This is a genomic window from Streptosporangium pseudovulgare (genome assembly GCF_014648055.1).
GTDB lineage: Bacteria > Actinomycetota > Actinomycetes > Streptosporangiales > Streptosporangiaceae > Streptosporangium > Streptosporangium pseudovulgare.
In genome coordinates this window covers 1-55,257 of record NZ_BMQJ01000017.1, presented here as the reverse complement: position 1 = coordinate 55,257, position 55,257 = coordinate 1, and the positions used below count along the sequence as shown (strand labels likewise).

59 protein-coding genes (1 of these 59 only partly in view) are annotated in these 55,257 nt (G+C 72.3%); 26 read left to right on the top strand and 33 right to left on the bottom strand.

Annotated features, from left to right (window positions below; genetic code table 11):
- Positions 1-323, top strand: partial view of a fumarate reductase/succinate dehydrogenase flavoprotein subunit gene (locus IEZ10_RS29170; protein WP_189249736.1) — the 3' end only. It extends 1,567 nt beyond the left edge of the window; only the last 323 of its 1,890 coding nucleotides appear in the window; the start codon falls outside the window, past its left edge; its stop codon occupies positions 321-323.
- Between the two features lie 2 nt (positions 324-325).
- Entirely contained in the window at positions 326-1,087 is a 762-nt protein-coding gene (locus IEZ10_RS29165; protein WP_179825397.1) for a succinate dehydrogenase/fumarate reductase iron-sulfur subunit, read from the top strand.
- Between the two features lie 359 nt (positions 1,088-1,446).
- Here the strand turns inward: IEZ10_RS29165 and IEZ10_RS29160 are convergent, their stop codons facing one another.
- From IEZ10_RS29160 to IEZ10_RS29110, 11 genes are all read right to left on the bottom strand, one after another.
- Positions 1,447-3,186: a hypothetical protein gene (locus tag IEZ10_RS29160; RefSeq protein ID WP_189249735.1), complete on the bottom strand. Its 1,740-nt coding sequence runs from the start codon at positions 3,184-3,186 to the stop codon at positions 1,447-1,449.
- A gap of 120 nt (positions 3,187-3,306) precedes the next feature.
- On the bottom strand, positions 3,307-5,709 hold the full coding sequence (locus IEZ10_RS29155; RefSeq protein ID WP_189249734.1) for a hypothetical protein: 2,403 nt from the start codon (positions 5,707-5,709) through the stop codon (positions 3,307-3,309).
- Between the two features lie 77 nt (positions 5,710-5,786).
- Positions 5,787-6,179: a (deoxy)nucleoside triphosphate pyrophosphohydrolase gene (locus IEZ10_RS29150; protein WP_189249733.1), complete on the bottom strand. Its 393-nt coding sequence runs from the start codon at positions 6,177-6,179 to the stop codon at positions 5,787-5,789.
- Between the two features lie 11 nt (positions 6,180-6,190).
- The gene (locus IEZ10_RS29145; RefSeq protein WP_189249732.1) at positions 6,191-7,279 is read right to left on the bottom strand and encodes a C40 family peptidase; all 1,089 of its coding nucleotides are present in this window, start codon (positions 7,277-7,279) and stop codon (positions 6,191-6,193) included.
- A gap of 13 nt (positions 7,280-7,292) precedes the next feature.
- Complete coding sequence (locus IEZ10_RS29140; RefSeq protein ID WP_189249731.1) at positions 7,293-7,958, bottom strand: hypothetical protein; 666 nt, start codon at positions 7,956-7,958, stop codon at positions 7,293-7,295.
- 2 nt (positions 7,959-7,960) lie between these two features.
- Complete coding sequence (locus IEZ10_RS40100; protein ID WP_268246387.1) at positions 7,961-10,321, bottom strand: type IV secretion system protein; 2,361 nt, start codon at positions 10,319-10,321, stop codon at positions 7,961-7,963.
- A 107-nt stretch (positions 10,322-10,428) separates the two neighbouring features.
- Entirely contained in the window at positions 10,429-12,921 is a 2,493-nt protein-coding gene (locus IEZ10_RS29130) for an ATP-binding protein (protein ID WP_189249729.1), read from the bottom strand.
- Between the two features lie 195 nt (positions 12,922-13,116).
- Positions 13,117-15,474, bottom strand: a complete 2,358-nt coding sequence (locus IEZ10_RS29125; protein ID WP_189249728.1) for a TcpE family conjugal transfer membrane protein — start codon at positions 15,472-15,474, stop codon at positions 13,117-13,119.
- Between the two features lie 46 nt (positions 15,475-15,520).
- Positions 15,521-15,796, bottom strand: coding sequence for a hypothetical protein (locus IEZ10_RS29120; protein WP_373287431.1), 276 nt, complete (start codon positions 15,794-15,796; stop codon positions 15,521-15,523).
- A 144-nt stretch (positions 15,797-15,940) separates the two neighbouring features.
- Positions 15,941-16,978, bottom strand: coding sequence for a conjugal transfer protein (locus IEZ10_RS29115; protein WP_189249726.1), 1,038 nt, complete (start codon positions 16,976-16,978; stop codon positions 15,941-15,943).
- Positions 16,979-17,449: 471 nt separating this feature from the next.
- A complete protein-coding gene (locus IEZ10_RS29110; protein WP_189249725.1) occupies positions 17,450-18,253 on the bottom strand; it encodes an SDR family NAD(P)-dependent oxidoreductase in 804 nt (267 codons plus the stop codon).
- Positions 18,254-18,353: 100 nt separating this feature from the next.
- Here IEZ10_RS29110 and IEZ10_RS40340 point away from each other — a divergent pair, with 100 nt between their 5' ends.
- A complete protein-coding gene (locus IEZ10_RS40340; RefSeq protein ID WP_308426319.1) occupies positions 18,354-18,944 on the top strand; it encodes a TetR/AcrR family transcriptional regulator in 591 nt (196 codons plus the stop codon).
- 167 nt (positions 18,945-19,111) lie between these two features.
- Here IEZ10_RS40340 and IEZ10_RS29100 read toward each other — a convergent pair whose 3' ends face one another.
- The 3 genes from IEZ10_RS29100 to IEZ10_RS29090 all read right to left on the bottom strand — a co-directional run bounded on the left by IEZ10_RS29100 (position 19,112) and on the right by IEZ10_RS29090 (position 21,033).
- Positions 19,112-19,714, bottom strand: a complete 603-nt coding sequence (locus IEZ10_RS29100; RefSeq protein WP_229811757.1) for a DUF3159 domain-containing protein — start codon at positions 19,712-19,714, stop codon at positions 19,112-19,114.
- On the bottom strand, positions 19,711-19,932 hold the full coding sequence (locus tag IEZ10_RS29095; protein WP_189249723.1) for a hypothetical protein: 222 nt from the start codon (positions 19,930-19,932) through the stop codon (positions 19,711-19,713). Before IEZ10_RS29095 ends, IEZ10_RS29100 begins: the two co-directional genes overlap by 4 nt.
- Before the next feature lie 99 nt (positions 19,933-20,031).
- Positions 20,032-21,033, bottom strand: coding sequence for a GlxA family transcriptional regulator (locus tag IEZ10_RS29090; RefSeq protein WP_189249722.1), 1,002 nt, complete (start codon positions 21,031-21,033; stop codon positions 20,032-20,034).
- 207 nt (positions 21,034-21,240) lie between these two features.
- Between IEZ10_RS29090 and IEZ10_RS29085 the strand changes: the two genes are divergently transcribed.
- The 5 genes from IEZ10_RS29085 to IEZ10_RS29065 all read left to right on the top strand — a co-directional run bounded on the left by IEZ10_RS29085 (position 21,241) and on the right by IEZ10_RS29065 (position 24,133).
- Complete coding sequence (locus IEZ10_RS29085) at positions 21,241-21,930, top strand: DJ-1/PfpI family protein (protein WP_189249721.1); 690 nt, start codon at positions 21,241-21,243, stop codon at positions 21,928-21,930.
- A gap of 43 nt (positions 21,931-21,973) precedes the next feature.
- Complete coding sequence (locus IEZ10_RS29080; protein WP_189249720.1) at positions 21,974-22,453, top strand: hypothetical protein; 480 nt, start codon at positions 21,974-21,976, stop codon at positions 22,451-22,453.
- On the top strand, positions 22,450-22,752 hold the full coding sequence (locus tag IEZ10_RS29075; RefSeq protein WP_229811756.1) for a hypothetical protein: 303 nt from the start codon (positions 22,450-22,452) through the stop codon (positions 22,750-22,752). The genes IEZ10_RS29080 and IEZ10_RS29075 overlap by 4 nt, the downstream gene beginning before the upstream one ends.
- Positions 22,753-22,922: 170 nt before the next feature.
- Complete coding sequence (locus tag IEZ10_RS29070) at positions 22,923-23,126, top strand: hypothetical protein (protein ID WP_189249719.1); 204 nt, start codon at positions 22,923-22,925, stop codon at positions 23,124-23,126.
- Positions 23,127-23,152: 26 nt separating this feature from the next.
- Complete coding sequence (locus IEZ10_RS29065; RefSeq protein WP_189249718.1) at positions 23,153-24,133, top strand: alpha/beta fold hydrolase; 981 nt, start codon at positions 23,153-23,155, stop codon at positions 24,131-24,133.
- 122 nt (positions 24,134-24,255) lie between these two features.
- Here IEZ10_RS29065 and IEZ10_RS29060 read toward each other — a convergent pair whose 3' ends face one another.
- Positions 24,256-24,849, bottom strand: a complete 594-nt coding sequence (locus tag IEZ10_RS29060; protein WP_189249717.1) for a helix-turn-helix domain-containing protein — start codon at positions 24,847-24,849, stop codon at positions 24,256-24,258.
- 289 nt (positions 24,850-25,138) lie between these two features.
- Between IEZ10_RS29060 and IEZ10_RS29055 the strand changes: the two genes are divergently transcribed.
- Positions 25,139-25,741 (top strand): class I SAM-dependent methyltransferase, encoded by a 603-nt coding sequence (locus tag IEZ10_RS29055; protein WP_189249716.1) that lies wholly within the window; start codon positions 25,139-25,141, stop codon positions 25,739-25,741.
- Between the two features lie 267 nt (positions 25,742-26,008).
- Here the strand turns inward: IEZ10_RS29055 and IEZ10_RS29050 are convergent, their stop codons facing one another.
- Entirely contained in the window at positions 26,009-26,245 is a 237-nt protein-coding gene (locus tag IEZ10_RS29050; protein WP_189249715.1) for a hypothetical protein, read from the bottom strand.
- Between the two features lie 88 nt (positions 26,246-26,333).
- On the opposite strand from IEZ10_RS29050, the gene IEZ10_RS29045 reads away from it, so the two are divergent.
- The 7 genes from IEZ10_RS29045 to IEZ10_RS29015 all read left to right on the top strand — a co-directional run bounded on the left by IEZ10_RS29045 (position 26,334) and on the right by IEZ10_RS29015 (position 31,034).
- Complete coding sequence (locus tag IEZ10_RS29045) at positions 26,334-26,594, top strand: hypothetical protein (protein WP_189249714.1); 261 nt, start codon at positions 26,334-26,336, stop codon at positions 26,592-26,594.
- 171 nt (positions 26,595-26,765) lie between these two features.
- Positions 26,766-27,152: a DUF6907 domain-containing protein gene (locus tag IEZ10_RS29040; RefSeq protein ID WP_189249713.1), complete on the top strand. Its 387-nt coding sequence runs from the start codon at positions 26,766-26,768 to the stop codon at positions 27,150-27,152.
- A 76-nt stretch (positions 27,153-27,228) separates the two neighbouring features.
- Complete coding sequence (locus tag IEZ10_RS29035; protein WP_189249712.1) at positions 27,229-27,573, top strand: hypothetical protein; 345 nt, start codon at positions 27,229-27,231, stop codon at positions 27,571-27,573.
- Positions 27,570-28,421: a hypothetical protein gene (locus IEZ10_RS39310; RefSeq protein WP_229811755.1), complete on the top strand. Its 852-nt coding sequence runs from the start codon at positions 27,570-27,572 to the stop codon at positions 28,419-28,421. The genes IEZ10_RS29035 and IEZ10_RS39310 overlap by 4 nt, the downstream gene beginning before the upstream one ends.
- A 74-nt stretch (positions 28,422-28,495) precedes the next feature.
- Positions 28,496-28,726, top strand: a complete 231-nt coding sequence (locus tag IEZ10_RS29025; protein ID WP_189249711.1) for a hypothetical protein — start codon at positions 28,496-28,498, stop codon at positions 28,724-28,726.
- On the top strand, positions 28,723-29,109 hold the full coding sequence (locus tag IEZ10_RS29020) for a TraA-like protein (RefSeq protein ID WP_189249710.1): 387 nt from the start codon (positions 28,723-28,725) through the stop codon (positions 29,107-29,109). The genes IEZ10_RS29025 and IEZ10_RS29020 overlap by 4 nt, the downstream gene beginning before the upstream one ends.
- 23 nt (positions 29,110-29,132) lie before the next feature.
- On the top strand, positions 29,133-31,034 hold the full coding sequence (locus IEZ10_RS29015; protein WP_189249709.1) for a hypothetical protein: 1,902 nt from the start codon (positions 29,133-29,135) through the stop codon (positions 31,032-31,034).
- Positions 31,035-31,512: 478 nt separating this feature from the next.
- Here IEZ10_RS29015 and IEZ10_RS29010 read toward each other — a convergent pair whose 3' ends face one another.
- Positions 31,513-31,770, bottom strand: a complete 258-nt coding sequence (locus tag IEZ10_RS29010; protein ID WP_189249708.1) for a winged helix-turn-helix domain-containing protein — start codon at positions 31,768-31,770, stop codon at positions 31,513-31,515.
- A 185-nt stretch (positions 31,771-31,955) separates the two neighbouring features.
- Between IEZ10_RS29010 and IEZ10_RS29005 the strand changes: the two genes are divergently transcribed.
- The gene (locus IEZ10_RS29005; RefSeq protein WP_189249707.1) at positions 31,956-32,204 is read left to right on the top strand and encodes a hypothetical protein; all 249 of its coding nucleotides are present in this window, start codon (positions 31,956-31,958) and stop codon (positions 32,202-32,204) included.
- Positions 32,201-32,425, top strand: coding sequence for a BAR domain-containing protein (locus IEZ10_RS29000; RefSeq protein WP_189249706.1), 225 nt, complete (start codon positions 32,201-32,203; stop codon positions 32,423-32,425). Before IEZ10_RS29005 ends, IEZ10_RS29000 begins: the two co-directional genes overlap by 4 nt.
- Before the next feature lie 156 nt (positions 32,426-32,581).
- Here the strand turns inward: IEZ10_RS29000 and IEZ10_RS28995 are convergent, their stop codons facing one another.
- The 10 genes from IEZ10_RS28995 to IEZ10_RS28950 all read right to left on the bottom strand — a co-directional run bounded on the left by IEZ10_RS28995 (position 32,582) and on the right by IEZ10_RS28950 (position 41,671).
- Positions 32,582-36,253 carry an AAA family ATPase gene (locus IEZ10_RS28995; protein ID WP_189249705.1) on the bottom strand — a complete coding sequence of 1,224 codons (3,672 nt, stop codon included), beginning with the start codon at positions 36,251-36,253 and terminating at the stop codon, positions 32,582-32,584.
- A gap of 7 nt (positions 36,254-36,260) precedes the next feature.
- A complete protein-coding gene (locus IEZ10_RS28990; RefSeq protein WP_189249704.1) occupies positions 36,261-36,548 on the bottom strand; it encodes a hypothetical protein in 288 nt (95 codons plus the stop codon).
- Between the two features lie 12 nt (positions 36,549-36,560).
- Positions 36,561-37,040, bottom strand: a complete 480-nt coding sequence (locus IEZ10_RS28985; protein WP_189249703.1) for a P27 family phage terminase small subunit — start codon at positions 37,038-37,040, stop codon at positions 36,561-36,563.
- 324 nt (positions 37,041-37,364) lie between these two features.
- Positions 37,365-37,538, bottom strand: coding sequence for a hypothetical protein (locus IEZ10_RS28980; protein ID WP_189249702.1), 174 nt, complete (start codon positions 37,536-37,538; stop codon positions 37,365-37,367).
- The gene (locus tag IEZ10_RS28975) at positions 37,535-38,158 is read right to left on the bottom strand and encodes a hypothetical protein (RefSeq protein WP_189249701.1); all 624 of its coding nucleotides are present in this window, start codon (positions 38,156-38,158) and stop codon (positions 37,535-37,537) included. The genes IEZ10_RS28980 and IEZ10_RS28975 overlap by 4 nt, the downstream gene beginning before the upstream one ends.
- A 17-nt stretch (positions 38,159-38,175) precedes the next feature.
- Positions 38,176-38,580, bottom strand: a complete 405-nt coding sequence (locus tag IEZ10_RS28970; RefSeq protein WP_189249700.1) for a helix-turn-helix domain-containing protein — start codon at positions 38,578-38,580, stop codon at positions 38,176-38,178.
- 4 nt (positions 38,581-38,584) lie between these two features.
- Positions 38,585-39,220, bottom strand: a complete 636-nt coding sequence (locus IEZ10_RS28965; RefSeq protein ID WP_189249699.1) for a hypothetical protein — start codon at positions 39,218-39,220, stop codon at positions 38,585-38,587.
- 9 nt (positions 39,221-39,229) lie between these two features.
- Positions 39,230-40,351, bottom strand: coding sequence for an AAA family ATPase (locus IEZ10_RS28960; RefSeq protein ID WP_189249698.1), 1,122 nt, complete (start codon positions 40,349-40,351; stop codon positions 39,230-39,232).
- The gene (locus IEZ10_RS28955) at positions 40,348-41,127 is read right to left on the bottom strand and encodes a bifunctional DNA primase/polymerase (protein WP_189249697.1); all 780 of its coding nucleotides are present in this window, start codon (positions 41,125-41,127) and stop codon (positions 40,348-40,350) included. The genes IEZ10_RS28960 and IEZ10_RS28955 overlap by 4 nt, the downstream gene beginning before the upstream one ends.
- Before the next feature lie 340 nt (positions 41,128-41,467).
- The gene (locus IEZ10_RS28950; RefSeq protein ID WP_189249696.1) at positions 41,468-41,671 is read right to left on the bottom strand and encodes a helix-turn-helix transcriptional regulator; all 204 of its coding nucleotides are present in this window, start codon (positions 41,669-41,671) and stop codon (positions 41,468-41,470) included.
- Between the two features lie 191 nt (positions 41,672-41,862).
- Here IEZ10_RS28950 and IEZ10_RS28945 point away from each other — a divergent pair, with 191 nt between their 5' ends.
- Both IEZ10_RS28945 and IEZ10_RS28940 read left to right on the top strand, forming a co-directional pair.
- On the top strand, positions 41,863-42,366 hold the full coding sequence (locus IEZ10_RS28945) for a helix-turn-helix domain-containing protein (RefSeq protein WP_189249695.1): 504 nt from the start codon (positions 41,863-41,865) through the stop codon (positions 42,364-42,366).
- Positions 42,341-43,450, top strand: coding sequence for a tyrosine-type recombinase/integrase (locus IEZ10_RS28940; protein ID WP_189249694.1), 1,110 nt, complete (start codon positions 42,341-42,343; stop codon positions 43,448-43,450). The genes IEZ10_RS28945 and IEZ10_RS28940 overlap by 26 nt, the downstream gene beginning before the upstream one ends.
- A 40-nt stretch (positions 43,451-43,490) precedes the next feature.
- On the opposite strand, the gene ychF is transcribed toward IEZ10_RS28940, so the two are convergent.
- Both ychF and IEZ10_RS28930 read right to left on the bottom strand, forming a co-directional pair.
- The gene (gene ychF, locus IEZ10_RS28935; protein ID WP_179825421.1) at positions 43,491-44,579 is read right to left on the bottom strand and encodes a redox-regulated ATPase YchF; all 1,089 of its coding nucleotides are present in this window, start codon (positions 44,577-44,579) and stop codon (positions 43,491-43,493) included.
- 11 nt (positions 44,580-44,590) lie between these two features.
- Complete coding sequence (locus tag IEZ10_RS28930) at positions 44,591-45,475, bottom strand: hypothetical protein (RefSeq protein WP_189249839.1); 885 nt, start codon at positions 45,473-45,475, stop codon at positions 44,591-44,593.
- A 129-nt stretch (positions 45,476-45,604) separates the two neighbouring features.
- Here IEZ10_RS28930 and IEZ10_RS28925 point away from each other — a divergent pair, with 129 nt between their 5' ends.
- Positions 45,605-46,936 carry a DNA recombination protein RmuC gene (locus IEZ10_RS28925; protein ID WP_229811754.1) on the top strand — a complete coding sequence of 444 codons (1,332 nt, stop codon included), beginning with the start codon at positions 45,605-45,607 and terminating at the stop codon, positions 46,934-46,936.
- Between the two features lie 122 nt (positions 46,937-47,058).
- Positions 47,059-47,583 (top strand): DUF6542 domain-containing protein, encoded by a 525-nt coding sequence (locus IEZ10_RS28920; protein ID WP_189249693.1) that lies wholly within the window; start codon positions 47,059-47,061, stop codon positions 47,581-47,583.
- A gap of 135 nt (positions 47,584-47,718) precedes the next feature.
- Here IEZ10_RS28920 and IEZ10_RS28915 read toward each other — a convergent pair whose 3' ends face one another.
- A complete protein-coding gene (locus IEZ10_RS28915; RefSeq protein WP_189249692.1) occupies positions 47,719-48,687 on the bottom strand; it encodes a 4-hydroxy-3-methylbut-2-enyl diphosphate reductase in 969 nt (322 codons plus the stop codon).
- A gap of 109 nt (positions 48,688-48,796) precedes the next feature.
- Between IEZ10_RS28915 and IEZ10_RS28910 the strand changes: the two genes are divergently transcribed.
- From IEZ10_RS28910 to IEZ10_RS28900, 3 genes are all read left to right on the top strand, one after another.
- Positions 48,797-49,981, top strand: a complete 1,185-nt coding sequence (locus tag IEZ10_RS28910; protein WP_189249691.1) for a DUF8129 domain-containing protein — start codon at positions 48,797-48,799, stop codon at positions 49,979-49,981.
- Positions 49,982-50,007: 26 nt separating this feature from the next.
- Positions 50,008-51,222: an exodeoxyribonuclease VII large subunit gene (gene xseA / locus IEZ10_RS28905; RefSeq protein WP_189249690.1), complete on the top strand. Its 1,215-nt coding sequence runs from the start codon at positions 50,008-50,010 to the stop codon at positions 51,220-51,222.
- 194 nt (positions 51,223-51,416) lie between these two features.
- Positions 51,417-51,647 (top strand): exodeoxyribonuclease VII small subunit, encoded by a 231-nt coding sequence (locus tag IEZ10_RS28900; protein ID WP_179825432.1) that lies wholly within the window; start codon positions 51,417-51,419, stop codon positions 51,645-51,647.
- Between the two features lie 153 nt (positions 51,648-51,800).
- On the opposite strand, the gene IEZ10_RS28895 is transcribed toward IEZ10_RS28900, so the two are convergent.
- Positions 51,801-52,334: a DUF4245 domain-containing protein gene (locus IEZ10_RS28895; protein ID WP_189249689.1), complete on the bottom strand. Its 534-nt coding sequence runs from the start codon at positions 52,332-52,334 to the stop codon at positions 51,801-51,803.
- Positions 52,335-52,473: 139 nt separating this feature from the next.
- Positions 52,474-53,091, bottom strand: coding sequence for a TetR/AcrR family transcriptional regulator (locus IEZ10_RS28890; RefSeq protein ID WP_189249688.1), 618 nt, complete (start codon positions 53,089-53,091; stop codon positions 52,474-52,476).
- A 131-nt stretch (positions 53,092-53,222) separates the two neighbouring features.
- Between IEZ10_RS28890 and glpX the strand changes: the two genes are divergently transcribed.
- Positions 53,223-54,257 (top strand): class II fructose-bisphosphatase, encoded by a 1,035-nt coding sequence (gene glpX, locus IEZ10_RS28885; protein WP_189249687.1) that lies wholly within the window; start codon positions 53,223-53,225, stop codon positions 54,255-54,257.
- A gap of 142 nt (positions 54,258-54,399) precedes the next feature.
- Here the strand turns inward: glpX and IEZ10_RS28880 are convergent, their stop codons facing one another.
- The gene (locus IEZ10_RS28880; RefSeq protein ID WP_189249686.1) at positions 54,400-55,002 is read right to left on the bottom strand and encodes a DUF1707 SHOCT-like domain-containing protein; all 603 of its coding nucleotides are present in this window, start codon (positions 55,000-55,002) and stop codon (positions 54,400-54,402) included.
- Between the last annotated feature and the right edge of the window lie 255 nt (positions 55,003-55,257).

Below are 55,257 nucleotides of genomic sequence, written 5' to 3'. Positions count from 1 at the left end.
GGAGCCGGATCTACAACCCCGGCTGGCACCTCTCCCTCGACCTGCGCAACATGCTGCTGGTCTCCGAGTGCGTGGCCAAGGCGGCCCTGCTCCGCGAGGAGAGCCGCGGCGGTCACACCCGCGACGATTTCCCGGGCATGTCGCCGGAGTGGCGCCGCAGGCTCCTGTCCTGCGCACTGGGCCCGGACGGTTCGGTCACGGTGGAGGAGGAGGTCCAGCCGTCCATGCGCGGCGACCTGATCAGGCTCTTCGAACGCGACGAGCTGAAGAAGTACATGACGGACGAAGAGCTGGCCGACTTCGACGCGTTGGTCAAGGAGTGACCATGAGTTACAAGGCGAAGTTCCGTGTGTGGCGGGGCGAGGGCGGCGAGGGACGGCTGGAGGACTTCACCGTCGAGGTGAACGACGGCGAGGTCGTCCTCGACATCATCCACCGGCTCCAGGCCACCCAGGCGCCCGACCTCGCGGTCCGGTGGAACTGCAAGGCCGGCAAGTGCGGCTCCTGCTCCATGGAGATCAACGGCAAGCCCCGGCTCGGCTGCATGACCCGGATGTCCACCTTCGCGGAGGACGAGACGATCACCGTGACGCCCATGCGGGCGTTCCCGGTGATCAAGGACCTGGTCACCGACGTCTCGTTCAACTACCAGAAGGCCAGGGAGATCCCGTCCTTCACCCCGCCGTCGGACGTGAAGCCGGGCGAGTACCGCATGCAGCAGATCGACGTCGAGCGGTCCCAGGAGTTCCGCAAGTGCATCGAGTGCTTCATGTGCAACAACGTCTGCCACGTGATCCGTGACCACGAGGAGAACAAGCCGGCCTTCGCCGGTCCGCGCTTCCTCATGCGGATCGCCGAGCTGGACATGCACCCCTACGACGTGGCGGACCGCAAGGACGCCGCGCAGGAGGAGCACGGTCTCGGCTACTGCAACATCACCAAGTGCTGCACCGAGGTCTGCCCGGAACACATCAAGATCACCGACAACGCGCTGATCCCGATGAAGGAGCGCGTCGTCGACCGGAGGTACGACCCGCTGGTCTGGCTCGGCAACAAGATCTTCCGGCGTTCCGACGCGAAGCGGTGATCCCCTCCCTCGACGGGTGATCACCGCCCACGGTGACCGCTGACGGCGCCGGTGACCGCTGACGGCGCCGGTGACCGCTGACGGCGCCGGTGACCGCTGACGGCGCCGGTGACCGCTGACGGCGCCGGTGACCGCTGACGGCGCCGGCCACGCATCCGCGTGGCCGGCGCCGTCGCTTTTCGCCCGGCGGGAGATCGTACGAGTCCGGCGGGACGCGCCGGGCCAGGCGGCCGTCCGGGCCCGTGGAACGGCCGTGCCCAGCGGCCGTCCCGGCGGAACGGCCGTGATGAGCGGCCGTGATGAGCAGCCGTCCTGGCGGAACCGCCGTGACGAGCGACCGTCCCGGCCCGCGGTGGGCGTCAGGACGAGCGGCGGAAGAGCCCGCGCTTCTTCCTGCCCTCGGCCCGCTCCGGCAGGGGATGGGTCACCGTGCCCGTCGGCCCGGCACCGGAGGGCGCCCCGGGAACCGGTTCCTGACCGGGGAACGCCCCGGGGACCGGCTCCTGACCGGAGGGCGCCTCGGCGAAGCCGGACTCCCGGCCGGAAGGCGGTGGCCCCCCGGGACCGGGTTCGGGAGCGGGGGCGCGCTCGGTGGCGGGGGCGGGGGCGGCTTCGGAGCGGGATCGCGACCCACCCGCCGGACCCGCCGGACCCGTCGGGCTCTCTGCGCCGGATCGCGTCTCGTCCGTCAGGCTCTCGCCGGGCCGCGCCTCGCCGGCGGGCGGCCGGGCCGGTTCGAAGAAGCCCCGGGCGTGGTCGCCGGGCTCGCCCCGCTCCGGGGAGGACGGCGAGCCGCCGCGGCCGGCACCCGCCTCACCGGAGGGACCAGGGTGGCCGGCCGCCCCACGGGGCAGGCCGTCATCCCCTTCGCCGGGAGGGAGATCACCGGGACCGGCGGGCCGGGCGGCCGGGCCGGGGAAGGCGTCCTCGTCCAGGGGGTGGAAGGTGCCCGGGACGTCGGGCGCCATCGCCTCGTCGTGCACCGCGCCGTACATCTCATCATGCCCCGCCGGGCCGTACGGCTCCGCGTACGGCGGGTATCCGGCGGACGCGTGCTCATGACCCGGCAGCGGATATCCGGCGGGCGCGTGCTCGTGGCCCGGCGGGTATCCGGCGGACGCGTGCTCATGGCCCGGCGGCAGGTAGGCCGTCTCGTACGGCTGCCCGCCGTACGGGTGCTCGTACGGCCGGCCGTACGCCTCGGGGGCGTAGCCCTCGGGGTACCCCTGCGGGTACATGTGCATGGGCACCAGGCTGACGATCGGGGCGTAGGCCGTGCCGCCCTGGTAGGTCCCCGGCGGGAAGCCCGGCGCGGCCGCGTAACCCGGACCGGCGGGGTAGGCCGCCGGGCCGACGGGATAAGCGGCGGGACCGGCGGGATAGGCCATCGGATCGGCCGGGCCGCGGTAGGCCGGGGAACGGGGACCCGCCCGGCGGACGGCCGCCGCGTGGGCGAGGCGGCGCAGTCTGCCCTCGAAGATCAGTACGGCGAACAGCACCAGCAGCACCAGGATCAGCGCCGGGATGGCGAGCTGGCCGCTCAGCGTGGCGCTGTCGAACTCCGAGCCCGCGTTGCGGATCTCGTGGCGGACCGGCGCGGGAGCGGTCTCCTCGAACGGGGTGTCGCTCGGCTGCGGCGTGGCGGTGGGGATCGCGGTCGGCTGCGGCTGCGTCTCGGTGCTGGGGAAGGACGGATCCGGGTCGCTGGTCGTCGGCGGCGTCACCGGCTCGTTGGCGGGGGTGGTGGGAGGCGGTTCGACGGGGGGCGCGGAGGTCTGCTGCGGCGCCGGCACCGTCACGGTCTCGCGCACGGTCTTCGTCGGCTTCGGAGTCTTGGTCGTCTTCGGGGGGACGATGACCGTGGTGTGCACCGTCCGGGGAGCCGGCTTCGGCGGGGCGGGGGACTCCTCCTCAGGAGGCGCGGTGACCGTGACCGTGACGACCGGTGTGGGCTCCTCGTCGCACGGAGCGGCGGGGTCGGTGCCGCATCCCGGGACCTCGCCGGGGGTGTCGGCCACCAGCACGGTCGCCGGGTCGGCGATCGGAGCGGTGAGCGGCGCGGCAGCCAGAAGCACCGCACCGCTCAGTCCGAGAGACATGGCGACGGCGGATAAAGCCGCCGTCCGTCGCGATCGCGCCAACCGTGCCCTCCGCGAATTTCCCAGCCTTAAACCCGCCAAGGAAATACTAGTTGGGCAAAACTAACAGTAAACCGCTTTCTACGATACGGGCCGCCAGTTGCGCCGACGCTGGATCCTCATCCGGAGCCAGAGCAGGAGCAGCAGGCCGCCGACCGCCGCCCCGACCGCGGGCAGGCCCCGCACGTCGGACAGCACCGAGCTCGACCGGTTCGCCGACTCGATCTTCGTGCTCGACCCGTCGAGCTCCTGGGGAAGCGGCGCCCCCGGCGGCATCGCCAGCGGCGACGGGGCCCCGGGCACACCCGGCGCGACGGGGGCACCCGGGACGCCGGGGGTCATCGGCGCGCCGAGACCACCCTGCTGGGGGTACCCCTGCTGCGGGTATCCCTGCTGGACGGGCGGCTGCCCGAGCTGTCCCGGCTGTCCCATCTGGCCGGGCTGCTGGGGCAGCACCGGCATCCGGCCCGGCGGAATCTGTCCCTGCGGGAACATGGGCGGCTGCCCCATCTGCGGCGGCACCTGCGGAAGGGCCGGCATCTGCTGCGGCATCTGCTGCGGCATCGGCGGCATCTGGCGAGGCATCGGCGGCATCTGCTGGGGCATCGGCGGCATCACCGGGAACTGCCCCATCTGCGGGGGCATCTGCTGGATCGGGGACAGCCGCATGCCGACGGCCCCCTGCCTCCGGGCTCCCCGCTGGGCCGTGCCGTTCCTGAGCGCCGCCCTCGGGCCCTGGAGCCTCGGGACGGCCTGCGACTGGGTCGCCATCGCCGTCCGCGGCACCCTCGGACCCCGGGCGGAGCCGCGGGACGCGCTCCCCTGCCCCGGCGTGGCACCCGGCTCCTGGACGGCGGACGCCTGGGAGGCGGGGTCCTCGTAGACCGGGAGGTTGCGCCGGGACGCCGGGATGTCCTCCAGGACCATCGGCATGCCCCGATCCTCCGAGCCCGCCGGCCAGGAGCTCGAACCCGGGTCCGCGGCGAGGGCCCTGGTCTCCGGCCGCGCCGCTCCGCTCTGTGCGGCCGGCCTCCCGGGTGGGAGGGCCGTGCCGGGCCGGGAGAGCAGGTTCGTCCGCTCGTCGGGGAGCGTCCCGGTGGCCTGTCCGGCGTCCTGCGCGCGCTCACCGAACATGCCGGGCATCGCCTCGGGAGCCGCTCCGGTGAGGGCGGAACCTCCGGTCTGCGGCGCCCGCGTGGTCCCGGCGGTGCTCGCCGCCACGTCTCCGGCGCCTCCCGTTCCGGTGCGCACCGCGTCTCCGGCGCCCCCGGTCGCCGCGGCGCCCGCCGAGTCCCCGGTGAGCCCGGCCGCGCCGGCACCCCGGGTACCGGTGCCCTGAACGCCGGTGACCCGGGCCTCTCCGGCACCCGTCCCGGCTCCGGAGCCCGTGACGTCGGGGGCCGTGACGTCGCCGGAGTCTCCCGAGCCCGGGACGGCTCCAGCCGCGTCGGTGCTCCGCGCGCTGCCCGGGACCGGGGTCCGTCCACCGGGAGCCGCGGCCCCCGCGGCGGTCCCCTCCGCGGTCCCGTCCAGAGCTCCGTCCACGGCGCCGTCCACTGCGCCGGAGCGCTGCGCGGTCCGCGCCGGGAGCCGCATCGTGGTCCGCGCGGTCCGGGTCACCCACTCGCCCCGGGCATCGCGGATGCGCGCCACCGCGGTCAGCTGGACCTCTTGGGCCTCCTCCGGCGCGCGCAGCACCACGTCGACGGGCACGCGCTCACCGGCCTTCGCCATCGAGCAGCTCAACGCGCCCCCCGCCGTCCGGTCGCTCTCCGCCGGGGCGCCTGCCGGAGCCCCCGCGACGTCCCCTGCCGAGCCGACCGCTGAATCGGCCGTCGAACCGGTCACCTCGGCTCCGGCGTCCCGGATCCCGGAGGCGCCCGCCGGGACGGCCTCGCTCTCCTCCGCCGGACCGGCCGTCGAACCGGACACCGAACCGGTCGCCTGACCGGCCGCCGGACCCGTCCCGGTGCCCCGGAACCCGGCGGCGCCCGCCGTGTCGTCCGTCAGCGGAGCGCCCGCGAGCGGGCCGTCGCCGGGCCCGGCCGCCTCGGGAAGGCCCGCCGGGCGGAAGGCCGCCGCGCGGGCGCCACCCGCCGCGGGAGCCCCCTGCGCGTCCGGCGCGGCGGCCGGGACGTCCCGGCCGGGCCCCTCGGCCACCGGGGGCCCCTCCGCCGCCGGCGCGGCCTCGCGCGGGCAGTCGACGTCCTTGAGCGCCTCGGCGGGTTTCGAGGAGACGGCCAGCCACGCCTCGTCACCGGCCCCCCGCAGCCACAGCCGGAACCGGAGCTCGTCGGCGGCGGCCCCGGACGCCGCGGCGGGATCGCTCGCCGCCACCGCCGAGGCGTCCGCCGCGACCTCCCCCGGCGTCGACCCGGCCGACCCCGGTGTCACGTCCGCGTACGCGGCCGGGACGCCGCCCAGGATGAGGGCCCCCGCCCCCACCGCGGACGCGACCCGGGCACGCTGCAACCACTCGGTCACCGCATCTCTCCGATCCCCCGTTACGAACGCGCATGATCAGCACGTTGAGCAACGACAAGCCTACCGTGAGTAGCGGGTCAGATGCCGCCAAGATGACCTTGTACGGCGCGCACGATCGGCAGGTCCGCGGGCAGCCACGCCACGTCGAACAGCTCGTCGGCGGTCAGCCAGCGCAACTCCAGGTGCTCCTTGGCCTCCGGCTCCCCCTCGATGATCCGCGCCAGCCAGACCCGGAGCACGTAGTCGCCGGTCAACGGCCAGTCGCCGCCGACCTGTGTCCCGGCGGCGACCACGACCCCCAGTTCCTCCAGGCACTCGCGGACCAGGGCCGTGTGGTCGTCCTCCCCCGGATCGACCTTCCCCCCGGGCAGCTCCCAGCCGCCGGCCAGCTCGGGCGGCTCGGCGCGCTGGGCGGCGAGCAGCCTGCCGTCGCCGTCGAGGATCGCGGCCCCGACGACGACCTTCTTCACGAAGAACTCCTTCAGCCTTGCTCCTTCAGTCTGAGCTGTTCGAGGACCTGCGGGTTCTGCAGCGGGCGGGTGTACCCGACGATGCCGGTGCGGTCGCGATAGGTGGTGACCTTGATCGGCCCGCACAGCGTGCACCGTGCCTCCACCATCTTGCCCGGCGAGACGACCATGCCGACGTGTCCCGGGTTGTCGGCGCTCGTTCCTGGCCCGGCGTTGAAGAAGACCAGGTCACCGGGTTGCTCGTCGCCCGCGTCGATCCGCACCCCGAAGGGCCACTGACCGAAGGTGGTGCGCGGGATCGTCAGGCCGGCGCTGCGGTAGGCCATGTAGATGATCCCCGAGCAGTCGAAGGCGTCCGGTCCGGTGCCGCCCCACACGTACGGCTTGCCGCGCTGGGCGAGCGCGTACTGCAGGATCTGGGCCACCGTCCCGCTGGGCGCCGCCTGCACCAGCGGCTCGTCGCAGGCGGGCTCGGCCTGTGGCGGCACGGCGACCGCGCCGTCCTCGGCATATTTCCGGGCGATCTCCATGACCTGGTCCACGTACCACCAGGCCCGGTTGTAGACGAACAGCGACCGCCGCACGTCCTCCGGCGCGCCGTTGCGCTTGAGCATCTTCGCCGCGCCCAGGATGGCGTCGGCGGGGTTGTAGACGTCTGCCCAGCCGTCGCCGTCGCCGTCGGAGGCGTAGCCGTTGAACTTCGACGGGATCTTGATCTTCGCCTTGCCGCCCCACGTGCCGATCAGGAACTGCATCGGCCCGGCCGCTCCGGCGTAGTTGGTGCCGCTGCGCACCCCGGGCAGGGTGGAGCGGCCGTGGTCGGTCTCTCGCTTGCCCACTCCGGCGAGCACGTTCCACTGCACGCCGACCTGCTTGCCGTACTTGCGGTACAGCTTCAGGTAGTCCGGGGGGATGTCCGCCGTGGCGGTCTTGGACTCGGCGCTGACGTTCTTCACGGCCGCCTCGCAGTCGGGCAGCTCGCCGCCGACGATCGACGGGAACGTGCTGACCATCATCATCGGCGCCATGATCAGGGTGAGCAGGCAGACCCCGGCGACGCCGAGGACCAGCGGGATCCGCGTCCTGCGCCCGGCCCTCACCGCGGACCGCCGTTCATCCGTCCTCCCCGGGTGGCGAGGTGCGGTCGTCCCCCTCCTGGCCCGCGTCGGCCGGCTCCAGGTTGTGGACCCGCCACTCGGTGCCGACCTCGATGAGCGTGACGGCGTAGTCGTCGGTCAGGTCCCGGGGTCCGGCCTTGGTGGTGATCTTCTGGGTCCCGGTGACCACGAAGGTCACCGAGGTGTCCTGGACCTGCCGGATCTCCTTGACCTGGGCGCTGCCGACCGAGACGACCTGGTCGGCCTTGTTGGCCTCGATCGTGCCGGGCGAGGAGAACGTGCGCAGCAGGACGTCGGCGAACTCGGTCGTGGTGTAGCCGCCGACCCGGTCGCCGTAGGCCGCCGGGTCCTCGTCGTAGCGGTAGGTGCCGTACGCGGCGGTGAACCGCCGGGCGTAGTCGGCCGCGGCGGCGAGCTCCTGCTTGGTCATCGGCAGGTAGGAGTAGACGTCGAAGGGCGCGTCGCTGGCCGTGGCCGCCGGTCGGGGCGGCTCGGCGCTCACCCGCGCCTGCGCCGTCGCCCGGCCCGCCCGCGCCGGGTCCTCCCCGGACGGTTCCCCGCCCGACTGCCCCGACATCATCGTCAGGTAGATCCCGACGCCGGCGAGCATCGCGACCAGCACCGCGAAGACGAGTCCCCGGCGGTTGCCGCCTTCTGCCATCGTCAGTCCGCCTCCGGCTTCGAGGCGCGCAGCCAGAACGGCGCGGGCGCCTCATCGGCCTCCCTGCCCCGCTCGGAACGGCCGGGCAGCCAGAGCGGGGGCGCCTCGGACCGCCGCTCGGACCGTTCGGACCGGCCGGAGTCCCGCCTGGACCCGGAGGAGCCGCCGGAGCCGAACAGGCTGCCGCCGGACCCCGAGGAACCGCCCGAGCCGCCCGACGAACGGCCGGAGCCGCGCGAGGACCCGCCGGAACCGGAGCCTCGTGAGGACGGCTCGGAGCGCCGCGAACCGCCGCCCCCGCCACCGCCGAAGAGGCTCCCGCCGCTCCGGCCTCCTCCCGGGGAGGACGGCGCCGCGGACCGGCCCGCCGAGGAGCCGGACCCGCCCGAGGAGGAGCCGCCCTGCGGGGCCCAGCCGCCGCCGGACCGCCCGCCGAACCAGCCGCTCCCGCCGCGACCCCCGGAGGCGCCGCCGGACCTGACCGTGGACCCGCCGGACCCGCCGGATCCGCCGGACGCGCCCGCCGTACGGCCGGACCCGCCGCCCGCCGCGCCGCCGGCCGTACCGGAGAGGTTGAGCGGCGGCGCCGCGCCGGGGCGCGCCGCGGTGACCGGGCGACCTCCGGCCTTGCGCCGCCCGCCCGCCTGGGCGTCGGTGTCCAGTGGCGCGGGCTGCGCGCCGGCCGGGACCCGGGCGCCGGAGGGCGTGCCCGCCGCCGCGCCGCCGTCCTCGCCGCGGACCCTGCCCTGGGCGACCGCCGCGGCGGCCGTCGCCGCGGACGCGCCGGTGGCGAGCGCCGCGGCCTGCAGCGCGGGCTCGGCCTTGCGCATGCCCCAGCGGCCCACCCGGGCCGCCGCGACGGGCGGCAGCGCGCCCGCCGCCCGCTGCAGGGTCGGCGCGGTGGCGGCGTCGCCGAGAACGCGGGTGGCGAGCGTGTGGCCGTCCATGGAGGCGAACAGGTGCTGGAACGGCCGCCGGTAGAAGAACACCGCGATCGTCAGCAGGGCCATGAACATCACCTGCATGCCCCACGGCATGGCGGTGGAGATGATCAGGGCGTAGCCGTACACCAGGACGCCGAGGACCAGGGCCAGCACCGCCTGCCGCAGCAGCGTGCCGACCAGCATCTCCACCCAGCGCATCGCGATGATGCGGCCGGAGCCGGGATGCACGCCGAGCAGCAGGAAGATCGGCCCGAGGATCAGCAGCAGCAGGAACCCGACCTTGAGCACCAGCAGCGAGACCGCCACCAGGAAGATCAGCACGCCCGCGACCATCGCGGCCAGCAGGGCGCCGATCGCGATGCCGAGCCGGCTCGTCCAATCCTTTCCCTGGAAGAGGAAGAAGATCGGCGTGTTCTCCAGCGGCTTGGCGATCTCCTCCTCGTACCGTAGCTGGTGGGAGTTGCTCGCGGGCACCTGCGCGGCCCGCATCTCGGTGGCGTCGATGGCCTGGATGTCCAGCAGCTTGGGAGCGAGCTTCTGCACGACCGGGGCGGTCGCCTCCGCGGTGCCGAACTCGCCCATCAGCCACGGCTTGCAGACCAGCACCGACCAGAGCGCGTCGGCGTTCTGCTCCACCCCGGGGACGCCGGGCTGGCCGTAGCCGCCGGCCCTGGCCTGAGGGGCGGGGTCGTCCTTGGTGGGCATGCAGGAGGCGCCGCCCGCGCCGGGCAGGCCGGAGAAGGCCGAGTTGACGACCTCACCGGTCTTGTCGGTGACGACCTTCCCCAGCGAGGTGAAGTCGCCGGGGCGGCTGAAGAACCAGACCGCGACGGTGACCGCGAGGACCATCCAGATGACGCCCTCGGCGGTGGTGGTCGCGCGCTTGCGGATCAGGCCGTACCAGGCGAGCCAGATGGCGCCGAGGATCACGACCGGCCGCAGGTACGGCCAGTACATGGCGTTCGCCAGGTTGGTCACGATGTCGTCGACGACATCCTTGATCGACTCCAGCGGGCCCTCGGTGGCGGCCGCCTGGTAGGTGGTGATGGTCAGCCGGTCGAGTGACTTGGCCCAGGAGAAGACCGTGTTGGCCCAGGCGTTGCCCAGCACCGCCGCGACGTCGTCGCAGCCCAGGTTGTAGGTGTGCCAGAACTGGCCGCTCATGCCGTAGGTGGTGTAGTTGCCCTGCGCCGCGGCGGCCGCCCCGGGGGCGCCGGACGCGGCCGGGGCGGGCGCCGGCGTGATCGTCGCGCCCGACGTCGCGGGCGGGCTCGGGTCCGGGGGTTTGACCAGGCCGTCCACGCCCGACCCGACGACCTCGGGGGTGAGGTCCGGCGACAAGTCGCAGGGGGCGGCGATGGCGACGGACCCCCCCTCGGGGAACACCAGGGGCAGCGCGAGGAAGGCGGTCAGCGCCACCAGCGCGATGGCGACCCGCCTGCGTAGCCGGCTGCGAGAGCCTCTCTTTCCCTTCCGGGAGCCTCCGTGCCCGCCACGGGATTTCCCGTGCCCCTTGCCGGAGCCCTTCATGACCGCACCTCCACCGCCACGGCGCCCTGCCTGCTGACTCGGTCTCCCCCGGGCTGACCCTGGGGGTCGGCCGGGGGCCTCTCGTGGGTCGGGTTCGTGTCGAGCCAGCGCAGCAGCTCGTCGGAGATGAGGTCCACCCCGATGCGGCCGGCGCGACCGTCCAGGTCGCGGAACACGCACTCGCCGTTGCCGAGCGAGCGCAGGACCGCCTTGTGCTCCTCGGAGGGCTCGACCCCGAGCAGCGCCATCACGTGGTCGACCTCGACCCGCTCGGTGGACCGGAACGAGAACACCGACGACAGGCAGTTGGTCACCTGCTCGTTCAGCAGGTCGCCGGCGTTCTGCGACACCAGCACCAGCGCGGTGTTGCGGGAGCGGCCCATCCGGCTCACCTCGGGCACCAGCTTGGCGCCCTCGGGGGTGGAGGTGATCGCCCACGCCTCGTCCAGGAAGATCGCCTTGGGGGTCCGCCGGTCGAGGCCGTTCATCAGGCCCCGGGCGAACTGCGCGACGAGGTAGAGCAGCGCCACCGACAGCCGCTGCTCGTAGGAGTAGTCGTCGCGGCCGGTGGCGGCGTCCGGGAGGGTCAGGCCGCCGAGGGTGAAGACCGTGGTCCAGCCCTCGGTGTCGATCTGCTCGCCGCCGGAGGGGTCGAAGCAGAGCCGGGCCAGGTGCATCTCCGACATGGAGCGCAGCACCGCGCCCAGGTTCTTGGAGGCGGCGTCCTCGGTCTGCTCCAGGAACTCGACGACCTTCGCCAGCGAGGGGTCCTCGCCGTTGGCGACCGCCGCGACCGCCTGGATCATCGCCGACTCCCGCTCCTCCGACATGCGCGGCAGCAGCAGGCGCAGGGTCTCGCTGGCCATCGTCTTCTTGGCGGCGATGTCGTCTCCGAAGGAGAACGGGTCCAGCAGGCCGGGGGCCGCCGAGCCCAGCGGGATGATCCGCGCCTTGCGGCCCCGGTTGCGCAGCAGCTGGACCAGCGACTCGGCGTCGCCCTTGGGGTCGATGACCGCGACCGTCACGCCGCGCAGCGCCATCTGGTAGATCATCAGCAGCGCCAGCGTGGTCTTGCCGCCGCCGGGCTCACCGGTGATCGCGATGGCCGTCGGGCGGTTGCGGGTGGCCGCCACCAGCGGGTCGAAGTGCACGATGCTGCGCGCCCGGCCGAGGGTCTCCCCGATGTACGGTCCCATCCACCCGGCGCCCGACTCGTCCACCCGGTCTCCCAGGTCCACGGTCGCGGTCGCCATGCCGCCCGCGATGGTGCGCAGCGGTTGCCGCTGGGCGTAGGCGTTGACCCGGACCCGCTCACCCGGCAGTGCCTCGCAGAACAGCGAGAACTGGTCGCCGGTGGAGTTGACGATGTCGATGCCCATGTCGCGGTAGTGCTCCACGACCGCCTCGACCCGCTGCACGCAGATCTCCTCGGTCGGGGCCGACACCATCAGCCGGTGCCAGCCGTACACGAACGGCAGGCGCTCCTTGGTGATGCCGTGCTCCAGCATCCGGGCCGCGTCGATCTGCTCGGCCAGCGCCAGCGGGGCCTCGGCGCCCGCCTCGCGGATGTGGATGTCCATGTCGCGGGCGTGGGCGAGCTTGCGCGCGACGTCCTTGCTGGCCTTGACCGGGGAGATCAGCCGCATCCGCGACGAGACCTCCACCGGGAACGGCAGCTGGTCGGCGAAGTGCATCCACGGCTCGCCGTCGGGGAACGGCATCAGGTCGGGGAAGCGGGCGAACGACAGATGCGCCACGTAGGAGTCGCCGTACGGCTGCTCGATCCGCAGCAGCGACCTGCCGTTGTGGATCTGCCCCTCGACCAGCGACTCGATCTCACCCTGCCCCCACCTGCGCTTGGGGCTGGCCGAGGCGGGCGGGTCGCCGAGGGAACCGGTCGCGGCGTGCTGGAACAGCCAGGCGATCTCGGTGGAGGTGGCGTGCCGGGCGTACAGGGCGCTGGCCGACAACGCCCGGCCCAGCCGCTCGGCCTGCTCGGTCCACCGGGCGACCTCGGCCCGGGGGATATGGTCGTCGTCGATGCCGAGGGCCTTCTCGCCGCGCTGGTAGAAGCCGAAGAGCTGGGCGAGCACGCCGCCGCCGATCTGCCTGCCGCGCGGCCCGAGGCGCACGCCGAGGTAGACCTCCTTGGTCCAGAAGTCCTTGGCCCAGACGTGGCGGTACATCTCCTCCAGGTAGTCGCGCCAGCCCGGCCCCTCGTCGGAGGTGGCGTTCAGCGCCATCGCCCACTCGGCCGCCGGGTAGGTGCGGTGCGCCACCCGCAGGTGCACCTCGGCGTCCGGCATCCGGATCGCCGCCAGCGCGATGGTGACGTTGGTGGCCAGCGCCTCCCGCTCCTCGGGGGTGACGAACTCGTAGCTCACCGTCGGCAGCCTGAAGTAGGCCCAGACCGCCGAGTCGGTCAGCAGGATCCGGTCGTCGAAGTACCGGACCGCGAGACGGCTGTGCGCCCGTGACGCGCGGCTCACCCGGCCTCCCCCGTCCGGGACGCGGCACGGCCCGCCCCGCGGACCGCCTGATCGCCCGCCCGCCGTACGGCGCGGCCGACCCGATCACCCGTCAGGCGTACGGCGCCGCCGGCCCGCTCGCCCGTCCGTCCTGCGCGGCCGTTCACCCCGTCACCTCGTCATGCCCGTCCACCACGTCTCGTCCCGCCCGGGGGATCACTTGGCCAGCTCCTCCTCGCTCGATCGGACCGCCTGTGCCGTTCCGAGTCCCGCGACCACGACCCCGGCCAGCGCGAGGTACGCCCGGCGGCCGGCCGTCCGCAGGTGGGACGGCTCGACCCGCTCGGACCTGCCCGGGGCCAGCTCGTCCTCCCACGGCACCCGCACGATCGCCCGGCACCTGCCGCGCGCGACCGCCTCGGCCTGCTCGACGTCGCCCATGCTGCGGCGGCTGACGCCGTTGACCACCAGGACCGCGCGGCGCCGCAGGTCGGCGCAGCCGTGCCCGTCGAGCCACTCGTAGGTCATGGCCACCGCGTCCGGGCCGTCCTCGCTGGCCGGGACGACCAGGACGAGCTGGTCGGCGTAGGGCAGCACCCGGGCGGCCAGCGCCGCCGCGGGGTCGACGACCACGAGCTTGTAGTACTGCTCCAGCGTGTCCATGGCCTGGCCGAGCCGCCGGTCGGAGAAGAGCGTGCGGTCCGCCAGGCGCTGCTCGGCGCCGGCGTCGCTGTCGCCGGCCAGCACCTCCAGGCCGGAGGCGCAGCGGCTGGTGTAGGCGCGCATGCCGAGGTAGCCGTGGACGGTGTCGAGGCCGGCCAGCAGCGAGCTCAGCGTCTCGGGCGACTCGCCCGGGATCCGGCTGGAGAGGTTGTGGTGGCCCGTTCCGGCGTCGACCGCGAGCACCCGGTCCTCGCGGTATCGGGCGAGGGTGTGCCCCAGCATGAGCGCGGTCGTGGTCTGCCCCGCGCCGCCGGTGCAGCCCAGCACGACCACCCGGCGGCTGCCGGGGAACGGCGCGGTGGCCCGCGCCTCGTCGATCTCCGATCCGTCCGTACGGCCTCCGCCGCCGGGCCCGACGACCACCTGGGCCAGCCGCCGCCACCCGCCGGAGGAGTCGCGGCCGACGACCGACTCCACCCGGCGGATCCGGGCCGTGCCGGGGGTGGGCTCGTCGCCGCGGGTGGTGCGGGGCACCGGCACCGCGGGCGCCACCGGATCGGTCCCGGGGCCGGACGCCGAGGGGACCGCGCGGATCGGGACCCCGCCGGACCGCGCCGGGGGACGCTCCGCGGGCCGCGCCGGGGGGTTTTCCGCAGGTCGCGCCGGAGGATGTGCCGGGGGATGTTCCGCGGGATGCCCGGAGGAGTGCTCCGCGGGACGCTCCGGGGACCGCGCCCGTCGCCGCTCGGCGAACCGCTCCAGCGACGCGGGCCCCTGCTCCTCCACCGGGGCGGCGCGCCCGGCCTCCGCGGAGGCGGCGAGCCTGCGCAGCCGCCGCAGCGCCTCGGTGCCGATCGGCGGTGTCGCCGCGGACGGCGCACCGGAGGCGGCGGACCGCGTCCCGGCGGCGGGCTCCGTCTTCGAGAGGGCCGTCTTCGAGGAGGCCGGCTCCGAGGAGGCCGTCCGCTTCCCGGAAGCCGTCTCGGCGGCCGTGCGCGCCTCGGAGGACGTCTCGGACACCGCACGGACCTCGGACACACGGACCTCGGACGCCGCACGGACCTCGGAGGACGTCTCGGACACCGTACGGACCTCGGGGTGCGTCTCGGAGGCCGTGCGTGACTCGGCCGAAGCCGTCCGCGCCTCGGAGGCGAGAGCCTCCCGAGCCGCCGGTACGGCGCGCGCCGGGCCCGTCACCGGATCCGCCGGGCTCGTCGTCCCCGTCGGCGCGGCTCCGGCCGCGGCGGGCGGACGCTCGGCCGGCGGCTCGGTGCGCGGGGGCTCGGCGGGACCCCCGAGGGCCGGGGCGGTGCCCCTGCGCGCGGCCCGGACCGTGCCCCACGCGGCGCGGCCCCGGCTCCCCCGCTCCTGGGTGGCCGTCTCCGCGGCGTGCCCGCGGGCGGTCGCGTCCTGGGTGGACTCCAGGGCCGCCGCGGCGGCGGCCGCCACCGCGGGACGGACCTCGCGGGGGGAGGCGGCGTGCCCGGCCTGGGTGTGCCGGGCCTTGCGCGCGGACTTCACGCGGACGTCGGCGGCCCGCCGGGGGGCGGCCCGCCAGACCTTCCCGGTCAGGGTGATCTCGGCGGGCTCGGCGACCGGCGCCATCCGGCACCAGGTGCGCGGCTCCCCGATGTAACGGGTCTGCGACTGCAGCAGCTCGGTGAGCCGCTTGCTCTCGATCACCGGGCGGGTGGACAGCCAGGTCACCACCCCGGGCGGCACGATGTAGACCACGTGCCAGGGGGCGTCGAAGGGCAGGCCGAGAAGCGCGAGCAGCAGCGACCAGGGAACCGCCACACCCACGAACACACCGATCCAGACAATGGGAAGCGGCATCGGCAGCCGTAGGTCGTACAGCTTGTAGAGCCGCTTCTCGATCCGCCAGATATTGGTATACGTGGGCAGATCCACGCGCTCCTCCTTTCCGCCTCTCGTTCTCTGACCGCTCTGCGCGGTCTCAACCCCCCGTGATGCCCAGTGCGCCCGCGATCGCCTTGGCCGTCACCTCGATGATGTTCGGCACGTAGAAGATCACTCCGATGGCGATGGCGAGGATGATGAACTGCACGAACCTGGTGATCTCCCTGGTGAAGAGGAAGAAGAGGGCGACGACGGAGACGACGACGAGGAAGAGCGGGGCGAAGAACTTGCGCAGGAAGTCGGCCAGGCCCTGGGTGTTGACGCCGGTCGGAGGAGCGGTCGGCTGAGCGATGTCGATCACGCTCAGCAGGATGGTGTTCAGGGTCACTTCTCGTCCTCCGTGCTTATGATCGCGCTCGCCGGGCGGCCACGGGGTCGTGACACGCGCGCCGGAACCCGCCCGCCGCCGGCTCTCCGATCAGGGGGGGTCTGTTCACTGTGCTCCGGCACCGTCCGATCATGGGTTCCCCGCAGACCGTTTCGCGCCTCGGATGTCCTTGACGAACCACTTGTCGCCCTGTTTGACCATGGTGAGCCGGTAGGACTGCTCCAGCTTGCCGTTCATCGCCCCGGGGTCGGACGAGGCGGAGTCGGTGGAAGTGCCGGAGCCCGAGGGCACGCCCCACACGACCGTGGCCGTCACCTCGCGGGTGGCGCCGCCGACGAGCGGGACGTCGAGGTCCTTGAGCTCCACGAAGGTGAAGGCGCCGCCGAACCCGTCCAGGGTGACCCCGGCGGCGGCGTACCGCTGCAGGGAGACGGTGTCGCCCGCGGCGTACGCCTTGAAGAAGTCGGCCAGCGGGGTGCGCAGCTCCTGCTCGGCGGCCTCGTCGTTCTCCGGCGCGGCGACCGCGGGCAGGTTGGCCGGGGACGGGGCGGGGAGGATGCCGGGGCGGCCGGAGACGACGAACCTGCCCTTCTCGGCGTCGTAGTACACCGGCACCGACAGGAGCTGGCGGCGGTCGCCCGCCTGGAACGCCATGGTGACGACGGCGTTCCGGTCGTCGACGATCTCGGTGTCGTACGGCTGGACCGCTCCGGCGGCCATTCGCCCCAGTCCGTCCCAGCCGAGCTGCGGCTCGGCGGCGTCGGGGAGATAGGGGGCCAGCCTGGCGGCCCTTTCCGACGCCCGTACGGCGTCGAAATTCAGATAGACCGCCGCGAACTGGCTGGCGAAAGAGGTGGCCCGGCCGACCGGGAATCCGGAGCCGGTCGAGACGGCGGACGGGCCGCCCGTGGCGGTCTGCCCGGTGGCACGCTCGAAAATGGCGCGCACGCCGTTCACCACGATGACGACTATCAGCGCCCACAGGATGACCCGGCCGACCCAGACCAGCCACCGGCCGCCTCCGCCGGACCAGCGGCCCCGCGAGGCGCCGCGTCCGCGCGCCGGGGCCGGGTCGAGCTCCGGATCGTCGAGGGACCCCGGGTACGCCGACAGCCCGGGGTCGCCGGTGATCCGAGGATCACGCTGGAGCGCTGCCCTTCGAGCCATCATTCCTCCGCTCGCGCCGATCCCCCGGCCGGCACGGTTTCGTATTACCCGCGACCCCGTTAACCATGGTCAAGGACTTACTCTAACCGCCTCGCCGATTGTTCCAGGAAAGCCACGCCTATGCTGCAGGCATCGTCCTTACCGAGCAAACCGGGTCTGGGATGCGGACGGCGTGGTGACCTGCGCCGTTCGCGGGGAGAAAACATATTCCTCCAGGTCGGCGCATGCCCCGATTACCGAAACGCCACGCATTGCTCACCAAACAGCACCGAGACTGTCTCGACCTGCGCATTTATCCCGGAAAGCATTACTCAGCGTCACCGAATGACGAAACGGGCCTGATCAGCCGATCAGGCCCGTCCGGGGGATCACGGGGCGGCGCGCCGCCCGCGAAGGTGGGCCGCGCGCCCGCGGGGGCCGGTCGCACGCCCCCGGGACGTCCTCCCCACGGGCGCGCGGACCGTACGAGGGTCAGTCGCCGGGCGGGAGCATGGCCCGGCGTCCCGGGGCGGCGGGGGACTGGACGGTCATGCCGCCGTCGACGACGATGAGCTGCCCGGTGAGGTAGCGCGACTCGTCGGAGGCGAGGAAGACCATGGTGTGGCCGATGTCCTCCGGGCTGCCGAGATAGGGCAGGGCGTTCGTGCGCTTGAGGTCGTCGACGACGTCCCGGGGCAGGTTGTCCAGCAGGGCGGGGGTGACCACCGCGCCCGGGGCCACGGCGTTGCAGCGCACGCGGTGCGGGCCGTACTGCACGGCGATCGACTTCGTGAGGTTGATGACGGCGGCCTTCACCGCGCCGTAGGAGATCTGCACGACGTCCCCGACCAGGCCGGCCACCGAGGCGGTGTTGATGATCGACCCGCCGCCGGCCCGGATCATGTGGGGGATCGCGTGCCGGGAGCCCAGGAGCGTGCTGCGCACGTTGAGGGCGACGGCGCGGTCGAACTCGGCCATGTCCAGCCGCAGCAGGTCCAGGTCCGCGCGCGGGTCCGTGCCGCCGACGTGGTTGCAGAGCACGTCCAGGCGGCCGAACTCGCCGACGGTGACGCCCACCATGCCGGCCACGGAGTCCTCGTCCATGACGTCGACCGTCAGCGGGAGCGCGCGGCCGCCGGCGGCCTCGACCAGCCGGGCCGTCTCCCGCGCGGCGTCCCCGTCGCGGTCGGCCACGGCGACCAGGGCGCCCTGCGCGCTCATCAGCCGCGCGGCGGCGCGGCCGATGCCGCCGCCGGCTCCGGTGATCAGCGCGACCTTCTCCTTCAGGCGGTCCATCGAACGGTCCCTCTCTCCCCCACCGGTTTGTCAACAGTGATGACATCGTATGTCATCTATGATGACAAACCTCACGACGGGAGCGGAAAGGAGGTCGTCCGTGGCGGTGCGACCACAGGGCCCGGCACGCCGCCGGTCGGCGGCGGCGACCCGGCAGGCGATCTCCGAGGCGGCGCGCGACCTCTTCGCGGACAGCGGCTTCGACGCGGTGGGCATCCGGGCCATCGCCGCCCACGCCGGCGTGGACGCGGCGCTGGTCATCCGTTACTTCGGCTCCAAGGAGCGGCTCTTCCTGGAGGTCATGGCCGTCGACCTGCCGGTGGCCGCGGTCATGGACGGGCCGCTGGAGAGCCTCGGGCAGGCCCTCGTCGAGCACGTGCTCGATCTCTCCTCCTCCCGCGCGGGAACCCTGGCGGTGACCTCGCTGTCAGCGCTCTTCCGCGCCTCGGAGCGGGCGCCGGTCCAGCAGACCCTGCGCGAGATCATCGAGAGGGCCTTCGCCGTCCCGCTGGTCGGCCGGCTCCGCGGCGGCGACGCCGAACTGCGGGCCCATCTGATCGCGGCCCAGATCGGGGGCCTGCTCACCTCCCTGCACGTGGTGCAGGACCCGGTGCTCGGCCGCGCCGACCGCGCGAGCCTGGCCGCCCGGTACGGAGCCGCCATCCAGTGCCTCATCGACGGAGAGGACTGAGCCGCCCCGGCCCGTACAGACGGCCGCGCTCCAGCGGTACGGACGGCCGCGCCCCGGCGGTACGGACGTCCCCGCTCCGGCCGTACGGACGGCCGCGCCCCGGCGGTACGGACGTCCCCGCCTCGCCCTCCACGGCCTTCGGCTCGCCGCGGACGGTGAGCCGGCCGTCAGGAGCCGGCGCTCTCGGCGGCGGCGCGCTCCCTGGACACCGCCCTGCGGGACAGCACGATGGACAGTGCCGTCACGGCACCCCATACCGGGCCCATGAGGACGTGCAGGATCCCCAGCCAGGCGACCTCTCCCCACTGGTACAGCAGCACCTGCGCGGCCAGGCTCACCAGGCTCACCAGCGCGATCAGCACCGTGGTCACCGCGTAGAAGCGGCGCAGTCCGCGATGCGAACGCCATTCCGGCGGACCGCCCACGATCCGGTTGGCCACCAGGCCGGCCAGCGGCCGGTCGGCCACGAGCGACAGCAGGCACGCCGCCGCGGCCAGGACCGGGATCAGCATCGGGGGCAGGAAGAAGCCGCGCGCCTGCCCCGTCCCGGCGGCGACCGCCGCGCAGGCCGCCGCCAGCAGGGCGCCGGCGACCGCGTGCCGGACCTGCCGCCGGGTCCACAGCCGCCAGGCGAGGATGAGCGCCGCGGTCACGGCCGTGGCGGCGACCGCCGGGCGAAGGCCGCCGATCTGGTTCGCGACGAGGAACACGAGGGTGGGTGCCGCCGCGGCCACGACACCGGCCGGGGACATCCCGTCCGGCGTCCTCATCGAGCGCCCTCGTCCGCGCCGGCGGACCGGCGCCGGCCGGTGAGCGGTGAGGAGCCGGTGAGCTGTGCAGAGCCCGCGAGTTCCGAAGAGGAGAGGGGACCCGCTTCGGAGACGCCGGCGGGCATGCCGCCGTCGCCGGTGACGTGGAGCGCCCGGTCGGAGGGCGCGATGACGCCGATCGGGCCGAACCCGTCGGACGACGCGATGTGAACGTGCATGTTGGAGAGCCTTCGTCGAACGGGGAGCCGGCGGTCACCGGCTCCGGCTCGACGCTACGAGCCCGCGGGCACGGCGTTCGCAGGGGTGAGCGCCACGTTTCAACGGGATGTCGCCACGCCGCGGCCCTGGCGGTGACGCGGGTCACGGGTCACGGACGGGTGCCGGCCGAAGGTACGGCGGTAGGTGTGGGGGCTGACACCAGTGGTGCGCTTGAAACGGTCGCGGAAGGCCGTGGGCGAGCCGAAGCCGACCTGGGCGGCGATGCGCTCGACGGAGTGGTGCGTGGTCTCCAGGAGGTGCTGGGCCTGCCGGACGCGGGCCCGGTGGAGCCACTGGAGCGGGGTGGTGCCGGTCTGCTCGCTGAAGCGGCGTATCAGGGTCCGGGTGCTGACCCGGGCGTGGGCGGCGATGTCGGCGAGGGTGAGCTCGCGGCCGAGGTTGTCCTGCAGCCAGACGAGCAGGGGGTCGAGGGCGGAGCCCTGCGGGGTGGGCGGGTGGTCGTGGACGATGAACTGGGCCTGCCCGCCTTCGCGTTCGAGGGGCATGACGGACAGGCGGGCGGCGTCGGCGGCCACGGCCGAGCCGTAGTCGCGGCGGATCATGTGCAGGCACAGGTCCAGGCCCGCGGCGGCGCCGGCCGAGGTGAGGATCTGCCCGTTGTCGACGTACAGGACGCCCGGATCGACGTCGACCTCCGGGTGGGTGGCGGCCAGGAGGCCGGCGGCGATCCAGTGGGTGGTGGCCCGCAGACCGTCCAGCAGGCCGGTGGCGGCCAGGGGGAAGGTGCCCGCGCAGATGGAGGCGATGCGCGTGCCGTCCACGGCGGCCGCTCGCAGCGCGTCGCGGACCTCCGCGGTGGGCGGGACCTCCGGTGTGGCGGTGCCGGGCACGATGATCGTGTCCGCGCCCCTGAGCCCGTCGAGGCCCCAGGGCGCGCGCAGGGTGAAGGCGCCGGCGTCGATCTCCGGCCGCTCGGCGCACACGCGGACCTGGTAGCCGGGGCGCCCGTCCGGAAGCCGGGTACGGGTGAAGACCTCGATCGGGGTGGAGAGGTCGAACGGGATCACCTGGTCCAGCGCGAGAACGGCGACGGTGTGCATGGCCGGAATCTACCGCCCCGCCGGACGGCACACCCGGTCCCGGCTCCCTGGGATCGCCATCTCGGCGCAGCGTGGCGGCCTTCTTCCGATGTTGGCACTATTTCGTTGGGGACTGTCATAAATGCCACTGGGAGAGGGAGGTGGCGGCCCGTTACGTTCGGGGCGTACCCGGCGACCGGCCGGGCGTCCCGCATCCGAAGGATCCCCATGCACGCCCAGATCGTCCTGTTCGACGGCTTCGATCCGCTCGATGCCGTCTCCCCCTACGAGGTGCTCCACGCCGGCGGCACCGCCTCCGCGGGCGCGGTGACCGTGGAACTGGTCTCCGCCGAAGGACCCCGCGAGGTGGTCAGCGGCACCGGCGGGCTGGCGCTACGCGCCACCGCCGCCCTCGACCCCGGACGCGCGGGCCTGATCCTGGTCCCCGGCGCCTCGGGCCGCGTCGGAGAGCCCGGGGAGGCGCCCGGCCCGGACGCGGGCACCGAAGAGCGGCAGGGGGACGATTCCGTCACCGTACGGCTGGCCCGCGCCCTGACCACCGACCTGCCCGTGCTGCTGAAGGCGGCCATGGAGAACCCGGAGGTGACGGTCTGCACGGTGTGCGGCGGCTCGCTCCTGCTGGCCATGGCCGGTCTGCTGGGAGGACGCCACGCCACGACCCACCACCTGGGCATGGGCGCGCTCGGCGCGACCGGCGCCCACGCGGTGAACGCCCGCGTCGTCGACGACGGCGACCTCGTCAGCGGCGCCGGTGTCACCTCCGGGCTCGACCTGGGCCTGTACCTGCTGGAGCGTGAGGTCGGTCCCCGGGTCGCCCACGCCGTCGAGGAGCTGTTCGCCCACGAGCGCCGCGGCACCGTCTGGCGCGCTCAGGGACCCGCCCCCGCCGCCCTGTGACTGCCGAGACCACCCACGCCCTCCAGGCAACCGAGCATCGAACATGACGAAACTCTTCCTCTCCCTGCACGTCCTGGTCGCCGTCGTGGCCGTCGGCCCGGTCACCGTCGCCGCCGGCATGTTCCCCCCGGCCCTGCGTCGCGCCCGCCGTATCGCCGGGGACGTCCCCGGCGACCGGGACGCGCTCGCTACCCTGCGGACGCTGCACCGTATCTGCCGGGTGTACGCGACCGTCGGCATCGGCGTGCCCGTCTTCGGGTTCGCCACGGCGAGCAGCCTCGGCGTCCTGGGCGACGGATGGCTGATCGCCTCGATCCTGCTGACCGCCGCGGCCGCCGCCGTCCTGGCCCTGCTGATCCTGCCCGCCCAGAGCCGTGAGCTCGCGGCCCTGGGGGACGCGACCGCAGGCCCCGACCCCCGCGTGCCCGGCCGCCTGTCCATGCTCACCGGCGTCTTCAACCTGCTGTGGGCCACGGTCACCGTACTGATGATCATCCGCCCCGGCTCCACCACCGGGGTGTGACCGTGGACGTTCGCCACCTGCGCGTCGCCGCGCACCTCGAACTCGCCTCGCTGGTCATCATGCTGGCCAACATCGCCACCGTGCACCTGAAGCCCGTCTCCTCCCTGATGGGCCCGGCCCACGGCTGCGCCTACCTCTTCGTCGTCGTGGCGGCCTGGCGTCTCGGACAGGCCACGGTCGCCGTCAGGGCGGCCGCCCTCCTCCCCGGCGTCGGCGGCCTCCTCGCGCTGCGCCTGCTCGGCCGCGCCCGGGTCACCGAGCGGCACGGCCGGGGCGGCGAGGAAACGGTCCCGTCCTGAATGCCTCCCCCGTTCCGGGAAGCCGCCGGCCGCCACCTGGCGCGCCGAGTACGGCACGGCCGGCGCACGCGGCGCCTGACGTCCCCGGAGACCGCCCGGCGCGTTCCACCGCGGTGGAACGGATTTGCTGAATCCGCAAACGAATTCGCCATCCGGGCGGAATCCTCCGCATGCCCGGCGTGCCCGGCGTGCCCGGCGTGCCCGGCGTGCCCGGCGTGCCCGGCGTGCCCGGCGTGCCCGGCGTGCCCGGCGTGCCCGGCGTGCCCGGCGTGCTCGGCGTGCTCGGCGTGCTCGGCATGTTCGGCATGTTCGGCGCCGAGGCAGTCGAGGCAGCTGGCGAAACGGAACGACGGACGGGGCCACCGGGGCGTTGAAGGCCGGCGGTCCCGAAGGAGGGCGCATGTCGCGACAGGCCATGGAGATCACACATCGATCGGTGTCCTCACCGGGGGGCCGGATCCACATCGCGGAGCAGGGAACCGGGCCGCTGGTGCTGCTCGTCCACGGCTTCCCGGAAACCTGGTACTCCTGGCGCCACCAGATGCCGGTGCTCGCGGCGGCGGGATATCGCGCGGTCGCCCTCGACGTACGCGGCTACGGCCGTTCCTCAGCGCCGGCCGCGACGGACGCGTACCGGATGCTCGACCTGGTGGAGGACAACGTCGCGGTGGTGCGCGCCCTCGGCGAGGAAACGGCGGTCGTCGTCGGCCACGACTGGGGCGCCACCATCGCCGCCACCTCCGCCCTGCTCAGGCCGGAGGTCTTCCGGGCGGTGGGGCTGCTGAGCGTTCCCTACACCCCTCCCGGCGGGCCCCGTCCCAGCGACGTCTTCGCCGGGATGGGCGGGGACGAGGAGTTCTACGTCTCGTACTTCCAGGAGCCGGGCCGCGCCGAGGCGGAGATCGAACCGGATGTGCGCGGCTGGCTCGCGGGCTTCTACGCGGCCCTGTCCGCCGACACCATGCCACCGCCCGGCGCCCCCGACCCGCACTTCGCCGGCAGAGGGGGGACGCTGCGCGACCGTTTCCCCGCCGGACGGCTGCCCGCGTGGCTCGGCGAGCGGGACCTCGACGTCTACGCCGGAGAGTTCGAACGCACGGGCGTCACCGGGGCTCTCAACCGCTACCGGAACATGGACCGCGACTGGGAGGACCTCGCCGCCTTCGACGGCGCCCCCGTCACCCAGCCGTCCCTATTCGTCGGCGGCGCTCTGGACGCCTCCACGACCTGGCTGGCCGGCGCGATCGAGGCGTACCCGGCCACGCTGCCGGGCCTGGTCTCCTGCCACATCCTCGACGGCTGCGGCCACTGGGTCCAGGAGGAGCGTCCCGCCGAGGTCAACCGGCTCCTGACCGACTGGCTCGCCACCCTGCCCGCCTGACGGATCCGCCTGACGTGCCCGCGCGCCACCCGGTGAGGTGGAGCCGGATGACGGGGCGGCACCGCCCGGACCGTCGCGCCCTGTTCACGGGCGGAGCCGGCCGAGGTCCGCTTCCGCGCCGGTCAGAGGCCGTCGGGGCGGTATCTGGCCCGGATGTGGACGCGTTCCCCCTGGGGGCCGAAGATGCTGAGGAACTCCACCGGGCGCTCGTCGGCGTTGCCGAACCAGTGCGGGAGATGGGTGTCGAACTCGGCGACCTCGCCGTCCGCGAGGACGAAGTCCCTGTCGCCGAGCACGAGGCGCAGGCGGCCGTTGAGGACGTACAGCCAGTGGTATCCCTCGTGGGATCGGGGGTCGGGCTCGCGCCCGTCGGTCAGGCCGGCGGGAAGGATGTGCTTGAACGCCTGCAGCCCGCCGGGTTTGCGGGTCAGGGGGACGATGGTCACTCCGTCGCGGATGACCGGCTTCGGGTACACCCGGGGGTCGAGATCGGCCGGGGCGCCGACGAGTTCGTCGATCGGCATCCGGTAGGCCCTGGCCAGGGGCAGCAGGAGTTCGAGGCCGGGCCTGCGGTGCCCGGACTCCAGCCGGGACAGGGTGCTGACCGGAATGCCGGTGGTCTCGGACAGGGCGGTCAGCGTGACGCCGCGGCGACGGCGCAGTTCGCGCAGCCGGGGCCCGACCGCGGTCAGCACGGCGTCGAGGTCATCGTCCATACGGCCACTGTGCCCACATTTTTGCATTTTCCGCAAAGAAGTTTGCCGGGAGGGCGAAACGGGGGCACCTTGGCGCCGGAGGTGGCCGCGACGACCCGGGGTTCCCGGGCGGCGACGGCGATCAGCACGACGCGGCGGCGACCGGTGCCGCCGGAACCGGCGGGACACGCGCCCACGACCGGCGGGACGCACGACCGCGACCGGCGGGACGGCGGACCCGCGACGGCGGCCGGACCGGCGGCTCGCCGGGCCGGCCGCCACCAGAGAGACCGACGAGAGGACCGAACCCATGGACGCAGACCGGTGGGACGAGATGTACCGCAGCCGCGACCGCCTGTTCAGCGGCAACCCCAACGGCGTGCTCGTCACCGAGATCACCGACCTGCCGCCGGGCCGGGCGCTCGACGTCGGATGCGGTGAGGGCGCCGACGCGCTCTGGCTGGCCCGGCGCGGCTGGCAGGTCACCGGGATCGACATATCCGAGACCGCCCTGCGACGCGCCGCGGCCTCCGCCGCGGACGTCGAGGGCCGCGTGGCCTGGGAGCGGGCCGACCTCATGACCACACCGCCCCCGGCGGGCGCCTTCGACCTGGTGTCCGTCCAGTACTTCCCGCTCCTGCGCCGGGCGGGCCGGGCCGCGCCGCGCGGCCTGCTGGACGCCGTCGCCCCCGGCGGCACCCTGCTCTTCGTCACCCACGCCCTCGCCGACCTGCCCCCGCACCCGGAGGGGGACTTCGACCCCGCCGACTACTACCAGGTCGACGACATCGCCCGGCTCCTCGACCGCACCTGGGACGTCCTCGTCAACGAGACCCGCCCCCGCGTCGTCCCGCCGCCCGCCGGCACGCACCACGCCCACGACACCGTCCTGCGGGCACGGCGCCTGCCGTAACCCGGCCCCGGGAAAGCCTGGGGGCCCGGCTCCGAGGAGCCGGGCCCCTTCCGGCCCGCGTGCCCGCCGGATCGGCGACGTGGCGTCAGGTCGCTAGACGTTGAAGCGGAAGTCTGGGGCCAGCGCGGCGACCTGGGAAAACGCTCCGACCAAGCTTCTGACCTGCGGGTTTTTGCGTTTGCTGGCGTTGACGATATTCGGGGATGTTCGGAGGTCTTGCGGACTTCCCGCGGACCGCGGACCGAACTCCCCCGCGAACCTCCCCGCTCAGCTCGACGCCTTGCCGCCTTTCGTCCTGGCCTCAATGCCGTGCTCTCTGGCGAGCTTCCGCACGTACGCATCGGTGAAGGGTGAGCGCTTCACGACGTCGGTCGGCCTCTCGCCGGCCTTGAGCGCGGCCACCACGTCGGCGATCACGGCCGTGCGTGACCTCTCGTGTTCCGCCTCGGTCTGGCGGTACCGGCGGGTGCTGTCGTCGAGGGCTTCAAGCGGGTTCTTCGTCATGCGCAACAGATTAGCGCAACAGGGTTGCGGTTGCCACAGGGAACCGCTACTGTTTAGCGCAACAGAGAACCGCAACACAGGAGCGAATATGACCATCACCGACCGCATCCGCGCCGCCTACACCCGCGCCTCCCTGGGTCGCCCCGGTCGGCCCGTCCGCCTCGACGCGATCCGCGTCACCCTGGTCGACCTCCCCCGGGACCTGGTGGACGCCACGCTGCAGGACATGGCCACCCAGGACGGCGTCAGCCTCACCGCTCAGCGCAACCCGCGGATGCTCACCCTCGGACAGAAGGTGGCGGCCGTGACCATCGACGGCGAGGACAAGCACCTCATCGCCATCCGCTAGGCCCCGCGGGGCGGCCTCCGGGCCGCCCCAGGGCTGGCCCTGCGCTCGCCGTACCTCCCCGAGAGCTACAGCGAGCGGAAGGCCAGACCTCCCAATGCACGGCGGGCCCGCCCGGTCTCGACCACCGGGACGGGCCCTGGATCGGAACCACCCAAGGAAAGGTCCCTCACCGTGGACAAGCGTACGACCCCCACCGCTGACCGTCCCGCCGACGTCGAGGTGCCCGCGTGGCTCACCGGCCCGTGCCCGGCCTGGTGCAGCGCCCTTCATAGCGCCTCCGACCACCCCGACGACCGCCACCACGACGGCGTCAGCGCCGCGGTCGAGCTGACCACGATGGACTTCATCAACTACGGGGCGCCCACCCGGCCGAACTACCGGCCCCAGGTCGCGCTGATCGACCTCATCCAGGGCTACCGCGAGGCCGAGCCGCGGGTGTGCGTCGTCGAGGGCTCCGACCGCTTCCTGTTCTACCTGTCGCTGGCCGAGGCCGAGGAGTTCGCCGGCCACCTGCTGCAGCTGGTCGCCACGGCCCGCGGCGAGTCCGACCCCTCCTAGCAAGACGGCCCCGGCCGGTGCGCGAACACCGGCCGGGGCCTCGACCCCATCCCCTGATCACACCAGGAGAGAGATCGTGGAACCGACCGTATCGTCCCCCGCGCCGTGCCCCAAGTGGTGCGTCGCCGACCACACCACCGACACCGCCGGCGAGCGCCTCCACCTCGCCTACGTCGGCCCGTTCAGCGGCCCCGGCGAGGTGATGCTCCGCTACGCCCAGGCCGACACCCCTGACGGCCGGACCCCGGTCGTGGTGCACCTGTCGTTCCTGTCCGAGGGCCGCCGCTTCCTGACCGACATCGACTGGCCGATCGCGATGGACTGGTCGCGGATCCTCGCCGGCCTCGACATCCGCTCCCTCGGCGAGTTCGCCGCGGCGCTGGGCAAGGTGGCTGAGCGGACCATGGGTGATGAGGCATGAGCGGCGGCAAGGCGCCGGCGCGGTGGCCGCTGCTGCTGCTCGCGCTGCCCGCCGGGGTGGCCACCTGGTCAGGCTGGGTTGGCCTGGGGCAGAAGACGGGCTTCGGCCTGGTGACGCCGCTTCCGGGCATCGCGGACGGCTTCCAGATCAACACGGCGATCACGCTCCCCATCGGGGTGGAGACCTACGCCGCGTACGCGCTGGGGACGTGGCTGTCGTCGAGCCCGGCTCTGTCGGCGGGGACCCGGAGGTTCGCGAAGTGGTCGTCGATCGGGTCGCTGCTGCTGGGCATGCTCGGTCAGGTCGCCTACCACCTGCTGGAGGTCGCCGGCTACGCCACGGCGCCCGGGTGGATCGTCACGGTGGTCTCCTGCCTGCCGGTGCTGGTGCTCGGCATGGGCGCCGGGCTGGGGCACATGCTGTCCCGCGACGCTCAGGAGTACGCCGCGGCGGCGACCGTACCCGCCGAGGAACCGCCCGCGGATGACGTACCTGCCGTACCTGAGCCCGTACCCGACCCCGAGCCGGACCCGGAACCGGACCCCGCGGCGCGACGGGCGGTGGCGGACCTGATCGCGTTCGTCCACCGCGTCGGCGACCGCCTTCCCGAGCCTGCCGTACCCGGCAGTTTCGCCGTACCCGAACCCGTACCTGGCGGTGTACCCGAGGGTGTACCTGAAGGCGATGACCTGGCCGTTCAGGCAGCCGAGCGGTACCGGCCCATGCTCGCCGCGGGCAAGCTCCCGTCGTTTCGGACGCTGAAGAACGAGATGCGGATCGGCCAGGAGAGAGCGCAGCAGGTACGCGCGTACCTGGCGACGCTGACCCGTACCCAGGCCCGTACCTGACCCCTGTGCCCGCCCCGGGCCGCATCGACCAAGAGCACCCGGGGCGGGCCCTCCCCATGAAGAGGAGAGACCCCATGATCCACCATGCCCCCCGCCCCAGCGTGTGGGCGGGGCTGTACGCCGTGCTGTGCCTGCTGCTGTCGGCGCTCGATGACCTGGTGGCCGCGCTCGCCGGCGCCCGTCCCCTCCGCCGGGACGCCGCGGACTTCGCCCGCCTGGTCGGCGACGCCTACCGCACCGGCAAGAACCACGTCGCCGAGGGTGACGTGCTCGACGACGACGACATCGAGGAGGACGGCCAGTGAGCACCGACAGGCCGGGCCGGGCCCGTATCCCTGAGCTGTCCAACATCCCATGGCAGGGGCCGGTGGCCATCACCAACTACGCCCAGATCGGGCGGGCCCTGTGCCGGGACCTCGGCGGCGAGTTCGAGATGGCCAGCGAAGAGCTGTACGCCGTCCTGATCCGCAGCTTCAAGGGTCACCCGGTGCTTGCCCTGCTCGGCGGCCCGGACGTGCGCTTGCGGGCCCGCCGTGTGGTGCGGCGCCTCAAGCGCGCCGCGGAGCTGCAGAAGGGATCTGCGGTCGAGATGGTGAAGTTTCACCAGCAGTTCCGCAAGGAGTTCATCGAGCAGCTTCCCGCCATCAAGGACAAGAAGAAGCCGGTCTTCAACTGGGATGACGTGTGATGGCCACCCGTAGCAAGGAACTCGTGCCCGTCGATGTTGAGTCGAGCCTGCAGAAGGTGGCCGCGCAGGGCGTGTCCAAGCTGGTCACCCTCGCATCGCCGTGGGTGGTGGGCCTGCTGCTGTTCGGCGTCGGTTCGGCCTTCCACTTCATCCTCGACACCGACGATCCCGCCGTGGCGTCCTGGACGGCGTTCCTGATGTCGGTGGGGGTGATCGTGCTGACCGGCGTGACCTACGGCCAGTCGCACGCCCGCGGCCCGTGGGGCAAGACGCACACCACCGCCACGACGCTGCTGACCGGTCTGTGGGTGACGGCCGCCACGATCAACGGCCCCACCACCGTCGTCACGGGCCGTATCGCGTTGATCGGCGGGTTCACCCTGTGCGCCACCTGGAACATCCGCACCGTGATCAGGATGAAGGGGTGGGACGCGCCGGGCGCCCTGGCCGATCCGCTGGCGATGCTGTTCGGGCAGGGCGCCGAGCGGGCCGGCCTGGCGGTCGAGGCGCGCACCACCGCGGCGACCGAGCACAAGGTCGAGGGCGCCGTACAGCTGGAGGCCGGGCGGCAGACCGCCGAGGACCTGCAGAAGAAGGTCCCGTACATCGAGAGCGGCATCGGGTTGCCCCCGGGCAGCATCACGACGGCCATCGACCCGGACGACGCGAGCCGGGCGACGGTCGTCATCAGTGATCCGCGGGTGATGAAGCACCCGATCCCGTGGCCGGGACCGTCGAGGCCGGGCGGCTCGATCGCCGACCCGCTTCGCCACGGGCTGTGGCAGGACCTCGACGAAGTCGCGTACGTCATCGTGGGCCACCACCTGCAGATCATGGGGCAGACCGGGTCCGGCAAGTCGATCGGCGGGGCATGGAACCTGCTCGGCGAGATCGTCACCCGCTACGACGCCGCGGTGTTCGCCATCGACATCACGAAGGGCACGCAGACGCTCGGCCCGCTCGCCGAGGCGCTGCACCGCTTCGAGACGACGAAGGCCGGCGCGAAGGCGCTCTTGGCGGACGTGCAGGCCCGGGTGAAGGAACGCACCGACCAGCTCGCCGCGAAGAACCTGCAGAAGTGGAAGCCCGGGTGCGGCCTGACGTACTGGATCGTGTGGATCGAGGAGTTCCCCGACGTCTACGACGCTCTGAGCGACAAGGAGCAGGAGGCGTTCCTGAGCATGCTCAAGGCGATCCGCTCGGCGGGCGGGTCGGTTGTCATGAGCCTGCAGCGCAGCGACTACACGCAGATGCCGACCCTGGCGCGCGGCCAGCTCGCCAAGGCGTGCTTCGGCGTCGAGTCCGGGCACGATGCCGGGTTTGGCCTGTCGGAGGCTCAGCAGGACGTCGGCGCCCGCCCCGAGCTCTGGTCGAACAAGCAGCCCGGCATGACGTACTGGGACGCCCCCAGCATCCCGGACGAGCGGATCGCCATGCCGATGCGGACCTTCGCCTGGGGTCTCGACGGCCGCGGCCAGTTCGACGACGAGCGGGCCAACGCGGCGATGCGCGAGCACGCCGCCGCCTGGCCGGCCGCCGCGAAGCCGGTCGACGAAGGAACCGCGGCGATCTCCCGCCTTCCGAGCGGCGGCCAGGCGCTCGCCGCCCCGCCCGAAGCGCTGGAACACGCCATCGACGCCACCGACGACGAAGATGAGGAGGTGCGCAACGTAGCGAGCGAGTACCTGACCGAGGACGACCCCGACCCCGAGGTTCAGGCCGGCCCCGATGACCCGATCGTCGACGACCCCAGCGACCCCGAATGGGAGTTCGCGCCGCCGGAGGTCACCATGACGCCTCAGCAGCGCGGAGAGGCGCTCATGGCGCACATCCAAGGGCTATGGGACGGCGGGGCCCGCGACTTCGCCACACGCGATCTCAGGCCACTCTGGGAGTCGACGGACATGAGCCGGGCGTGGGCGTAGAAGCAACTCAAGAAGCTGGTCGAGGCCGACGTGCTCGGCTACGACGACGACGCCCAGCGCTACCTCATGCCCGAGCGGCCCGAGGTCGACTGACTCGGTGGTGAGCCCGTCACCCTGACGGGCTCACCCTCGCGCGTACGGCTGCGCGTGGGCTGCGCGCCACGAAGTGTTGATCTTGCTGCCACGGGTGCCACGCCCCCGCCACGGGGGTGCCACGAAGGGGTGCCACGGTCCGTGGCACCCCTTCTGACCTGTAACCCTCTCCCGCGTAGCACCCCAGCCCCTCCGCGAGGTGCCACGCCCACCCGGGTGGGAGCTGTCTCCCACCCTGTGAAGGGTCCGGCCGGAAGCTTCCCGGCGCCGGGAAGCTGCTCGGCGCTGACCATGTCGGTGACGTCACCAACAAGGTCGGCATGCCGTGGCAGCGCAGGATGACCGCCTTGCCGCGCCCGGGGGAACGAATCGTTCCTCCCGCCGCTCAATCGCCCGGCTCGATGATGAAGGTTCCCTTCGCCGGCAAGGTGACGACCACGCCGCGCTTCCGGAGTTCGGCGACGGCTCGGCGGACGGTGCCGATCGCCACGCCGTACTCGACGGCGAGGTCGCGTTCCCCGGGCAGGCGGGCGCCCGGGTTGAGGTCGCCGCTGCGGATCCGCAGGGCGATGTGGTCGGCCAGCGCCGCATACGTGTATTGGGCCGGTCCGGGTTCGAAGGGCGGGACGTCCGTATCTGCCATGCGCCTCACTGTAAAACTACGCTGAGCTGCACAAACGTATAGGTAGCGGCCTACTGCTATACACCGCTCCCCGCCGCGTCATATCTTTGGGTGGCGCTGTCGCCACGCAGCGCACACAAGACAATGGCCGCCCCGGTGCTGAGCACACCGGAACGGCCTTTCGGCTGGACGATGGAGGTCCACCCATGGCCAACGATACGGCTCCTGAACACGCATCGCCGATCGAGTTCACTGCCCAGCGGCGCGCTGACCTCATCCGCGCCATCAGCCGCGCGTACCCGCCCTACCGCGTGTGGTGGTCCGCGGGCATCTACTACGCCCCCGGCCCCAACCCGGGCCCCGAAGGCGGATCCCACACCCTCTACGACACCACCGCCGGCGACCTGTGCAAGCAGCTCGCCGCCGCACTGGGCCGGAAGGGGGTCGAGCTGTGACCCCCGAAGAGGTCGAGAAGATGCACGCCAAGGCCCGCCGGAAGAGCCGGGATCCCGAACGGCTCGATCAGCTTCGCGACAAGGCCATGAAGGAGGCCGGCGGCGGCACGCCGGAAGGCCTTGCCCACGCCATCACTATCTACGACGCCTGGGCCGAGTTCCGGGCGGCGATCCGCCCCGACCCACGCACGATGATCCACCTGTACCGCGATCCCATGTAGAGGTCTTCCGGTCGCGCGCCGGCCGGAGGAGTCCGCGGCACGTCGAGGCCCGTCGCGGACTTTCCCCGTTCCTCTTCTCGGAGGGGTGTCGAGGCACGGGGAACCCTGGTGGCCCCGTCTCGCTCATATGGGCGCGAGACGGGGCCACCGTCATGTTCAGCGGCCTTTGCTGCCGAGCCGCGAATACAGCGCCGCGGCGACCGCGCCGACGTCGGCCTGTTCCCGCACTTGCATGTTCTCGACCGTGACCGGGTTACGGCGCTCCATCGCATCCAGGCGCGACACGATCGTCGCGAGCTGCCCGGCGATCTGTGCCACATCAGCCGAGCTCCACCCGCCGCCCGAAGTGCCGCCCGAGACGGGCCGGGACACCTGGGATGAGTTGATCGTGGTCGGCGAGGAGATGCGGCTGCCGTACGATCCGCCGACCGTGGTCCGCGCCCCACCGATGCTGGTGACGGCTCCACCGACGTTGGTGACGGACCCGCCGATCGTCGTCGAGCTGCTCGACACCGACGACCCCGCCGCGGCAGGCATCACGGTTTGGCCCATGATGTTCGCCGCAGCCGTCAGCACCTCCAGGCCGCGGGCCCGCCGGTTGGGCGCGAGCGGAATGTACGCCTCGGCGCCAGCCTCCCCGAACACCACGTCAGGCCCGGCCCGTCCGCTGATCAGCTTCGGCCCCGTCGCGATCATCGCTCCCGGGTCCGCGCCCACCGACCGCACCCCGCCCCAGGCCATCAGCACCGGCCCCGCCACATCCCGGATCCCGCCGTCCGCCATGTACTGGTGGCCACCGACGCCGTAGATGCCGCCCTCAGCGTGCTTGTTGGCCTGCCGAAGCGCCTCACGGGACAGCTCATCCTGATACTCCGTCTTCACGAAGATGCGGATCTCTTTGGACTCCAGCTTGTCGAGGACGTCTCTGAGGCCATCGGCGCTGGACATCGCCTTGATCGCATCGTCACGGCTGATGCCGTACGCCTGCGCCAGCTTGAGGATCTCCTCCTTCGCCTCGCCGCTCTTGCCGGCCAGCTTCGCGAGGTTCGGCAACTGCTCCAGCACGGCGCGGGTGGCGTCTTCGGTCTTGCCGCTCAGCGTCGCCGAGCCGTCCGCGGCCGTGCGGATCGAGTCGATGTAGCCGCTGAACTTCTCCCGGGCCAGGATCACGGCGTCACGCTGCGAGGCGACCATGTCGTGATTGACGCTCAGCTTTCCGTTCGTGCCCTCCAGCGCGACCGTGGCGTCCTTGTAAGCGGCCTCCATGTTCCGGACCGCCACCAGCGCATCCGTCCGGCCGGCGAACTTCGACACGGCACCGTTGAGGTTGTCCATGGCGGCCTTGGCACCCTGGATCGCCAGCGCCGCGGCGTTGGTCGGTTGCGTCGTCGCGCCGATTGCCCGGGTGTACTCGGGAAGCTGCTGCTTGAGCCGGTCCATCGGCACACCCGCATCGCCCGCCATCCGGGTCAAGACGCTGAACATCTTCGCGGCCTGGTCGCCGTTGCCGGACCGGACCATGGTGGCGAGCGCCTGGTCAATGTTGCTCATCCTTTGCGCACCCGAATCCATCGTGATCAGGCCACCAGAGATCTCCTTGACGCTGTCGGAGAAGTCGCTGCTGATCTTCCAGAACGGGTTATCCGACGCGAGGCGGGAGGAGATGTCGCCGAAGTTCTCCCACTGGGTCAGGTCCAAAACGTTGACCTTGCCCGCGATCTGGTCCATCAGCTCCGGCGCCGGCTGACCGCCCCGGACGAAGTCACTCATCCCGCGGGCGAGCTTGTCGATGTCGGGGTTGAGGCCGGTCAGGCTGTCGGCCAGGTTGTCAGCCGCCCCAGCGATGCCCAGGACGACCCCGGCGATACCCGCCGCCTTGAGGCTGCCGCCCAGGCCGGAGAACCGCCCCTTGGCCGCGTCGGCGGTGTCGCCCGCCTTGCTGATGCTGCCCGCGAGGTCGCGGTACCAGCCCACCGCCCCGCTGACGGTCTGGTAGCCCTTGACGGCGGTATACACCGCGCCGACCGCGATGGCCACGCCGCGGATCTGCTCCGGAGACATGTCGGCCAGCACTCTCGCCAGCAGCGACAGGCCCGTCACCGATATGCCCCCGAGTGGCGCCGCCGCCTTGGCCAGGTTGCCCAGTGCCTCGACGACGATCGGCCCGTCCTCGCGGACCATCATCAGGAACCGCTGGAAGCCGTCAGAGTCCCCCAGGCCCGTACCCCAGTCGGCGAACGTCTCCGAGCCCCGCTCCAGCGCCGCGGTGACGTCATCGGCGTACGGAAGGAATGCCTTTATCACGCCGGCCAGGCCGGTGAAGACATCCATCCCGACGTGGCCAAGAGAGGTGATCGCGCCGGGGATCTCGGCGTTGACGTCGTTGAAGAAGTCCGTCCAGAACGGGCCCCGCAACGCGGCCTCGGCGTCCTTGCCCAGCGTCGTGAACGCCTTGCCCGCGCCGCTCACCCCGGGGCCGATCTTGTCCAGCCCCAGCAGCACCAGATCCATCCCCTGGCGGATCGCGGGGAAGACGTCCGGCTGCAGGGACCGCTGCCATTTCTCGTAGCCTTTCTGGAACGCCTCAAGGTCCTTGACCATGGCGCGCTCTTCCTTCGACAGGTCCGCCAGGGCGTCCTTCAGCCCGCCGGCGGCGCCGCCCGCCGAGGACATCGCCTCCTTCTGCTGCAGCCGGAGCACCTTGAGTTGCTGTTCGGCCTGGGCGACCTTCTCCTGGGCGGCAATGACGTTCTCCTGGGCGCGCTGGTACTCCTGCGTGCCCTTGACGCCGGCCTTATTCGCCGCCGCAGTGTCCTTCTTCGCCCGCTGGGTCTTGACCTCCTGCTCACGGGCACGCTGGTGCGCCTGCTCGACACTGAGCATGGCCCGCTCGATGTCTAGGGCGGACGACTCAGGGTCGGCCATGACCTCCTGTAGCCGGGCCTCGGCTTCCCGCACGGCCAGCGCGGCGTCCTTCTGCGACAGGATCGACCGCTCCAGACTGAAATTCATGTCCTCCAGCGCCCGGCGGCCGTCCTCCCGGGCCCGTGTCAGGTCCTCCTGGGCCTGCCGCTCATCCTTCTGGGCATCGGTGAGCCGCTTCTCCGCCTGCTCCAGCTGCATCGCCTGCTGCGCCGCCTGAGCCGCGGACTGCCCGGCCCCGCTCGTCGCCCCGCCCGCGGCGTTCGCGGCCGTCTCCTGGGCCTTCAGAGCCTCACTCACGCGCCCCATCGACGGCACCGCCACCGCGGCGAACCCCGCTGCTCCCAGGCCGGCCGCGGCGAACGCCCCACCCAGGGCGGTCACGCCCACTGCGAGCGTCGTCACCGCCGGCAACGCAGCCAGCGCCGCCCCCACCATCGCGATACTCGCCAGTGCCCCGCCGACGTCGGCATCCACCTGAACCCGGGCGTCGTGGCCGTCGACCCGCTTCAGCTCCACATCGACCGCGCGTAGCTCCGCCAGCGCCGTACCAATATCAGCGCGGACGTTGACGTCGACCTCGGTGCGCTGCAACCGGGCCAACTCATCCTCGATACGGCCGATCTCCGCCCGCGCCACACCCGCGTCGACGTCGACCCCGATCTTCTTACTCGCCAGGGTCTCCAGATCCCGGCGCAGCTGAGCGAACTTGACCTCAGCAGCCGACGAATCCGCGTCGATCTCGATCTTCGGGAGAGCCTTCGTCGCCGCCTCCAGCCGGCGCCGCATCTGATCAGCCGCCGCGCCGGTCTCCGTCATCTTCCGGCCGAGGTTCGTCGTGTCCGTCTGTGCCGCACGCAGCCCCGCGGTGAACCCCGACACGTTCGCCCGGAGCTTGATGCTCACCGACCGGTCAGCCATGAAGCCCGCCCTTCGTGCCGGCGTACTCCTCGGTGATCAGCTTCATGACGTCGTCCAGATCCGCAGACTCACCCGTGCGCTCCAACCAGACCGCGACGACCAGCTTCATCACCCCGTCCAGCACCGGCCGTAACGCAGCCGTCCCCTCGGTCAGCTCCAGGTCGTGACAGACCCCGCCGACCACCATCAGATCGTCGTCCGAGAGCGCCTCGACGGCCTCCCGCAGCTCCCACAGCGACCGCCCGACGTGCGGACTCGCCACCTGTCCCTGAGTTGCCACCCGCATCTCCTCCTAGTCGAACGGGTCGTCTTCGTCTTCCTCGATCGGCGCCACGATCCGCGTCGCCGCACTTGGTGTCAGGCCGAACTCGGCGAGCAGCTGCCGCCAGTGCGCCCGGTACTGGTTCAGCACCGTCACCCACGGGTTACGCACCAAGCCGCGCTCACCCTGAACCACGGGGCCATCGATGGACAGCGCCCGCTCGCCCTGACGGATCCGCGCGCCCGTCACGCACAGATCCACGAAGGCGTCCTGCTGGAAAGCATTCAGGCCGGTAGAGCGCACCAGCTGCAGGCACAGCCGATGCCAGACCTCGCGGGCATCCACCCGCACCCGGTCGGCGTCCTCGCCCTCACCCGGCAGCAGATCCCACCAATCCGGCTCGACCGGCTCAGTCGAGGGGAACACCACCCCCGGCGACAGCGAACGATGCCCCGGATTGCCCTCCCGCACGGACTGCAGGTACGGCTTCGGCTTCGGACCCGGCTTCATCGGGCTCCCTCCCCGTCGGAACGGCTGATTTCGCGGGCTGTAGCGCGGACCTCCCCCACGGTCCTCTGCGAATCGGACATAGGGGGCACCCCCCACCCCTGGGGAGGGCTGAGATGTCCTCGCGCATGCGCGTGTGCGGGGAGGTCTCAGGTCCTTGGACTGCGAGGCACCTCCCCCGCGGTCCTCTTTGGGTTTGGTGGTTCGGGGGGGTGGCCGGGTGGGTGGGTCGTTGACCCGGGGCGGCGGGGAGGTAAGCCGCTGCCCCGGGTCGACGGGTCAGGCCGGTCCGGCTGGAGGTCCCCGGGTCGGCCTGAGTCTGTGGTGTCAGCCGTGCCATCGGCGTTCGGCTGCTCGGCGGAGCAGGGTGTTCATGCTGGCTGGTGCGGGTGGGGTGCGCCGTGGTCCGCCGTTGAAGGAGGGCACGTGTTCCTCGACGGGCTCGGGGTCGGGCTCGGTGTAGCCGGCGCGGTCCCTGATCCAGGCGTTCATGTCCGTCATCGGGTGAGGTGCTCCACCTGGTGGGTCTCGGGGACCTGGTCGCTGGGCTGGTGGCGGTCGTCGAGTTCCTTGGGCCGGGCGATGCTGGTGGCGAGCATCTCGGCGAACTGGGCGGTCTTGCCGCGGGGTGAGGTGAGGTGCTGCAGCTGGGCGAGGTCGTCGCCGGCGGTGGGGTTGTGCTCGACGTACTCGCCGACCAGGGCGTCCCAGTCGTCGCTACCGAGGGGGTCGCGGCTCTTGCGGAATGCGTGATGGAAGCCGGCGCGAAGCAGGGTCGCGTCTCCGCTGCGGTGGGCGCGCTCCATCAGCTCGCCGAGTTCGGCGGGCGACTTGATGGCGGCGACGCGATCAGCGGCATCGCGGTAGGAGATGACGGCGGTGGGGTCGTTGTCGGCGAGGCCGAAGAGGCGCCGCTCTAGGTCGGCCACGGTGGTCTGTGTGGTCTTGGCGGCTTCGGCGCGGAGCTGCTCGACGACGGGCTGGGCCTGGTCGTACAGCTCGCGGATCTGTTCGCGCTTGCCGAGTTCGGAGAGCTGGGGGTTGTCGCGGATCTCGGCGAGCTGGGTGTTGAAGTCGCGCACCTTGGCTTCGAGGCGTTCGCGGGTGCGGGAGTCGAGCATGGGTTCCTCCTGCTCTGTCAGGCGGCGCGTCGGATGCGGTAGGCCGCGAGGTCTTCGGGGGTGACCAGCCATTGGGCGCCGTGCTTGGTCGCGGTGAGGCGGCCTTCGCGGACGGCTCGGCGTACGGCGTCGGCGGTGATGCCGAGGTGTTCGGCGACCTGGTTGGTGGTCATGTTCGAATGCTGTTCGATGGGCGTCCGGATCACCACTTCGGTCGCGTCGGCGCGACCGGTGCGGGTGGCGAGTGCGAGGACGGTCAGCGTGACGAGGTCGGCGTACACCTCGGGGTCGGCGCGGTAGGCGATGCGGAGCCGGCGGAAGTCGAGGTGCTCGGCGAGGATCGCGACGGTGCGGTGGTGGATGGCCGGGGCCGGGTGGCCGGGCGCGCCCTCGATGCGCCCGGCCGTGGTCGAGGTGGTCACGGGCTCACACGGCGATGAAGAGGTGCGGAAGGGCCGTCAGCGCGTCCCAGACGGCGAGGTACTCGGCAACGGGAAGCTTGAGTGCGGCGATGGACCCTGCGTCGCCGTGCGGGCCCGTGATCGCCACCGCCTTTTCCTTCACGTACGGGCTGACGTAGTTGTTGTCGTAGGCGTCGGCGAAGTCCTCGCGGATCGCAGCCTGGAACGAGACTCCACCGTAGGAGAACTCGGCGAGGTGAGGGTGCGTAGCCCAATGCGGCCAGATCTGAATCTTGGAAATGCCGAAGCTTTCAGCGGAACGCTTCGTGAGTCCTTCGGCTATGGCGGCCTCGATGAACAGTTTGGCCCAGACGCTCTGGAACTTGGCGACCTCGGGCGCGTAGACGGTGCTGCGCAGGAGATCGGCTCCCCGCTGCCATACGACGTGGAGGTGTCGGCGGTGGTTGCCGCACTTGTCGGGGTGGTAGTTGACGTAGCCCCATGGCACGCCGTTGAGGGTGACGTCTTCCGTCAGGAGCGGCTCTTCGCGGAGCTGTCGGAAGACGGAGAGGGTGACTTGCTTGCCGGAGATGGTGAGGGTCTTCACCTCGACGGCCGCCGTGGTGATCTGAGCGTTCTGGGTCGTGAGGATCTTGGTCATCGAAGTCTCCTATTCTTCGTCGGCGTCAGAATCGACACCCGTGCTGATCTGGCCTTCTGACACTTCTGACGGTTCTGACACGAGGTACAGGCCACGCTTGGGGCGCGTCAGTTTGCCCGCTTCGAGCTGCCTCTTGAGGTACTGGTCAGAGTTGTCGCCGAACTTGTCGCGGACCTGCTTGGCGGTGACGCCGGCGGGGTTCTGGCGGATGAAGTCGAGAATGCCCACCGAGGTCTCAGAGAGGTTGCTGGCTTCCTGGCGCTTGCGGGCGTTGGCTTCGGCTTGGATCAGGTCAGCACCGTCGAGGGTCCATAGGCGGCCGTCGAATGTCAGGGCGTACTCGGCTTCCGGCACGTCGCGACCCGTGACCTTCAGCACGCCCTCCTCGGCGCCGCGCTTGCGCCCAAGGACCATGATCGTGTCGGCTGATCCCGCGAGACCGTTCGTACCGCTGACCGCCTCAACGAAGTCTTCGGAGGTGGCCTTTCGGTCGTGGTGGATGACGACCAGCGACAGGCCCGGGTGGTCGTCTGCGATCCGCTTCAACCGCCCACCGATGCGGTAGTCCCGGGCGTACGCGGACTCACCCGGCCGGGCATCCGGCATGACCTTCCCCAGGGTGTCGAGCACCACGATGGCCGTCTCGGGGTACATCAGGAGAAACGCCTCGATGACCTCGATGACCATGTTCGGGGGCACCTGGGTGACGTAGTGGTACGGGTCGGGGATGGCCGGCTTCTCACCGCCGAGGATCTGCCAGCATCGACTCTGCATGCGCCGGTCGCCATCTTCCAACGCCAGGTTGAGCACGTGGCGGGGCTGAGGGATGGACAGCTTGCCGAGTACCTGGGTGCCGTTGGCGATACCGAGCAGGATGTTGCCGAAGAACCAGCTCTTGCCGACCTTCGGCGGTCCAATCGTGATCGTGAGCCCTTCCGGGATCAGGCCGGGAACCGCGTACCGAAGAGCCGGGAACTCCTGCTTTGTCAGCCAAGTGCCGTTGCGGACGTTGACCGCGTCGAGCAGATACTTGGCCCGAGTCTCGGGTGTGTCAGAAGCGTCAGAAGTGTCAGAACCCCTGTTCGTGGGCTCATCCGAATCCGGCCCTGTCAGATTCCAGCCGTCGGTCACGCGCTTCTCCTGATGGTCCTGTAGGCGTCGGCGACGGTGCGGGCGGCCTGGCGTTCGTCGAAGCCGTCGCCGAACTGCATGCCGCGGTACAGCTCGTGAAGCTCGGCTTCCGTGGCGCCGTTCTCGACGGCGCGGCAGCTTGCCCAGAACAAAGCCGCGTTCCTGCCGGGCTTGGTCTTGTCGGCGAGCCAGGCGGCGAGGCCGGGGATGCCGGTTCCGGCGGTGGGGCGGCGGGGTGCCGTGGTGATGGGCCGGGGCGGGTTCAGGAAGTCCTTCACCGCCGACCAGTTGAGTTGGTGCCGTTCGGTGGGGCGTTCGCTGATCAGCTGATACGGGCGCCCGTCGACGGTCGAGGGCGGGACGACGACGTACCCGCCGGCGGCCTTGAAGTCGATGAAGCTCTTGGGCAGCGATCCGCACGACTGGCCGGTGCCGACGTAGTAGGCGTGCATCCCACCCGAGGGCGTCGTGACGACCATGAACGGCACGGGCAGGATGCCCGCGGCCTTGCACCGGTTGAACGCCGGCCACCCGGTACCGGCGGCCTTGACGTCGACGTCGAGCACGTCGAAGGCGGGGTGACCGGTGGCGACACCGACATTCGCGGTCGGGTAGGCCGTCCACCAGGCTCGAACCAGCTCAACCTCGGTGGTCGCGTCGTGGAAGCCGTTCGGCACCAGCTCGCCGAGCGGCTTCTTTCCGCCCGGGACGATCGGGAGGACCGGCCAGCCGCGGCCCGCGTAGGACAGGGCGGCGTCGAGCATGCGGTTCGTCACGCTGCCCTCCGTCCGCGCTTGGCCGCGGGCTTGTGGAGAGCGAGTTCGTACCGCTGACCACACCGCGCTTTGCGGTTGACCAGCACGGGCGCCGGAACCTTGATCCGGTGGGAGTGCCAGAACCCACAGCCGGGACAGACGTCGTCAGGGACGACAAGCGCCTGACTCATGCCGGGCGCCGGGCTGTAGATCGTCGCCGCGAGGACGATCGGAAGCTGCGTCGGGAGGTGACGGGCACCTGCCGGGCGGTTAGAGTGGGCCGTGTCGTTGGCGGCCATCTGGTCGTTGGGGCGGCGCTCAGGGGTGATGGCCTGAGCGCCGTTCTGCTTTCCGGGGGTCATCAGGCGGCCCCGCTCTCCGCTGCCTCGCGCTCCTGCTCCCAGCGGCGAATCTCGGACTCGCGGTAGAGCACCTTGGTGCCGATCTTCACGCCACGCGGGCCGATGCCGGCGTACCGCCAGTACCTCACCGTGCTGGGCGAGGTTCGGAAGCGGGCGGCCACCTCCTTTGTGGTCTTGTACGGGTCTTCCTGCTCTCGCCCCATGTCGCCATCAACCTGCATCTTCTGTGCAGTTCCGCGCCGGTCTTGCCGCTCGACACCTACCGGTATAGCCCTAGCCATGCCAGCCTCCATGTCTGATACAGAGTTACTGTCATGCCAGAACTACCAGTAAGCGTCAACGCTTGTCAACGCGATCCCACCCTGTCATTCTAGGTCCGACATAGGGGAGTGAGATGAAGATCGAAGAAGTGATTGGCGCCAACGTGGCATTCCTCCGTGAGGACCGCGGGATGTCTCAAGCGCAGCTAGGCGAGGCGCTCGGCAGCTATCTCGGCAAGCCATGGAGTCGTCAGGCAGTGTCGGCAGCCGAGAAGGGGCGCCGCGCGTTCACTGCGGCAGAGCTGGTCTCGCTCGCGCTGGCGTTGGGCACTTCCCTGCCCGGTCTGCTACTGCCGATGGAGGAGATCCCGGAAGAGGACGGGCTTCTCCCCGGAGAGGTGTCAGTCACTCAAGAGCAGTACGAACGGACCCTCTTCGAGCATGGGGAGACGTCCGGCTCACCAGCGATCCGAACCCTGGCGCTCGATCGAGTGAAAAACCTGATCGACGCCTACGAAGAGGTCATCGGGCTGACCACGAAGATTCGGGGCGCCGCTCGTGCGAGCAAGGTGCTGCTGGAAGGTGCAGAGCAGACACTCCGGGAGGAGGATCGTGGCGAGCATCAAGAGGCGTCCTGACGGCAAGTGGCGTGCCCGGTACCGCGACGCTGACGGCAAGGAGCACGCCCGGCACTTCGAGAAGAAGATTGACGGACAGCGGTGGCTCGACGAAGTCACCGCGAGCGTGCTCACCGGTCAGTACGTCGACCCACGGGCCGGCCGGGAGACGTTCGAGGCGTACGCCGAGCAGTGGCGAGCGGCCAAGCCGCACCGGCCGGCTACGGCGAAGGCCGTTGAGCAGCATCTCCGCTGCTACGCCTACCCTGCCTTCGGGAAGCGCTCCCTATCGTCGATCCGTACTTCGGACGTGCAGAGCTGGGTCACGGGCTTGACGAAGACGCACAAGCTCGCGGCGTCGACCACGCGCACGGTCTTCAACACGGTCAGCGCCGTCTTCCGCGCCGCGGCGAAGGATCGGAAGATCGCGCGGACACCGTGCGAGGACATCGACCTCCCCGCGGTCCCACGCAAGAAAGTCGTCCCGCTGACGGTGAAGCAGGTCCAGGCGCTCGCCGCGGCGATGTCCGAGCGCTACCGGGCGCTGGTCATCCTCGGCGCCACCACGGGGCTACGGCCGGGCGAGTTGTTCGGCGTCCAAGTCCGCCATGTGAACTTCTTGAAGCGCGTGCTTCAAGTCGAGCAGCAGGTGCAGCAGACGGCCGGCCACGGCGTCCGCGTGTGCGAGCTCAAGACCGAGTCGTCGTATCGGGCCGTCCCGCTCCCCCAGGTGGCCGCTGACGCCCTGGCGGCTCACCTGAAGGCATTCCCGGCCGCCGCTGACGGGTTCGTGTTCACCGCGCCTGAGGGCGGCCCGGTCGTCTACACGTCGTTCATGGACGGGTTCTGGCGGAAGGCGGTGAAGGCCGCGGGTCTACCAGTCGGCACCGGCCCGCATGCTCTCCGCCATGCGTACGCCTCGACGCTGATCGCCGGCGGCGAGTCGGTGAAGGTCGTCTCCGAGCGACTGGGGCACACGAACGCGGCGATGACGCTCAACGTCTACAGCCATCTTTTCCCCGACTCGGAGGACCGTACGAGGCGTGCCATCGACGCCGCGTTTCAAGATCATGCGGACTCTGTGCGGACCGAGGTGGCCCAGTGACTCACCTCGGCCCAGCTCAGAGTGGGTTTCCGGTCGCCTGCTACACGTTGAAGCGGAACTCCACCACGTCGCCGTCGCGCATCACGTAGTCCTTGCCCTCGATGCGGGCCTTGCCCGCCTGGCGGGCGGCGGCGATGGAGCCCGTCTCGACCAGGTCGTCGAAGGAGACGATCTCGGCCTTGATGAAGCCCCGCTGGAAGTCGGTGTGGATGACCCCGGCCGCCTCGGGGGCGGTGGCGCCCTTGCGGATCGTCCAGGCCCGGGTCTCCTTGGGACCGGCGGTCAGGTAGGTCTGCAGGCCCAGGGTCTCGAACCCGACCCTGGCGAGCTGCGACAGGCCCGACTCCTCCTGGCCGACCGACTGCAGGAGCTCCAGCGCCTCGTCGTCGGGGAGCTCGACGAGCTCGGACTCGATCTTGGCGTCCAGGAACACGGCCTCGGCCGGGGCGACGAGCGCCGACAGGCGGGCCCGCAGCTCGGCGTCGGTCAGCTCGTCGGCGTCCAGGTTGAAGACGTACAGGAACGGCTTGGCCGTCAGCAGGTGCAGGTCACGCAGGTCGGCCTGGTCGATGCCGGCGCCCTTGGCCCCGGCGTACAGGGTGGTGCCGCCGTCGAGGAGCTTGGCCGCCGCCTCGGCCGCCTCCAGCGCGGCCCGGCGGTCCTTGTTGGTCCGGGCCTCCTTCTGGAGGCGCGGGATCGCCTTCTCCAGGGTCTGCAGGTCGGCGAGGATCAGCTCGGTGTTGATCGTCTCGATGTCGCGCTCGGGCGAGACGGCGCCGTCCACGTGGGTCACGTCGGGGTCGCCGAAGACCCGGATGACCTGGCAGATGGCGTCGGTCTCACGGATGTTGGCGAGGAACTGGTTGCCGCGCCCCTGCCCCTCGGAGGCGCCCCGGACCAGGCCGGCGATGTCGACGAACTCCACCTTCGCCGGGAGGATCTTCGCGGAGCCGAAGATCTCGGCCAGCTTCTCCAGGCGCGGGTCGGGAACGCCGACGATACCCACGTTGGGCTCGATGGTGGCGAACGGGTAGTTCGCCGCCAGGGCGTTGGCGGTCTTGGTCAGCGCGTTGAAAAGCGTCGACTTGCCCACATTGGGAAGTCCGACGATGCCGATGCTCAGGCTCACGTCAGCCGAGTTTACGGCGAATCACGCACTGCTATCCGCCGCAGGCAGGTCACAGGGCGGTAGACGGCCTGCCCGCTCGTCTGCAGATAGCGGTCGGAGCCGGGCGGGCAGAGGGCGGCGGCGGTGGTCCTGGCCGTCACCTTGGCCCACGCCCGGGCCGAGCCGCAGGAGATCCTGCCGAGCGCGCCCCGGGCCTCGGCCCGCTCGCGCGGCTCCGCCACGCAGTCGCCCACCGCGGGGATCCTGCCCTCCCGGCCCAGGCAGACGACCGTGCGGGGGCCGGCGGCCAGGGAGTCGAGCGTGGCCGCGGGGCACCGCGCGGCCCGGTCCACCACGGCCAGCGCCCTGCCGTACCAGCCGCCCGCGGAGCACGGGCGCTCACCGCCGCGCGCGGTCACGCAGTCGCCGGTGCGCAGCACCCCGCCTCCCGCGCCGGGGTCGCCCGGGTGCGGGGCGGCCAGGTTGCGGACGCACGCCGTACGGCTGTACGGGGCCGGTGATGCCGGCGGCGCGGAGGAGCCGGGGGCCGGGGAGACCGTGGAGGCCGGTGACGCGGAGGAGCCGGTGACCGGGGACGGCGGGGCCGGGGTGGTCCCTGCGGGGACCTCCATGAGCCCGACGATCTCGTCGGTGTCGGCCGGGCAGTCCTCGGGCCGGTCGCCGACCACGGACAGCACCCGCCCGTCGGCCGACCCGCACGGCACCAGACCGAACCGGACGCCGTTCCGGCTCACGCAGGCCCCCCTCTCCCACACCAGCGAGAGGGCGCCCGGGGCGGGACGCGGGCTGGTGCGCCCGGAGACGTACACGCTCGCGGCGACGACCGCCGCGAGCACGACGAGGACCGCTCCGACGAGGGCCAGCGCCGTTTTCGGCTGCGAGCCTTTCGCACCCACCGGGTCACCACCCCTCGTACGGATACGGATACCAAGAGTGACGATACGTGCTCTCGCAGGTGAAATGCGTGACCGGCCGGAAAGGCGTGTCGGAAGGCCGGGAACCGCCGGGCCTGCGATCATTCCGGGGTGGATGTCACGGCACTCGTCTTCCAGCTCGCCATGGGCCTCGCCGCGGGGCTCGCGATCGGGTTCCTGCTCGGCAGGGCGCGCGCCGCCTCCGGGGCGGCGGAGGCGAGTGCCCGCGTGGCCGAGGCCGAGGCGCGCGCCAAGGCCGCCGAGGACAAGGCCGCCTACGTCGAGGAGCAGCTCGCCGAACGGTTCCAGGCCCTGTCGGCCCGCGCCCTCGACGCCAGCAACCTGCGATTCCTGGAGATGGCCGAGACCCGGATGGCCGCGGGCCGCGCCGAGGCCGCCGGGGAGCTGGAACGGCGCAAGCAGGCCGTCGAGCACCTGGTCGAGCCGCTGAAGGACACCCTGTCCCGGGTCGAGGCGCAGCTGCGCGACGCCGAGTCGGGCCGCCGCGCCGCGCACGCCGAGCTGGCCAGGCACATCGACATCGTCCGCGAGAGCAACGACCGGCTCCGCCTCCAGACCGACACGCTGGTCCGCGCCCTGCAGCGGCCGGAGGCCCGGGGCCGCTGGGGTGAGCTGCAGCTGCGCCGGGTCGCCGAGATCGCGGGCATGCAGCGGTTCTGCGACTTCGACGAGCAGGCGAGCGTCACCACCGCCGACGGCGCGCTCCGCCCCGACATGGTCGTACGGCTGGCCGGCGGCAAGAACGTCGTGGTCGACTCCAAGGTCTCCCTGGCCGCCTACCTGGAGGCCGCCGAGTCCGGCGACCCCGGCCACAGCGCCGCGCGGCTCGACGCCCACGCCCGGCACGTGCGTGAGCACGTGGACCGGCTCGCGGCCAAGAGCTACTGGCAGGCGTTCAGCCCGGCGCCGGAGTTCGTGGTGCTGTTCATCCCGGGCGAGGCGTTCCTGGCCCCGGCGCTGGAGCGCGACCCGGGACTGCTGGAGCACGCCATGCGGCGGCGGGTCCACATCGCCACCCCCACCACACTGATCACCATGCTCCGCACCGCGCAGTACGCCTGGCAGCAGGCCGCGCTCAGCGAGAACGCGCGGGCGGTCTTCGAGCTCGGCAAGGAGCTGTACGAGCGGCTGGGCAGCATGGGGCGGAACGTGGAGACGCTGGGCCGGTCCCTGAGCCGGGCCGTGGAGTCCTACAACCGGGCCGTCGGCTCGCTGGAGACCCGGGTGCTGGTGAGCGCGCGCAAACTGAACGACCTGGGACTGGTGGAGGGCGACCTCGACACGCCCCGGCCGGTCGAGGACCTCGCCCGCGCGCTCACCGCCCCGGAACTGCTGGGAGAACCGGAACCGCCGGGAGAAGAGAAGCCAAGCTCGCCTCTTGTGTCCCGGTTGAACGGTAAGTTGGCGAACGACCTGTCCTAGCCTTTCCCCGTCGGCCGCGAGACCCGGTGCCGCGGCGCGGGACGCGGCGACGAGGGACCGGGGTCGAGGGAGCGCGTGGTGAACGGTCGAGGCGACGGACGGCCGCTTGGCGGGGTGATCGTGTGAGTGAGCGGGGGCGGGGTGGCGGCGTCCGGCTGACCGCCCGGGGCGCCGTGGTCTCCGTGCTGGCGTTCACGCTGCTGGGCTGCGTCCTGCAGACGCTGTTCGGGTCGCCCGCCCTGACCGGGGTGGCGTTCGTCGCCGGGTGCGCCGTGGCGGTGGCCCTGGTGAACCGGCGTGACCTGCTCACCCTGGTGGTCTCGCCGCCGCTGGTCTTCTTCGTGGCGACGCTGCTCGCCGAGGCCCTCAGGTCCCTGGGAGCGGCCTCGCCGGTCCAGACGCTCGGCCTGGGGCTGTTCACCACGCTGTCGGCGGGCGCCCCCTGGCTGTTCGGCGGCTCGCTGCTGGTGCTGGTCGTCGCCTGGCGGCGCGGCCTGGCCGGGTGCGTGCGGGAGCTGCGCGAGGAACTGCGGGCGGGCGGCCCCGCCGTCCCGCGCCCGCGCCGGAGCGAGGCCGGCGCCTTCGCGCCCGAGCCCGAGGGCTACTTCGAGCCGAAGGTGTACGGCACGCCGCGCGAGGACGCCTGAGCCGCCCTTCCGCGCGGCCGGACGTTCTCCCTCGCGGACGTCCTTCCGCGCGCCCGGTCGGCCACGGGTCCTCCCCCGTACGGCGGGCCGGGCGGCCCCGCGCCCGCCGTACGGCGAACGCGGGGGGAAGCGGGGTCAGACGCCGGCGCGCAGGTCCTTGCGCAGCTCGTGCGGAAGCGCGAAGCGGACGCTCTCCTGCACCGACTCGACCTCCTCGACATCGGCGAAGCCGCGCTCGGCGAGGTGGGCCAGGACCCCGTCGACAAGGTCTTCGGGCACCGAGGCGCCGCTCGTCACGCCCACCGTGGTGACGCCGTCGAGCCACTCGTCCCTGATGAACGAGGCGTCGTCGACGAGGTAGGAGGCGTCGGCCCCGTGGTCGAGGGCGACCTCCACCAGCCGCTTGGAGTTGGAGGAGTTCTGGGAGCCGACGACGATGACGAGCTGGGCTTCGGCCGCGATCTCCTTCACCGCGACCTGGCGGTTCTGGGTGGCGTAGCAGATGTCGTCGCTCGGCGGGTCGATCAGGTTGGGGAAGCGCTCCTTCAGCCGCGTGACCGTCTCGGTGGTCTCGTCGACCGACAGCGTGGTCTGCGACAGCCACACGAGCCGGTCGGGGTCCTTGACCTCGACGGTGTCGACGGCGTCGAGGCCGTCGACCAGCCGGATGTGGTCGGGCGCCTCACCGGCGGTGCCCTCGACCTCCTCGTGCCCCTCGTGGCCGATGAGCAGGATGTCGTAGTCCTGGGAGGCGAAGCGCCTGGCCTCGTTGTGCACCTTGGTCACCAGCGGGCAGGTGGCGTCGATGGTCCGCAGGCCGCGCTCGGCGGCCTCCCGGTGGACCGCCGGGGAGACCCCGTGGGCGGAGAAGACGACGATGGCGCCCTCGGGCACCTCCTCGGTCTCCTCGACGAAGATCGCCCCACGCTTCTCCAGCGTCCGGACCACGTGGGTGTTGTGGACGATCTGCTTGCGCACGTAGACCGGCGCGCCGTACAGCTCCAGCGCCTTCTCCACGGCCTGGACCGCGCGATCGACGCCGGCGCAGTAACCGCGCGGCCTGGCCACCAGAACACGCCGAGTCGCGGGGGTCTCGAAAGTCATGTTCTCATGCTACGTGGAGCCACCGCCGGGCCCGCCCACCCATCGACGAACTCAGCCGACACGGTCTTGCCAGACTATGTAGTCGGGAACAGACCTCCAGGGAGACGACATGCCGGTCCCCAACATCATCCGAGATGTCACCAGAAACGTCCGCGAAGCATTCTCCAGCCGCGAGCAGTTCAAGGAGAAGGCCAAGGACCTGCCTCTTCACATGCTCCAGTCGGCGCTGAGCGGGGTCGGCCAGGCCCTGCTGCTCGGCGACCGCGTGCGGGGCACGATCAAGCGGCTGACGAACCAGGAGGAGCAGGGGGAGGCCGCGGAGCGGCGCGGGCCGGCCGGGGAGGCCGCCGTCGAACCCGCCGGGCAGACGGGACCGGCCGGGCAGGACACGGCGCGGGAGACCGGGGAGGAGCCGCGCGAGAAGCCACGCCGCGCGCCGGTCATCTTCGCCCCTCGCCCGGACAGCGCCGCGTCCCGGGACGAGACGGCCGCCCCCGCCGGGGAGGCCGGGACGGGGTCCAACGGCGCCAAGGCCCGCCCCGAGCCGGTCATCTTCGCCCCGGCCAAGTCCAGGGCCGCCGAGCCCGAGGCGGCCGAGCCCGGGGCCGTGAAGCCCGAGGCCGTGAAGCCCGAGGCCGTGAAGCCGAAGGCCACGGAAGCCAAGGTGGCGGAGCCCGAGACCGCGAAGCAGGAGCCCGCCGGGGCCCAGGCCGTCGAGACCGAGGCCGCCGGGGCCCAGGCCGCTGAGCCGAAGACCGCCGGGGCCGAGACCACCGAGCCCGAGGCCACGGAGCCCAAGGCCACGGAGCCGAAGGCCGCCAAGCCCAGGACCGCCAAGCCCAGGACCGCCAAGCCGAAGGCCGCGGGGACCGCCGCGCCGGAGGCCGGGGAGAAGCCCGTCGGGACCGCGGAGCCCAGGCTCGTCGAGCCCCCGGCCGCCGAGTCCGCCGAAGCCGCTGAGGCCGGCGTCGCCGCGCCGCCGGCCGCCGGGGTCGAGGTCACCGAGGTGCACGTCGCCACGCCCGGCGAGGCCGACACCCCCGTGGTCGAGGTCACCGGCACGAAGGCCGCCGGGCCCGAGGGCGTCGAGCCGCCTGCCGCGACCGTCGAGGTGCCCGAGGAGCCGATGCCCGGGTACGGCCAGCTGACGGTCGCCTCGCTGCGCGCCCGGATGCGCGGCAAGTCCGCCGAGCAGGTCCGGCGGCTGCTGGCCTACGAGCGGGCCACCACGGCCCGCCCGGAGGTCGTGCGGATGTACGAGAACCGCCTGGCCAAGCTGGAGGCCGCCGAGTAGGCGCCGGCGACGCGTAGGCTCCGGCCATGAGCTCGAAGACGACACCGGAGCAGCCGCTGCCGGTCCGCACGGTCCTGCAGATGGTCGGCGGCTGGATCGGCAAGCTCGGCACCGTCTGGGTCGAGGGGCAGATCACCGAGCTGACCGCGCGCGGCGGCACGGTGTTCCTGACGCTGCGTGACCCGGTGGCCAACATGTCGGCCCGGGTCACCTGCCCGCGCGGCGTCTACGAGGCGACGGTCCCCCGGCCGGTGGACGGCGCCCGGGTCGTCATGCACCTGAAGCCCGACTTCTGGGTCAACCGGGGCTCCTTCGCGTTCACCGCGCTGGAGATGCGCCCGGTGGGCGTGGGCGAGCTGCTGGCCCGGCTGGAGCGGCTGCGCCAGGTGCTCGCCGCCGAGGGGCTGTTCGGGGTGGACCGCAAGCGGAGGCTGCCGTTCCTGCCCGGCACGATCGGGCTGATCTGCGGCCGCGACTCGGCCGCCGAGCGCGACGTGCTGGAGAACTCCCGGCGCCGCTGGCCGGCCGTGCGGTTCAAGGTCGAACCGGTGGCGGTGCAGGGACCGTACGCGGTCACCGAGGTCACCGAGGCGCTGCGCAAGTTCGACGCGGACGGCGAGGTCGACGTCATCGTGGTCGCCCGGGGCGGCGGGTCCATGGAGGACCTGCTGCCCTTCTCCGACGAGTCGCTGGTCCGGGCGGTGGCCGCGTGCCGGACCCCGGTGGTCAGCGCGATCGGTCACGAGCAGGACAACCCGCTGCTCGACCTGGTGGCCGACGTGCGGGCCTCCACGCCCACGGACGCCGCCAAGAAGATCGTCCCGGACGTGGGCGAGCAGCTCACCCTCATACGCCAGCTCCGCGACCGGGGGCGCCGGGTGACCGCCGGCTGGCTGGACCGCGAGACGGCCTGGCTGTCCGCGGTCCGCTCCCGCCCCTCGCTCGCCGACCCGGTCCGCGAGCTGGAGCGCCGCGCCGAGCAGGCCGAGCAGCTCAGGGATCGCGCCAGGCGTTGCCTGACCGGCTCCCTGGACCGGGCGGGCGACTCGCTGACGCACCTGCGGGCCCGCCTGGTCGCGCTGTCGCCCGCCGCGACCCTGGAGCGCGGCTACGCGATCGTGCAGCGCCCGTCGGGCGACGTCGTACGGCTGGCCCGCGACACCGCCCCCGGCGAGGAGCTGACGGTCCGGTTCTCCGACGACCGGGTGACGGTCCGGAGGGACCCGGAGCCGACGGACTGACCGCCGGGCGGGACGCCGCCCGGCGCCCGGGGCCGAACGGACGGCGAGCGGGAAGTCCCCGGGAAGGCCCCAGGAAGGCCACGGGAAGGCCCCGGGGCGGGCCGGTGGCGCCGGGGCGGGTGTTCCGTCGCGGACGCGGCCGTGGCGGCCGTGGGAAGGCCGGGGAGGCGGGCCGTACGGCCTATGGTGGGTACGTGGCCGATGAGAAGACACCGTCGTACGAGCAGGCGCGCGAGGAGCTGACCGAGGTGGTCCGCCGCCTTGAGGCGGGCGGGCTGACGCTGGAGCAGTCGATCGAGCTGTGGGAGCGCGGCGAGAGGCTCGCGACCGTGTGCGAGGAGTGGCTCCAGGGCGCGCGGGTGAAGCTCGCCGCCGCCATGGCGCAGCGCCGCCAGCCCGACCTGTCGGGCGACTCGCCCTTCTGACCCCTGACCGCTCGCCTTCCGGAACCTCCGCCCCCTGCCCCGCCCGGTTCACGGCGGCTCCGGCCGCGCGGCTTCGGGGCGGCTCCCTTCCGGCCGTCCGGTCCGGGCGGCTCAGGCCTCGACGGGCGAGCCCCGTTTCCGGGCCGCGCGGCGTTACGGGGTCGGCTTCGGCTGCTGTTTGAGGGAGGCGGCCAGGGTGGTCAGCTCGTCCCACTGGGCGGTGCCGGTGACGACGACGGTGGCGTCGGGCAGGAGCCGGACGAGGGAGCGCTGGTTCTTGTCCTTGCGGAAGCGCTGCTCCCAGGTCGCGCCGCCGATCTGGACGTTCCCGGTGACCTCGGTGGTGTTGGCCATCCGGGAGGCGAAGCCGGCGGCGGGCTTCTCGTCGCTCTGGGCGAGCATCGCGTGGGAGCGCCGGGCGGTGGCGAACCCGAGCCGCCACGTCGTCGTGCCCTCCTCCTGGGCCGCCCGCGAGCTGGTCGGAATCCAGCCGGCCGGCACCTGGGACGGCGCCCACACCTCGTACGGCGCGGTGCGGCGCAGGTTGGCGACGTCCATCGAGTAGTCGATCCTGGGGATGTGCTCGGTTCTGCTCTGCGGCGTGACCAGCAGGAAGAGGCCCACGGCCGCGAGGCAGACGAGCATCGCGAACGCGTAGCCGTAGAAACCCTGAGTGAACCGTCGCACGAGTGTCGAGCCTATCCGCCCGGCGGGGCGGTCCACCCGCCGGGGCACGCCCGCCGGGGCACGTCCACCGCGGCGCCCCGCGGCCTCCGGGGTTCCCCGGGGAACCGGACCTCCCACGGGGGGGACGGTCCGCGGGGGCTCAGGGGCGGCGGATCTGCCCGATGATGGCCAGCGCGTCCTCGACCAGACCGCGGGAGGCGGCCTCGTCCTCCGACAGGGCGACCTCCGACACGGCGGCGGCCAGCGCCCCGGTGAGGACCACCACCAGCGCGCCCTCGTCCCCCTCGAAGAGGGTGGCGTTGCGCTTGGCCCACTGGCGCAGCCGGTCGCGCATGACGACCTCGAAGCCGGGCGGCCCGTCTCCGCGCAGGAACAGCGCGGCCAGCTCGCGTTCGGCCAGGCACCCCTCCAGGTAGGCGCGGGCTCCGGCGATGAACAGCCGCATCGGGTCGCCCTCCCCCGCGGCGCGGGCCTCCTGGACGGCCTGCCTGGTCCGCTGGGTCTGGCGGGTCTGGAACTCCTCGAACAGGGTCAGGTAGAGGTCGGCCTTGCCGGAGAAGTGGTGGTAGAGACTGCCGACGCTGGCCCTGGCCCGCGCCACGACGTCGGTGACCCCCGCCTCGGCGAAGCCGCTCTCGACGAAGGTCTCCCGCGCGGCCGTCAGGAGCGCGACGCGCGTGGCGGCGCCCCGCTCGGAACCCCGCGGGGACGCGCCGGTCACCGGCCGTGCCGCGGGCCGTACCGTGTCGCCGCTCATCCGCCACCTCCGCGAAGACCCCCGCCCTCAGGCGGGAGATGGAGTCGAGACGGCACATTATCCTCCCCGGCCGGGCAGAAAAGGGGGACAACTACGATCGTTGTCGTAATCGACGAGAGGGGCCCTTCTCCATGTCCGACCAGACGTCCGTCCCCGCCGCACTCGCCACGGGTGAGCACGCGCCCGACCGCAACCTCGCCCTGGAGCTGGTCCGGGTCACCGAGGCCGCCGCGATGGCCGCCGCCCGCTGGGTCGGGCGCGGCGACAAGAACGGCGCCGACGGCGCCGCGGTGAACGCGATGCGCCAGCTGATCAACACCGTGTCGATGAAGGGCGTGGTGGTGATCGGCGAGGGCGAGAAGGACAACGCGCCGATGCTCTACAACGGCGAGGAGGTGGGGGACGGCAGCGGCGCCGAGTGCGACGTCGCCGTGGACCCGATCGACGGCACCCGCCTGACCGCCCTCGGCATGCCGAACGGGATCTCGGTCATCGCGGTCAGCGAGCGCGGCTCGATGTACGACCCCTCGGCCGTCTTCTACATGGACAAGCTCGTCACCGGCCCGGACGCCGCCGACGCGGTGGACATCGACGCTCCCGTGGCCGACAACGTCGCCGCCGTGGCACGTGCCAAGGGCGGCGAGCCGTCGGACGTGACCGTGGTCATCCTCGACCGGCCCCGCCACGAGAAGATCATCAGGGAGGTCCGGGAGGCCGGCGCGCGGATCAAGCTGATCACCGACGGCGACGTGGCCGGCGCGATCATGGCCGCCCGCCGGGGCACCGGCGTGGACCTGATGCTCGGCATCGGCGGCACCCCCGAGGGCATCATCGCGGCCTGCGCGATCAAGTGCCTGGGCGGCGTCATCCAGGGCAGGCTGTGGCCGCAGGACGACGCCGAGCGGCGCCGGGCGCTGGACGCCGGCCTCGACCTGGACGCCAAGCTGACCACCGACGACCTGGTCAGGTCCGACGACGTGTTCTTCGCGGCCAGCGGGATCACCGACGGCGAGCTCATGCAGGGCGTGCGCTACCACGGCCGGTACGCCGTGACCAACTCCCTGGTCATGCGGGGCCGGTCCGGCACGATCCGCAGGATCGAGAGCGAGCACCAGCTCTGGAAGCTGCGCGCCTACAGCGCGATCAACTTCGACAGCGCGAGCTGAGCCCGGCGCGGACCGGACCCGGCGCAGACCGGACCCGGCACGGACCCGGCACGGACCGGGCCCGGACCCGGCGCGGGACGCGCGCGTCCCGCCGCCGAACCGCCGCCCACGGGTCCCGGGAGGCGGTTCGGCGGCGGAGCCGTCAGCGGCGGAACCAGGAGCGGCGCGGGCGCTTGGGCGGCTTGGCCACGACGCTCCCCAGGCCGACCAGCCCGGTGATCTCGATGACCGGGCCGCCGGGCGCGGGCGGCACCTGGTTCTGCATGCCGCCCATGACGGTCGAGGCGGCCATCTCGATCCGGACGCCCTCCGGGACGATCAACGTGAGGGTTCCGCACAGCACCGTGGCCTGGACGGTGACGCGGCTCGACTGCAGCATGGCCTCGCGCAGGTCGAGCGTGACGTTGGCGCAGATCGCGGTCGCGGGGAAGCGGGTGGGCACCACCCAGCGGCCCGAGCGCTCCTGTGAGCCGAAGAACGCCGTCACCGCGCGGATGTCGGTCCGCAGCGGCTGGGCCTCGGGGGGAAGCAGGTCGGTCGTGAGCACCGTGAGCTCGCCGAGCGTGCGGGCCCGGTAGAGCGCCTCGATCCGCTCCTCGTGCTCGACGGGGTCGAGCCGACCGTCGGCGAGCGCGTCGCCGAGCACGGCGGCCACCCGCTCCCGGTCGGCGCTGCCCGCCCGCAGGTCGCCGGGGCGGGGCTCTCCCCCGCGGCCGGGGACCACCGGAGGCTGAGAACTTTCCACGCCTCCGACCCTAGCCGCCGCGACGGCGGGGAGCGGACCCTCGGTACGGTCCCGGAGGCGGGGACGCCCGTCGCGTCCGGCGTCCCCGTAGCGCTCCCGCGCCGCCCTGGTCACCGGGTCCCGCGCTCATCGCGGCGCCTTGGCCATGGGGACGCGCGGGTCGATCGCCTGCTCGGCCCAGGAGGAGCGGACCCAGGCGTGCCGGGGATCGTCGGCGCAGGCCATGGTCCGCTTCTCGGCGGGCCCGGCCAGGAC

What these genes read in the sequence shown, in the direction of transcription:
- IEZ10_RS29165 (WP_179825397.1), top strand. Translation starts at nt 326, where the DNA reads ATGAGTTACAAGGCGAAGTTCCGTGTGTGGCGGGGCGAGGGCGGCGAG.
- IEZ10_RS29160 (WP_189249735.1), bottom strand. Translation starts at nt 3,186, where the DNA reads ATGTCTCTCGGACTGAGCGGTGCGGTGCTTCTGGCTGCCGCGCCGCTC.
- IEZ10_RS29140 (WP_189249731.1), bottom strand. Translation starts at nt 7,958, where the DNA reads ATGGCAGAAGGCGGCAACCGCCGGGGACTCGTCTTCGCGGTGCTGGTC.
- IEZ10_RS29115 (WP_189249726.1), bottom strand. Translation starts at nt 16,978, where the DNA reads ATGGCTCGAAGGGCAGCGCTCCAGCGTGATCCTCGGATCACCGGCGAC.
- IEZ10_RS29110 (WP_189249725.1), bottom strand. Translation starts at nt 18,253, where the DNA reads ATGGACCGCCTGAAGGAGAAGGTCGCGCTGATCACCGGAGCCGGCGGC.
- IEZ10_RS29100 (WP_229811757.1), bottom strand. Translation starts at nt 19,714, where the DNA reads ATGAGGACGCCGGACGGGATGTCCCCGGCCGGTGTCGTGGCCGCGGCG.
- IEZ10_RS29095 (WP_189249723.1), bottom strand. Translation starts at nt 19,932, where the DNA reads ATGCACGTTCACATCGCGTCGTCCGACGGGTTCGGCCCGATCGGCGTC.
- IEZ10_RS29090 (WP_189249722.1), bottom strand. Translation starts at nt 21,033, where the DNA reads ATGCACACCGTCGCCGTTCTCGCGCTGGACCAGGTGATCCCGTTCGAC.
- IEZ10_RS29085 (WP_189249721.1), top strand. Translation starts at nt 21,241, where the DNA reads ATGCACGCCCAGATCGTCCTGTTCGACGGCTTCGATCCGCTCGATGCC.
- IEZ10_RS29080 (WP_189249720.1), top strand. Translation starts at nt 21,974, where the DNA reads ATGACGAAACTCTTCCTCTCCCTGCACGTCCTGGTCGCCGTCGTGGCC.
- IEZ10_RS29070 (WP_189249719.1), top strand. Translation starts at nt 22,923, where the DNA reads ATGCCCGGCGTGCCCGGCGTGCCCGGCGTGCCCGGCGTGCCCGGCGTG.
- IEZ10_RS29065 (WP_189249718.1), top strand. Translation starts at nt 23,153, where the DNA reads ATGTCGCGACAGGCCATGGAGATCACACATCGATCGGTGTCCTCACCG.
- IEZ10_RS29060 (WP_189249717.1), bottom strand. Translation starts at nt 24,849, where the DNA reads ATGGACGATGACCTCGACGCCGTGCTGACCGCGGTCGGGCCCCGGCTG.
- IEZ10_RS29055 (WP_189249716.1), top strand. Translation starts at nt 25,139, where the DNA reads ATGGACGCAGACCGGTGGGACGAGATGTACCGCAGCCGCGACCGCCTG.
- IEZ10_RS29050 (WP_189249715.1), bottom strand. Translation starts at nt 26,245, where the DNA reads ATGACGAAGAACCCGCTTGAAGCCCTCGACGACAGCACCCGCCGGTAC.
- IEZ10_RS29045 (WP_189249714.1), top strand. Translation starts at nt 26,334, where the DNA reads ATGACCATCACCGACCGCATCCGCGCCGCCTACACCCGCGCCTCCCTG.
- IEZ10_RS39310 (WP_229811755.1), top strand. Translation starts at nt 27,570, where the DNA reads ATGAGCGGCGGCAAGGCGCCGGCGCGGTGGCCGCTGCTGCTGCTCGCG.
- IEZ10_RS29025 (WP_189249711.1), top strand. Translation starts at nt 28,496, where the DNA reads ATGATCCACCATGCCCCCCGCCCCAGCGTGTGGGCGGGGCTGTACGCC.
- IEZ10_RS29010 (WP_189249708.1), bottom strand. Translation starts at nt 31,770, where the DNA reads ATGGCAGATACGGACGTCCCGCCCTTCGAACCCGGACCGGCCCAATAC.
- IEZ10_RS29005 (WP_189249707.1), top strand. Translation starts at nt 31,956, where the DNA reads ATGGCCAACGATACGGCTCCTGAACACGCATCGCCGATCGAGTTCACT.
- IEZ10_RS28985 (WP_189249703.1), bottom strand. Translation starts at nt 37,040, where the DNA reads ATGAAGCCGGGTCCGAAGCCGAAGCCGTACCTGCAGTCCGTGCGGGAG.
- IEZ10_RS28980 (WP_189249702.1), bottom strand. Translation starts at nt 37,538, where the DNA reads ATGACGGACATGAACGCCTGGATCAGGGACCGCGCCGGCTACACCGAG.
- IEZ10_RS28975 (WP_189249701.1), bottom strand. Translation starts at nt 38,158, where the DNA reads ATGCTCGACTCCCGCACCCGCGAACGCCTCGAAGCCAAGGTGCGCGAC.
- IEZ10_RS28965 (WP_189249699.1), bottom strand. Translation starts at nt 39,220, where the DNA reads ATGACCAAGATCCTCACGACCCAGAACGCTCAGATCACCACGGCGGCC.
- IEZ10_RS28950 (WP_189249696.1), bottom strand. Translation starts at nt 41,671, where the DNA reads ATGGGGCGAGAGCAGGAAGACCCGTACAAGACCACAAAGGAGGTGGCC.
- IEZ10_RS28945 (WP_189249695.1), top strand. Translation starts at nt 41,863, where the DNA reads ATGAAGATCGAAGAAGTGATTGGCGCCAACGTGGCATTCCTCCGTGAG.
- IEZ10_RS28915 (WP_189249692.1), bottom strand. Translation starts at nt 48,687, where the DNA reads ATGACTTTCGAGACCCCCGCGACTCGGCGTGTTCTGGTGGCCAGGCCG.
- IEZ10_RS28910 (WP_189249691.1), top strand. Translation starts at nt 48,797, where the DNA reads ATGCCGGTCCCCAACATCATCCGAGATGTCACCAGAAACGTCCGCGAA.
- xseA (WP_189249690.1), top strand. Translation starts at nt 50,008, where the DNA reads ATGAGCTCGAAGACGACACCGGAGCAGCCGCTGCCGGTCCGCACGGTC.
- IEZ10_RS28890 (WP_189249688.1), bottom strand. Translation starts at nt 53,091, where the DNA reads ATGAGCGGCGACACGGTACGGCCCGCGGCACGGCCGGTGACCGGCGCG.
- glpX (WP_189249687.1), top strand. Translation starts at nt 53,223, where the DNA reads ATGTCCGACCAGACGTCCGTCCCCGCCGCACTCGCCACGGGTGAGCAC.